Source organism: Streptomyces sp. EDA2-14, from assembly GCF_054963755.1.
The window spans coordinates 1-57,671 of record NZ_JBUEGE010000003.1 but is presented as its reverse complement, the minus strand read 5'-3'; the positions used below and the strand labels follow the sequence as shown (position 1 = coordinate 57,671).

At 71.3% G+C, this 57,671-nt stretch carries 43 protein-coding genes and 1 pseudogene (1 of these 44 running past the window's edge); 26 read left to right on the top strand and 18 right to left on the bottom strand.

Features of this window, described 5'->3' with window-relative positions; translation table 11 throughout:
• Positions 1 to 1,325, bottom strand: the 5' portion of a protein-coding gene (locus tag ACY34M_RS10095) for a cellulose binding domain-containing protein (protein ID WP_462719263.1). 1,315 nt of this gene lie to the left of the window's left edge; 1,325 of the gene's 2,640 nt are visible here — the first part of the coding sequence; the start codon lies at positions 1,323 to 1,325; the stop codon falls past the left edge of the window.
• 110 nt (positions 1,326 to 1,435) lie between these two features.
• On the bottom strand, positions 1,436 to 4,336 hold the full coding sequence (locus ACY34M_RS10090) for a glycoside hydrolase family 48 protein (RefSeq protein ID WP_462719262.1): 2,901 nt from the start codon (positions 4,334 to 4,336) through the stop codon (positions 1,436 to 1,438).
• A 244-nt stretch (positions 4,337 to 4,580) separates the two neighbouring features.
• Between ACY34M_RS10090 and ACY34M_RS10085 the strand changes: the two genes are divergently transcribed.
• The 3 genes from ACY34M_RS10085 to ACY34M_RS10075 all read left to right on the top strand — a co-directional run bounded on the left by ACY34M_RS10085 (position 4,581) and on the right by ACY34M_RS10075 (position 8,853).
• The gene (locus ACY34M_RS10085) at positions 4,581 to 6,065 is read left to right on the top strand and encodes a cellulase family glycosylhydrolase (protein WP_462719261.1); all 1,485 of its coding nucleotides are present in this window, start codon (positions 4,581 to 4,583) and stop codon (positions 6,063 to 6,065) included.
• A gap of 17 nt (positions 6,066 to 6,082) precedes the next feature.
• Positions 6,083 to 7,819, top strand: a complete 1,737-nt coding sequence (locus ACY34M_RS10080) for a glycoside hydrolase family 6 protein (RefSeq protein ID WP_462719260.1) — start codon at positions 6,083 to 6,085, stop codon at positions 7,817 to 7,819.
• A gap of 119 nt (positions 7,820 to 7,938) precedes the next feature.
• Positions 7,939 to 8,853 carry a class I SAM-dependent methyltransferase gene (locus ACY34M_RS10075; protein WP_462719259.1) on the top strand — a complete coding sequence of 305 codons (915 nt, stop codon included), beginning with the start codon at positions 7,939 to 7,941 and terminating at the stop codon, positions 8,851 to 8,853.
• Positions 8,854 to 8,926: 73 nt separating this feature from the next.
• Here ACY34M_RS10075 and ACY34M_RS10070 read toward each other — a convergent pair whose 3' ends face one another.
• From ACY34M_RS10070 to ACY34M_RS10040, 7 genes are all read right to left on the bottom strand, one after another.
• Positions 8,927 to 9,760: an aldo/keto reductase gene (locus tag ACY34M_RS10070; protein ID WP_462719258.1), complete on the bottom strand. Its 834-nt coding sequence runs from the start codon at positions 9,758 to 9,760 to the stop codon at positions 8,927 to 8,929.
• 114 nt (positions 9,761 to 9,874) lie between these two features.
• A complete protein-coding gene (locus tag ACY34M_RS10065) occupies positions 9,875 to 10,615 on the bottom strand; it encodes an ABC transporter ATP-binding protein (protein WP_462719257.1) in 741 nt (246 codons plus the stop codon).
• A complete protein-coding gene (locus ACY34M_RS10060) occupies positions 10,612 to 13,284 on the bottom strand; it encodes an ABC transporter permease subunit (protein ID WP_462719256.1) in 2,673 nt (890 codons plus the stop codon). The genes ACY34M_RS10065 and ACY34M_RS10060 overlap by 4 nt, the downstream gene beginning before the upstream one ends.
• A 22-nt stretch (positions 13,285 to 13,306) precedes the next feature.
• Complete coding sequence (locus ACY34M_RS10055) at positions 13,307 to 14,569, bottom strand: ABC transporter substrate-binding protein (protein WP_462719255.1); 1,263 nt, start codon at positions 14,567 to 14,569, stop codon at positions 13,307 to 13,309.
• A gap of 103 nt (positions 14,570 to 14,672) precedes the next feature.
• Complete coding sequence (locus ACY34M_RS10050; RefSeq protein WP_462719254.1) at positions 14,673 to 16,430, bottom strand: DUF2207 domain-containing protein; 1,758 nt, start codon at positions 16,428 to 16,430, stop codon at positions 14,673 to 14,675.
• 90 nt (positions 16,431 to 16,520) lie between these two features.
• Entirely contained in the window at positions 16,521 to 18,350 is a 1,830-nt protein-coding gene (locus ACY34M_RS10045) for an AMP-dependent synthetase/ligase (protein WP_462719253.1), read from the bottom strand.
• 290 nt (positions 18,351 to 18,640) lie between these two features.
• Positions 18,641 to 19,504 carry a LysR substrate-binding domain-containing protein gene (locus ACY34M_RS10040; RefSeq protein WP_462719252.1) on the bottom strand — a complete coding sequence of 288 codons (864 nt, stop codon included), beginning with the start codon at positions 19,502 to 19,504 and terminating at the stop codon, positions 18,641 to 18,643.
• A gap of 125 nt (positions 19,505 to 19,629) precedes the next feature.
• Between ACY34M_RS10040 and ACY34M_RS10035 the strand changes: the two genes are divergently transcribed.
• On the top strand, positions 19,630 to 20,688 hold the full coding sequence (locus tag ACY34M_RS10035; RefSeq protein WP_462719251.1) for a bile acid:sodium symporter family protein: 1,059 nt from the start codon (positions 19,630 to 19,632) through the stop codon (positions 20,686 to 20,688).
• Here the strand turns inward: ACY34M_RS10035 and ACY34M_RS10030 are convergent.
• The 3 genes from ACY34M_RS10030 to ACY34M_RS10020 all read right to left on the bottom strand — a co-directional run bounded on the left by ACY34M_RS10030 (position 20,618) and on the right by ACY34M_RS10020 (position 25,017).
• A complete protein-coding gene (locus ACY34M_RS10030; RefSeq protein WP_462719250.1) occupies positions 20,618 to 21,805 on the bottom strand; it encodes a DUF4185 domain-containing protein in 1,188 nt (395 codons plus the stop codon). The genes ACY34M_RS10035 and ACY34M_RS10030 overlap by 71 nt on opposite strands.
• Before the next feature lie 197 nt (positions 21,806 to 22,002).
• Positions 22,003 to 23,496, bottom strand: a complete 1,494-nt coding sequence (locus ACY34M_RS10025; RefSeq protein WP_462719249.1) for an APC family permease — start codon at positions 23,494 to 23,496, stop codon at positions 22,003 to 22,005.
• A 39-nt stretch (positions 23,497 to 23,535) separates the two neighbouring features.
• Positions 23,536 to 25,017 (bottom strand): aminotransferase class I/II-fold pyridoxal phosphate-dependent enzyme, encoded by a 1,482-nt coding sequence (locus ACY34M_RS10020; protein WP_462719248.1) that lies wholly within the window; start codon positions 25,015 to 25,017, stop codon positions 23,536 to 23,538.
• An 84-nt stretch (positions 25,018 to 25,101) separates the two neighbouring features.
• Between ACY34M_RS10020 and ACY34M_RS10015 the strand changes: the two genes are divergently transcribed.
• Positions 25,102 to 26,022 carry a LysR family transcriptional regulator gene (locus ACY34M_RS10015; RefSeq protein WP_462719247.1) on the top strand — a complete coding sequence of 307 codons (921 nt, stop codon included), beginning with the start codon at positions 25,102 to 25,104 and terminating at the stop codon, positions 26,020 to 26,022.
• A gap of 22 nt (positions 26,023 to 26,044) precedes the next feature.
• Here the strand turns inward: ACY34M_RS10015 and ACY34M_RS10010 are convergent, their stop codons facing one another.
• Positions 26,045 to 26,968 (bottom strand): quinone oxidoreductase family protein, encoded by a 924-nt coding sequence (locus ACY34M_RS10010; RefSeq protein ID WP_462719246.1) that lies wholly within the window; start codon positions 26,966 to 26,968, stop codon positions 26,045 to 26,047.
• Positions 26,969 to 27,076: 108 nt separating this feature from the next.
• Between ACY34M_RS10010 and ACY34M_RS10005 the strand changes: the two genes are divergently transcribed.
• Positions 27,077 to 27,538: a MarR family winged helix-turn-helix transcriptional regulator gene (locus tag ACY34M_RS10005; protein ID WP_462719245.1), complete on the top strand. Its 462-nt coding sequence runs from the start codon at positions 27,077 to 27,079 to the stop codon at positions 27,536 to 27,538.
• A gap of 10 nt (positions 27,539 to 27,548) precedes the next feature.
• On the opposite strand, the gene fdhD is transcribed toward ACY34M_RS10005, so the two are convergent.
• A complete protein-coding gene (fdhD, locus tag ACY34M_RS10000; protein WP_462719244.1) occupies positions 27,549 to 28,400 on the bottom strand; it encodes a formate dehydrogenase accessory sulfurtransferase FdhD in 852 nt (283 codons plus the stop codon).
• 260 nt (positions 28,401 to 28,660) lie between these two features.
• Here fdhD and ACY34M_RS09995 point away from each other — a divergent pair, with 260 nt between their 5' ends.
• The 20 genes and pseudogenes from ACY34M_RS09995 to ACY34M_RS09900 all read left to right on the top strand — a co-directional run bounded on the left by ACY34M_RS09995 (position 28,661) and on the right by ACY34M_RS09900 (position 52,135).
• The gene (locus ACY34M_RS09995; RefSeq protein ID WP_462719243.1) at positions 28,661 to 30,013 is read left to right on the top strand and encodes an OFA family MFS transporter; all 1,353 of its coding nucleotides are present in this window, start codon (positions 28,661 to 28,663) and stop codon (positions 30,011 to 30,013) included.
• Positions 29,970 to 30,116 (top strand): MFS transporter small subunit, encoded by a 147-nt coding sequence (locus ACY34M_RS09990; protein ID WP_462719242.1) that lies wholly within the window; start codon positions 29,970 to 29,972, stop codon positions 30,114 to 30,116. The genes ACY34M_RS09995 and ACY34M_RS09990 overlap by 44 nt, the downstream gene beginning before the upstream one ends.
• A gap of 122 nt (positions 30,117 to 30,238) precedes the next feature.
• Positions 30,239 to 31,186: a beta-ketoacyl-ACP synthase III gene (locus tag ACY34M_RS09985; RefSeq protein WP_462719241.1), complete on the top strand. Its 948-nt coding sequence runs from the start codon at positions 30,239 to 30,241 to the stop codon at positions 31,184 to 31,186.
• 156 nt (positions 31,187 to 31,342) lie between these two features.
• Positions 31,343 to 32,026, top strand: coding sequence for a GntR family transcriptional regulator (locus ACY34M_RS09980; protein ID WP_462719240.1), 684 nt, complete (start codon positions 31,343 to 31,345; stop codon positions 32,024 to 32,026).
• Positions 32,027 to 32,214: 188 nt separating this feature from the next.
• Entirely contained in the window at positions 32,215 to 33,396 is a 1,182-nt protein-coding gene (locus ACY34M_RS09975) for an ROK family transcriptional regulator (protein ID WP_462719239.1), read from the top strand.
• Positions 33,397 to 33,604: 208 nt separating this feature from the next.
• Complete coding sequence (locus ACY34M_RS09970) at positions 33,605 to 35,116, top strand: sugar ABC transporter ATP-binding protein (protein ID WP_462719461.1); 1,512 nt, start codon at positions 33,605 to 33,607, stop codon at positions 35,114 to 35,116.
• 142 nt (positions 35,117 to 35,258) lie between these two features.
• Complete coding sequence (locus ACY34M_RS09965) at positions 35,259 to 36,191, top strand: ABC transporter permease (RefSeq protein WP_462719460.1); 933 nt, start codon at positions 35,259 to 35,261, stop codon at positions 36,189 to 36,191.
• Between the two features lie 21 nt (positions 36,192 to 36,212).
• On the top strand, positions 36,213 to 37,262 hold the full coding sequence (locus ACY34M_RS09960) for a substrate-binding domain-containing protein (RefSeq protein ID WP_462719238.1): 1,050 nt from the start codon (positions 36,213 to 36,215) through the stop codon (positions 37,260 to 37,262).
• 55 nt (positions 37,263 to 37,317) lie between these two features.
• Complete coding sequence (locus ACY34M_RS09955) at positions 37,318 to 38,520, top strand: Gfo/Idh/MocA family protein (RefSeq protein ID WP_462719237.1); 1,203 nt, start codon at positions 37,318 to 37,320, stop codon at positions 38,518 to 38,520.
• An 18-nt stretch (positions 38,521 to 38,538) separates the two neighbouring features.
• Positions 38,539 to 39,537, top strand: coding sequence for a sugar phosphate isomerase/epimerase family protein (locus tag ACY34M_RS09950; protein WP_462719236.1), 999 nt, complete (start codon positions 38,539 to 38,541; stop codon positions 39,535 to 39,537).
• 255 nt (positions 39,538 to 39,792) lie between these two features.
• A complete protein-coding gene (locus tag ACY34M_RS09945) occupies positions 39,793 to 42,240 on the top strand; it encodes a PQQ-dependent sugar dehydrogenase (protein WP_462719235.1) in 2,448 nt (815 codons plus the stop codon).
• Between the two features lie 15 nt (positions 42,241 to 42,255).
• Complete coding sequence (locus ACY34M_RS09940) at positions 42,256 to 43,626, top strand: ThuA domain-containing protein (protein ID WP_462719234.1); 1,371 nt, start codon at positions 42,256 to 42,258, stop codon at positions 43,624 to 43,626.
• Positions 43,627 to 43,771: 145 nt separating this feature from the next.
• Positions 43,772 to 44,914 (top strand): inositol-3-phosphate synthase, encoded by a 1,143-nt coding sequence (locus tag ACY34M_RS09935; protein WP_462719233.1) that lies wholly within the window; start codon positions 43,772 to 43,774, stop codon positions 44,912 to 44,914.
• On the top strand, positions 44,911 to 45,849 hold the full coding sequence (locus tag ACY34M_RS09930; RefSeq protein WP_462719232.1) for an SCO3242 family prenyltransferase: 939 nt from the start codon (positions 44,911 to 44,913) through the stop codon (positions 45,847 to 45,849). Before ACY34M_RS09935 ends, ACY34M_RS09930 begins: the two co-directional genes overlap by 4 nt.
• Complete coding sequence (locus tag ACY34M_RS09925; RefSeq protein WP_462719231.1) at positions 45,846 to 46,757, top strand: sugar phosphate isomerase/epimerase family protein; 912 nt, start codon at positions 45,846 to 45,848, stop codon at positions 46,755 to 46,757. Before ACY34M_RS09930 ends, ACY34M_RS09925 begins: the two co-directional genes overlap by 4 nt.
• A complete protein-coding gene (locus tag ACY34M_RS09920) occupies positions 46,754 to 47,380 on the top strand; it encodes an EboA domain-containing protein (RefSeq protein ID WP_462719230.1) in 627 nt (208 codons plus the stop codon). The genes ACY34M_RS09925 and ACY34M_RS09920 overlap by 4 nt, the downstream gene beginning before the upstream one ends.
• Positions 47,380 to 48,231, top strand: coding sequence for a TatD family hydrolase (locus tag ACY34M_RS09915; protein WP_462719229.1), 852 nt, complete (start codon positions 47,380 to 47,382; stop codon positions 48,229 to 48,231). Before ACY34M_RS09920 ends, ACY34M_RS09915 begins: the two co-directional genes overlap by 1 nt.
• Before the next feature lie 3 nt (positions 48,232 to 48,234).
• Positions 48,235 to 49,413 (top strand): metabolite traffic protein EboE, encoded by a 1,179-nt coding sequence (eboE, locus tag ACY34M_RS09910; RefSeq protein ID WP_462719228.1) that lies wholly within the window; start codon positions 48,235 to 48,237, stop codon positions 49,411 to 49,413.
• Positions 49,410 to 50,894, top strand: a pseudogene (locus tag ACY34M_RS09905) (alkaline phosphatase family protein); the annotation flags it as partial. The gene eboE and the pseudogene ACY34M_RS09905, both read left to right, overlap by 4 nt.
• A 68-nt stretch (positions 50,895 to 50,962) precedes the next feature.
• Complete coding sequence (locus tag ACY34M_RS09900) at positions 50,963 to 52,135, top strand: sugar phosphate isomerase/epimerase family protein (RefSeq protein WP_462719227.1); 1,173 nt, start codon at positions 50,963 to 50,965, stop codon at positions 52,133 to 52,135.
• Between the two features lie 72 nt (positions 52,136 to 52,207).
• On the opposite strand, the gene ACY34M_RS09895 is transcribed toward ACY34M_RS09900, so the two are convergent.
• From ACY34M_RS09895 to ACY34M_RS09880, 4 genes are all read right to left on the bottom strand, one after another.
• Positions 52,208 to 53,587: an OFA family MFS transporter gene (locus tag ACY34M_RS09895; protein ID WP_462719226.1), complete on the bottom strand. Its 1,380-nt coding sequence runs from the start codon at positions 53,585 to 53,587 to the stop codon at positions 52,208 to 52,210.
• Between the two features lies 1 nt (position 53,588).
• Positions 53,589 to 54,974, bottom strand: a complete 1,386-nt coding sequence (locus ACY34M_RS09890) for an OFA family MFS transporter (protein ID WP_462719225.1) — start codon at positions 54,972 to 54,974, stop codon at positions 53,589 to 53,591.
• Between the two features lie 123 nt (positions 54,975 to 55,097).
• Positions 55,098 to 57,251: an acetate--CoA ligase family protein gene (locus tag ACY34M_RS09885; RefSeq protein WP_462719224.1), complete on the bottom strand. Its 2,154-nt coding sequence runs from the start codon at positions 57,249 to 57,251 to the stop codon at positions 55,098 to 55,100.
• Between the two features lie 3 nt (positions 57,252 to 57,254).
• On the bottom strand, positions 57,255 to 57,671 hold a 417-nt coding region (locus tag ACY34M_RS09880; protein WP_462719223.1), incomplete at its 5' end, for a CoA transferase.

Sequence of the window (57,671 nt, the reverse complement as noted above, 5' to 3'; positions counted from 1 at the left end):
GTGGTCAGGTTCTCCGTTCCGTAGATCGTCGCGCCCGTCCCGTACATCATCCGGTCCGAGTCGAACGGGTCGATCTCCAGCGCCTCCGTCATCCAGCCCAGCTTCGGCGACTGCTCGGGCGGCGCCGGGTTCGCGCCCCAGCTCAGCCACGGCACGGACGACACGTCCAGCGTGTAGCGGTTCTCGCGGTTCGGGTACGAGGAGTAGTCCCACGCCTTGGTCCATGTGCCGCCGCTGTCCTTCGAGCGGAAGATCAGCGTGTCCGGCCACCAGGAGCTGTAACCGGTCACCATGACCGTGCCGGGGTGCTGCCGGTCGAGGGTGAGGCCGCTGTAGCCGAAGGAGGTGTCCGCGTCGGCCGCCGGGCTGACGTTCTTCCACTCACCGGTCTTCGTCGCATACCGCCACACCTGGCCCTTGCCGCCGTCGTACGGGCCGCCGGTGTCGCTGTACGCGACGTAGAGGTAGCCGTTCTCGGCGTCGAGGACGCTCTTGTGGGGGACGTAACCGGTGGGCTGGCCGCCCACCCGCTCCCAGCTCGCGCCCGCGTCCGTCGACCGGTAGACGGAGTTCTCCTTGTCGGCCACCCCGACGTAGAGCGTCTTCGTGCGGGCGGTCCCCGAGCCCGTCGACTCGTCGAACGTCACCCACACCACGCCCGCCTTGTCGGACGAGTAGCCCGAGGTGTCCGACGGGTCGGGCACGTAGGTGCCGGCGTTCGGGAAGGCCGTGACCTGCGACCACGTCACACCCGCGTCCGTCGAGCGCCACAGGCCCTTGCCGCTGGGCGCGCCCAGGTAGAGGACCTTGTTGTCGTGCGGGTCGATCGCCAGGCGCTCGCCCATCCCGCGGCCGGGCATGTTGCCGCCGAGCTTGAAGGGGAGGTCCGCCTTCTTCCAGGTCGCGCCCCGGTCGGCGGAGCGCAGCACCGCGCCGTTGCCCGGGTCCCAGTCGTTCGTGTACGTGCCCACGGCCGCGTACACCCTGTCGGGGTCGGCGGAGTCGGTGGCGAGCGAGGCCACGCCCGTGTGCCCCCAGTCGTCCCAGCCGACCGAGTCGAGCAGCGGCGTCCAGGACTTGGTGACGTGCTCCCAGCGGTAGGCGCCGCCGATGTCGGTGCGGGCATAGGCGAGGTTCTTCTCGGAGCGGTTGAAGACGATGCCGGGCACGAAGCCGCCGCCGTCGATCCGGGCGTTCTTCCAGGTGTACGTGTCGGCTGCCACGGCCGCCTTCGGCCCGGCCGCCTGCGCCACCGGTGGGATCAACAGGCCTGCGGCCAGGGTGAGTACGGCCCCGGCGAGCAGCCGGGTGCGTGGTCTTCGCATGTGAAGTCCAGAGAGTCGAGGGAGGGGGGGAACAGGGGTGCGGGCCGGGCGGCCCTCGGAGAGGAGAGGACCACCCGGCCCGGCCAAACGGAGCCGCTCTCAGCAGGGCGTTATTCGAGCAGCTCCGCGTACGAACCCATGGCGAGCGCGATGTCCGCCTGGGCCCAGAACCGGTGGTACGTGAAGGTGGGCGCGGCGCCGCCCGCCAGGTAGGACTGGATCTTGGGCCAGCTGGGGTCGTTCTTGTAGAAGGAGCGCAGCGAGGAGAACGTCGACGACGAGTCGATCTTGTCGCCGTTCGGCATCGTGCCCGTCCAGCCGCTCGGCACGTACACCGAGTCGTTGAAGCGGCTGTAGTCCGCGCGTGTCTCGGGCACCGCGATGCCCAGCGCGTCCTGGTTGTTCTTCCACATGCCGTCGAGCAGCGCCTTCGCCGTCGACTTCGCCTCCGTGTCACCGGACTTGTCGGCGTAGTACGTCAGTGTCTTGGCGTACGCAGCCGCGACGCCCACGTCGTTCGTGTAGTCGGCGACCGTGACGTGAAGTCCCGTGTTGGCGCCGGGACTTGACGCGTTCCACGTGTCCGGCTTGCCCGACCACTGGAGCGTGGAGGGGATCCGGAACGAGCCGTCGGGGTTGACCGTCGTCTTGGACAGGGCCCAGTCGACCCACTTGTCCAGGACCACCTTGGCGTCGGCGTCACCCGTCTGCTGGTAGTACTCGGCGACGCGCTCCATCGACCACGCCTGGAAGCCGAACCACTGGTTGGACGGCGGGTCGTGGTAGACCGGCGCCTCGTCGTAGGCCATGCCGTAGAAGGTGGGTGTGCCGGACGGCGGGGTGCCGTAGCTGCCGCCCCAGCTGTTCGTCGCGCCGCCCGCGATGGCGCCCTCGTCGGACTGCAGCCAGCGATAGAACTCCAGCTGCCGGTCGAGCGACTTCGCCCAGTCCGCCTGCCCCGTCGCCGACTTGGGCTTCAGGTCCGCGTACGAGGAGAGCGCGTACGCGGCGAGCGGGTTCTGGTAGCCGCCGTGCGTGTGGCTCGAACCGATCCGCCAGGCCCAGCCCGCCGAGGTGTCGGTGGCGCCGCCCCACGCGTAGTACCAGGACATCAGGTAGTGCGAGGCGTCCTTGCCGGTGCCGGCCGGGCAGCTCGTCGAGGTGCAGTTGCCGACTTTCTTGAAGTACTTGTCGTACATCGAGTACCGCAGATAGTCGCCCATCTTCGCGGCCTTGCCGACCGTGGCCGACACCTGCGAGCCCTTGCCCTGCTCCTTGGCCCAGACGTCCGCCCAGTACGCGGCCTGCACGGCGCGCGCGTCGGCGTCCGGGGCGTTGGTGAACTTCCACTGCTTCGCGTACGAGGAGTCACCGGTGAACAGGTCCAAGTACCCGTTCTTCCCGCCGTACTTGAACGCGTCGCAGGTCGGCTGCGGCACCGTCTCCCACACCGACTCCTGCGCGCCGCGCTGGAACGTGTTGATGTAGGAGGGCCCCGTGGCGGTCGGGCCCGCCTCGCACTTTCCGGGCTCGTTGCCGTACCCGTAGACGTTGTCGACGTCCTGCAGCCAGTGCATGCCGTACACGTCGTCCGTGCCGTACGCGCTCTTCAGCTCGCCCGCGATCGGGTCGGGGCCCACTGAGACCGAGGAGTCCAGCTTGGCCGGGTACTGCGAGGGCAGATCGTGCTCGGGTGCGTACGTCGCGGGCTTCGACGCGTTGTACGAGGAGTTCGTCGGCTGGTCCGCGTGCGTCGGGATCATGTACTTCTCCATGATGTCCCACGCGCCGTTGAACTTGGACCAGTCGCCGCTGACCTTGCCGTACATGGCCTGGAGCCACAGCAGGTAGCTGTACGCCTCCGACGTCGTCTCGTGGCCGTGGTCGGGCGCCTCGACGATCAGGGTCTCGACCGAGTGGTACGGGATGCCCTCCGGCGAGAAGTAGCCGTTCGCCGGGTTGGTGATCTTGCCGTACAGGTCGAGGAAGCGGGCGTCGTACTCCTTGGACGCGGCCAGCTGCGTGACGGTGACCTCGGCCTTGGTGTGTCCTGCCGCGGTGGCCGTGAACGTGGCGGCGCCGGTACCGGAGGAGTCGGCGGCCACCGTCACCTTCTGCGCCGTGTTCCAGTTCGACGGGGTGAAGGTGAGGCTCGCGCCGGACGACACCGACAGGCCCGTGTTGCCGCTCGTGCGGGCCACGGAGACGGCGACGTTCGCGGTGGGCTGCGTCGACAGCTTCACGTCGAACGTGCCGGACCTGCCCTGCTGGACGCCGAGTTGGGCGGGGCTCGCGACCACGGCGGCGCCCGCCGCGACCGTGATGCCGACCGGGGTCGACTCACCGGTGGCGCCCTTGCTGTCGGTCGCCACCGCGTACAGCGAGTGCGCACCGGCCTTGAGGTCGTCCGTTTCCAGCGCGTACGGGGCGGTGGTGTCGGTGCCGATGAGCGTCGTGTCGTCGTAGAACTCGACCTTCTCGACGCTCGCGCCGTCGGCCGCGGCGGCGGTCGCCGCGAGCGGGACCGCGTCACCGGCCGTGTAGACCGCGCCGGCCTTGGGGCTGGTGAGCACCGTGATCGGCGGCTGATGGGCGCCGACGCACGCTGTTCCGTTGATCGCGAAATTCGTGGGCGCTGAATTCGAGCCACTGTAGGAGAATTGCGCGCCGGTCGAAATCGCGGCGCCCGCCGCGATCTTTCCGTTGTATCCGGCGTCTTTCACCGTGATGTTCCTGCCGGACTGCGACCAGGTCCCGTTCCAGCCGTTCGACAGTTTCTGGTCACCGGTGTACGCGTAGGTGAGGGTCCAGCCGTCGATCGCCGCGGAGCCGCGGTTGGTGACCGTCAGATCGGCCGTGAAGCCGGCTCCCCAGTCGTTGGTCCGGTAGTCGACACTGCACTCAACTGCCGCTGCCTGAGCGGTCGTTGGGAGTGCGGCAAGGGTGGCGAGCGGTAGTGCCAGGGCGGCCGCAACAGCGGTCCACAACCGCCGGGCCGGTCTCTTGGGCATGGGGGGTTCCTCCTTGCGGCTCTGAACAACCTGTGAACCAGTGGGAGCGCTCCCAAGATGATGCTGGGGGGAGAGGGGGTCAAGAGGCTTGGAGCGTCGAATTAATTCGACAGCGGAAATTCAGAACTGCTCTGTTGCTCGGCGGAACTTATTTGTCTACAGTCCAGCGGCAACCAGTGGGAGCGATTCCATCAGTCGACGCGCCGGTCCCGTACCGGTCTGTCCGAGCTGCAAGGAGTCGCTCATGCGACATCCCCCGCCCCTTTTGTCGCTGTGGGCGTGCGCCGCGCTCGCCGCGGCCGCGCTCGTCCCCCTGACCGGCTCCGCTTCGGCGGCCGCACCCGCCTGCACGGTCGAGTACTCCGTGACCGGGCAGTGGAGCGGCGGCTTCCAGGGAGCCGTGAAGGTCACGAACAACGGCGCGGCGAAGGACAGTTGGAGCCTGTCCTTCGACTTCGCCGACGGCCAGAAGGTCACTCAGGGCTGGAGCGCCGCATGGTCCCAGTCCGGAAAGACCGTGACCGCGAGCAATGAGGCATGGAACGGCGCGCTCGCCCAAGGTGCCTCCGTCTCCGCCGGCTTCATCGGCTCGTGGTCGGGCGCCAACACCGTCCCCACGTCGTTCAAGCTGAACGGCGTCACCTGCAACGAGGAGACGAACCCGACCGATCCGACCGATCCCACCGACCCCACGGACCCGCCCGGGCCCGACAGCGGCGCCCCCGCCCTGAAGGCTGAAGGCAACAAGCTCGTCGACGCATCCGGAGCCACCCGGCGCATCCTCGGCGTGAACCGCTCCGGCGCCGAGTTCATGTGCGTACAGGGCTACGGAATCTTCGACGGCCCCGTCGACGACGCGGCGATCAAGGCGATCGCCGACTGGAAGTCGAACGCCGTCCGCATCCCGCTCAACGAGGAGTGCTGGCTCGGCCTCGACAACATCAAGCCCGAGTACTCGGGCGCCAACTACCAGAGCGCCATCAAACAGTTGGTCGACCGTGTCAAGGCGAACGGCATGACGCCGATCCTGGAGATGCACTGGTCGTACGGCCAGTACACCGGGAACTCGGCGGGCTGCTCCGACGTCCACGCCAGCTGCCAGAAACCGATGCCGGACGCCAAGTACGCGCCCAGCTTCTGGTCCTCGGTCGCGAGCACCTTCAAGGCGCAGCCGGAGGTCGTCCTCGACCTGTTCAACGAGCCGTACCCGGACCGTGCCACGTCCACCCTTTCCGAGGCCTGGGCCTGCTGGAAGGACGGCGGGACCTGTCCCGGCATCGGCTACGAGGTGGCCGGCATGCAGGACCTGGTGGACGCCGTGCGCGCGGCGGGCGCCCGGAACCTGATCCTGGCGGGCGGCCTCGCGTACTCCAACGACCTGCGGCAGTGGCTCGCCCACAAGCCGTCGGACCCGGCCGGCAATCTCGCCGCGGCCTGGCACGTCTACAACTTCAACACCTGCTCCAGCGAAGCCTGCTGGGACGAGCAGCTGGCGCCCGTCGCGGCGCAGGTCCCGCTGGTGGCGGGGGAGATCGGCGAGAACACCTGCTCCCACGCCTTCATCGACCGGGTCATGAAGTGGTTCGACGACCGGAAGCAGTCGTACCTCGGCTGGACCTGGAACACCTGGGACTGCTCCTCCGGTCCCTCGCTGATCAGCAATTACGACGGCACGCCGACCGCGTTCGGAGTCGGCCTGCGCGACCACCTGAAAGCCATCAACCCCTGAAAGGGGCACCCCACACCATGAGCCGTACCCGACCCAGATCCCGCTCCCGGGCCACCGCCGCGGCGCTCGCCGCCCTCGCCCTCACCGGCGCCGGCTGTGTGACCACCGCCGTCGCGCTGCCCGCGGCCGCCGCGGCCCCCGCCTGCAGCGTCGACTACAAGGTGCAGAACGACTGGGGCAGTGGCTTCACCACCGCCGTCACCGTCACCAACAACGGCGCCGCGGTGAACAGTTGGAACCTCACCTGGTCGTACGCGGGCAACCAGAAGGTCAGCTCCGGCTGGAACGCCGACCTCTCCCAGTCCGGGTCCGCCGTCACCGCCAAGAACGTCTCGTACAACGGCAGCCTCGCCACCGGCGGCTCCACCTCCTTCGGCTTCAACGCCACCTACAGCGGCAGCAACGCGCTGCCGACCACGTTCAAGCTGAACGGTGTCACCTGCAACGAGGACACCTCGGGACCGACCGACCCCACGGACCCGACCGACCCGACCGAGCCCGGCGCCCGCGTCGACAACCCGTACGCCGGTGCCAAGGTGTACGTGAACCCTGAGTGGTCCGCGAAGGCCAAGGCGGAGACCGGCGGCAGCCGCATCGCCAACCAGCCCACCGGCGTCTGGCTCGACCGGATCGCCGCCATCGAGGGCGTCGGCGACGGCATGGGCCTGCGCGACCACCTCGACGCCGCGCTCGCCCAGAAGGGCAGCGGCGAGGAGGTCGTCCAGCTGGTCGTCTACGACCTGCCGGGCCGCGACTGCGCCGCGCTCGCCTCCAACGGCGAGCTCGGCCCGAACGACATCGACAAGTACAAGTCGGACTTCATCGACCCGATCGTGAAGATCCTCGGCGACCCCAAGTACGCGGGCCTGCGCATCGTCACCACGGTCGAGCTCGACTCGCTGCCCAACCTCGTCACCAACGTCTCGGGCCGCCCGACCGCCACGCCCAACTGCGACACCATGAAGGCCAACGGCAACTATCAGAAGGGCGTCGGCTACGCCCTCGACAAGCTCGGTGACATCGCCAACGTCTACAACTACATCGACGCCGGCCACCACGGCTGGCTCGGCTGGGACGACAACTTCGCCCCCTCCGCCGAACTGTTCAAGACCACCGCGACCAGCAACGGCGCCAAGCTCTCCGACGTCCACGGCTTCATCGTGAACACCGCCAACTACAGCGCCCTGAAGGAGGACAACTTCGCCATCGGCGACAGCGTCAACGGCAAGTCGGTGCGCGAGTCGAAGTGGGTCGACTGGAACCGCTACACCGACGAGCTGTCCTACGCGCAGGCCATGCGCGACAAGCTGGTCTCGCTCGGCTTCGACCAGAACCTCGGCATGCTGATCGACACGTCCCGCAACGGCTGGGGCGGCACGGCGCGGCCCACCGGTCCCGGCGCCAAGACCGACGTCGACACGTACGTGGACGGCGGGCGCTATGACCGCCGCATCAACCCCGGCAACTGGTGCAACCAGTCCGGAGCCGGACTCGGTGAACGCCCGCAGGCCAATCCGGCCACCGGGATCGACGCCTACGTCTGGATGAAGCCGCCGGGCGAGTCCGACGGGTCGAGCACCGCCATCGACAACGACGAGGGCAAGGGCTTCGACCGCATGTGCGACCCGACGTACACCGGCAACCCGCGCAACAACAACCACATGAGCGGGGCGCTGCCGAACGCTCCGGTGTCCGGGCACTGGTTCTCCGCCCAGTTCCAGGAGCTCATGAAGAACGCCTACCCGGCGCTGTAGGCCAGGTGCCGTAGCCGGGAAATTGCCGACCCGGCAACGTGGCTTGCCCGCCCGTATGTCGTCCGCGCACCCTGAGGTCGACGGACGACATACGGGCACGAAGGGCGGCGACCCCACGCATGGCACACAGCCACCACGAAGAAGGCCAGCACGGGCACGGTCAGCACGGCGGTCACGGAGGGCACGACCACACCGACATCGACTGGGCCGACATGATCCCGATGCTGGAGCGCAACGCCTCCGTGTACGAGCCGCTCTACACGCAGGCCCTCGACTGGCTGCGCGCGTCCCGCCCGGCCGGCACCGGCCTGATCGTCGACGCGGGCGCCGGGCCCGGCGCCGTGTCGCTGCACCTCGCCGAGGCCTTCCCCGAGGCCCGCGTCATCGCGGCCGACCCGGAGGAGGCGCTGCTCGCCCGCGCCACCGAGCGGTTCGCGGAGGCCGGCATCGCCGGGCGGACGAGCACGCTGCGCGTCGAGCTCCCGGACAACATCGGCGAGCTGCCGTCCGCCGACCTGATCTGGGCGGCCCGCTCCCTGCACCACGTCGGGGACCAGCGGGCCGCGGTGGCCGCGCTCGCGGAGCGGCTCGCGCCCGGCGGCACCCTCGCGCTCGTCGAGGGCGGACTGCCGCAGCGCTGCCTGCCGCGCGACTTCGGCCTCGGTCGGCCCGGACTGCAGGCGCGGGCCGACGCCATCGAGGAGGAGTGGTTCGGCGACATGCGCGCGAAGCTGCCGGGCGCCAAGCAGGACACGGAGAACTGGGCGGAGCTGCTGACCGACGCGGGCCTGACCGGGGCGGTCAGCCGCACCTTCCTGCTCGACCTGCCCGCGCCGCTGACGGGCGAGGCCCGCGAGACGGTCGTCGATCTGTGGAAGCGTCGCCTGGAGGTCTTCGCCGAGGCACTGTCGCCCGAGGACATGGCCACGATCGGCCGGCTCATGGACAAGGACGATCCGCAGAGCCTCCACCGCCGCGACGACCTCTTCCTGCTGACCGCACACACCGTGCACACGGCGGTCAAGGAGGCCTGAGGACCTGTTCCCGGGCTCCGACCCCGGACATGCGAAAGGGGGGCCCCGCCGGGGCCCCCCTTTCACGTGTGCGTCACGCGACGTCGAACGTCGCCGGGTCCGGGCCCAGGCGGCGGTCCTCGTTGAGGGCGGAGATGGCGCCGAGGTCCTCGGTGTCGAGCTCGAAGCTGAAGACGTCGATGTTCTCCTTGATCCGCGACGGCGTCACGGACTTCGGGATCACCACGTTGCCCAGCTCGATGTGCCAGCGCAGGACGACCTGCGCGGGCGTGCGGCCGTGCTTCTGTGCGATCGCGATGATGGCCGGGACCTCCAGGAGGCCCTTGCCCTGGCCGAGCGGCGACCAGGCCTCGGTCGCGATGCCCAGCTCCGCGTGCTTCTCGCGGGAGACGCGCTGCTGGAGGTGCGGGTGCAGCTCGATCTGGTTGACGGCCGGGATCACGGAGGTCTCGGCGGTCAGCTGGTCCAGGTGCTCCGGCAGGAAGTTGGAGACGCCGATGGACTTGGCGCGCCCGTCCGCGTGGATCTTCTCGAAGGCCTTGTACGTCTCCACGGCGAGGCCCTTGGACGGCAGCGGCCAGTGGATCAGGTACAGGTCGACGTAGTCGAGGCCCAGCTTGTCGAGCGAGGCGTCGAAGGCGCGCAGCGTGGAGTCGTAACCCTGGTCGGCGTTCCACAGCTTCGTCGTGACGAACAGCTCGTCGCGGGGAACGCCGGACGCGGCGATGGCCTTGCCGGTGCCCGTCTCGTTCTCGTAGGCCGCCGCGGTGTCGATGCTGCGGTACCCGGCCTGAAGGGCCGTGGCGACGGCGGTCTGCGCCTCGTCGTCCGGCACCTGCCACACGCCGAAGCCGAGCTGGGGCATCTCGACGCCGTTGTTCAGGATGATCGGGGGAACCTTGCTCACGAGGTGTCGATCCTTAATTCGTCCGGTGATGGGTGGCTCTTGTTAATCCGGTACTTCCCATGGTCAACGATCACGGGCGTACGCGCATTCCTGTGGGTGACACCAGCATGACAGTCACGTATGTGAACTTTGCGCCGGGGTCTGTGTCCCGAGATATGCCTCGCGTACCCGTGTGTCCGCCCGGATCACCTCAGGGGAACCCTCCGCGAGCACCGATCCCAGATCGAGTACCACGACCCGGGCGCACAGCTCCATCACGAAGGCCACGTTGTGCTCGACGAGCAGCACCGCGCAGCCGTCCCCGGCGAGCCGCCGCACCGTCGCCGCGAGCAGTTCCCGCTCCTGCGCGGTCATGCCGGACGCGGGCTCGTCGAGCAGCAGCACGCGCGGCCGGTCGGCCGCGGCCCGCGCGAGCTCCAGCATCCGGGCCCGGCCGACCGGCAGCGTTCCCGCGTACGTGTCGGCGAGGTCTTCGAGGCCGCAGTCGCGGAGCAGCTTCCCGGAGAGTTCCGGATCCGCGCCGCCGCGCCGCCACTCCTGCGCCACCAGCAGATTGTCCGCGACCGTGAGCTGCCCGAACGGCTGCTGGCGCTGGAACGTGCGGCGCATCCCGTGCCGCGCCCGCCAGACCGGGGAGCGCCGGGTGACGTCCGCGCCGTCGAGCAGCACCCGGCCCGCGTCCGGCCTGCGGATCCCGGAGACGACGTCGAAGAGCGTCGTCTTGCCCGCGCCGTTCGGCCCGATCAGCCCGCACACCTCGCCGGCCGCGAGCCGCAGCCCCACCCCGTCGAGGGCCCGCACACCGCCGAACCGCACGCCGACGCCCTCGGCCTCCAGTACGTACGCCTCGCTCATGACCGGGCCTCCTGCGTGCTGGTCGCCGCGATGCCGAGGTACGCCTCCGTGAGCCGCTCGGCCTCCACCTTCTCGCGCGGCCCGCACCAGGTGACGCGGCCCTGCGCGAGATACGCCACGGTGTCCGCGACACCGAGGATCTCCGACGCCTTCTCCTCCACGAGCAGCAACCCCGTTCCCGCGTCACGGAGTTCGGCGAGCAGCCGGTACACCTCGTCGGCGACGCGCGGCGCGAGACCCAGCGAAGGCTCGTCGGCGACGAGGACGCGGGGCGGCCGGTGCAGCAGCGGGGCGAGCGCGAGGAGCTGCTGCTCGCCGCCGGAGAGCGAGCCCGCGGTGACGTCGCGGCGCGCGGCGAGCCCCGCGAACCGCTCGTAGACCGCCGACCGGTCGGCCTGCTCCGGGAGTTGCAGGGCGAGGTTCTCGTCGACGGTGAGGGACGGGAAGATGCCGCGCCCCTCCGGCGCGAGCACCACCCCGGAGCGCGCCCGGCGGACCGCGCCCGCGCGGCCGACCGGCTCCCCGGCGACGTACACCTCGCCCTGCTGCGGTGCCAGGAGGCCCGCCGCGACCTTGCACGTGGTGGACTTCCCGGCGCCGTTGGGTCCGAGGAGTGCCACGATCTCGCCGGGGTGCACGGTCAGGTCGACGCCCTGGAGGACGCGGGCGCCGTCGTATCCCGCCTGGACTGCCGCGAGTTGGAGCGCGGCGTCGGGGTCCGGTCCCGCCGTCGGCGGGTGCTCGTCGACGGCCTCGGCCGTGGCGGTCCTGCGGCGGTGGCGGCGGGCCGGGACCGCCGCGCAGTAGCCGTCCGGGTCATTGGCGAGCGCGAGCCCCGCGAGACCGAAGAGGATCACCGGCAGCTGCACCGACTTGGTCAGGTAGTCGCTGATGAGATGCGGTACGACGGCGAAGGTGAGGCCCGCGACCACCGCGAACTGCGGCCGCCGAACCCCCGCCGCGACCACCACGGCGAGCCAGATCAGACCGGTCATCGCCGTGAAGTCGGTCGCCGTGATGCGGGTGTTGTACGACGCGTACATCACGCCGCCGAACCCGGCGAGCCCCGCCGAGACCGTGAAGAGCAGCAGTTTCGTGCGGAGCACCGAGACCCCGGAGGCCATCGCCGCGGCCGGAGCGGAGCGCACGGCGAGCATCGCCCGCCCGGCCCGCGAGTTCCGCAGCGCGCTGAGCCCCGCGACGGCCGCCGTGCACAGCACGACCATCGCCACGCCCATCGCCCGGTCGTCGCCGAGGTCGATCGGACCTGCCACCGCGCGCGGTATCTCCCACCCGGTGTCGCCGTTCCGCAACCAGCCGAGCTGGAACAGGACTTGGTCCGCGAGGAAGGCGAGCGCGAGCGTGGCGAGGGCGAGGGAGCGCCCGCCCAGCCGCAGCGCGGGCAGCGCCACGAGCGCCCCGAGCAGGGCCGCCGCGCACGTCCCGGCGAGCGTGGCCCAGATGAACGGCACCCCGTGGCTCATCAGCAGCCCCGCGACGAGCGCCGCGCCCGTCACGAACGCGGCCTGCGCCAGCGACACCATCGCGCCGAGCCCGGTGACGACGGTGAACGACAGGAACACCAGTGAGATCGCGAGCCCTTGGGCGAGGATCCCGCTCCAGAACGGCGTCGTCACCGTGTAGAACGCGAGGGCCATGAGCACGGCTGCCGACGCCCACGGCCCCCAGCGCCGCAGCCACGACCGCCCCGCCAGATAGTCGACCGGCGGCGCGTCGACCGCCGCCGTGCCCGCCGTCCGCTGCCGCCGCGTGAGCAGCAGCAGACCGGCGAACAGGATCAGGAACGGCACCGCCGTACGAAAACCCGTGATCTTCTCCGCGAACGTGGCGTACCCCGCTACCAGGTTCTGCAGCACCCCGAGCCCGAGGCCGCCCGCGAAGGCCAGCGGGATCGACATGAACCGGCCGAGCACGGCGGCCGTCGCCGACACGAACAGGAACAGCGTGAAGTCGTGCGAGGAGAGCCCGAGCAGGGGAGTGGCCAGCACACCCGCGAGCCCGGCGAGCCCCGACGACAGCATCCACGCCACCGAAGACAGCCGGTCGGCGCTGATCCCGCGCAGCTCGACGAGCGAGCGGTTGTCGACGGCCGCCCGCAGTCTGAGCCCCAGTGCCGTGTGGCGCAGCAGAATCCACAGACCGAGCGCGACGACGGCCGTCGTCACCCATGTGATCAGCTGGTCCGAGTCGATGCCGACGCCGTCCATCAGCTGCCAGTTCTTCGCCGGGCTCGGCCCGACGCCGGGCAGCCCGAACTGGTTCTCCGCCGGTTTGACCGGCGCGCCCGCGTCCTCCAGCAGCTCGACGATCCACAGTCCGAGCGCGGGCAGCGCGACGAGCAGCCCGATCGTCGCCACGATCTGCGCGGTCTCGCCGACCCGCGCCAGTTTCCGGAACATCAGCCGGTCGAGCCCCCAGCCCAGCAGGGGAGCCACGACGAGGACGAGCAGCAGCGCCGTCGGCACGGCGGGCCAGCCGAAGCCGGAGTGCAGCTCGTAGAAGGCGAGCGCGCACAGATAGGCGGTCGCGCCGTGCGCGAAGTTGAAGAGGCCGGAGGCCGAGTAGGAGAGCACGAGCCCCGTGGCGAGCAGCGCGTACAGCGCCCCCGACACGAGCCCGCTCAAGCCGAAGGCAAGAAGATCCGACACGTGAACACCCCTTCCCTTCGGCCTACTTGAAGGGGATCGGCGGATAGCACTTGAACGACGACGACACCCGGTAGGCGCCGTCCTTGAGCTGGGCGAGCGCCCCGCAGCCGAACGACTCGGTGCGCCCGCGCGGCAGCGTCCGGTCCCCGACGAGCGTCCCGGTGTCGGAGAACCCGTCCGCCGCCTTCTGGAACGAGTCGACGGTCAGCTCCTTGCCGGCCTTCTTCGCGATGGCGAGGAACAGGTCGGCGCTCATGTAGCCCGTCATCATGTGCATGTTGAGCGGGGTGTCCTTGCCGTCCGCCGCCTTCTTGATGTCGGCCTTGAACCGCGTCATCTCGGGTGTGCGCGCCTCGAACGGCTCGAAGGACAGCAGCACGTGCACCCCGTCGAGCGCCTGCTTCGTCGCCTTCTTGGCGAGCAGCCCGGGGTCGTAGTCCGTCGGATCCGTGAGCACGCCCCGGTAGCCGGTGCGCTTGACGGCGGTGAACAGGCCGATGTTGTACGGCGTCTGCATCACGGAGACCACCACGTCCGGCGCCTTGCCGCCGTCGCTGCGCAGCAGTTCCTTGGTGTACGCCGACCAGTCGCTCGGCACCGCGGTCGCGGGCACGGTCGCCTTGGCGTACGACACCTTGTAGCCGGCCGACTTGAAGGACTGTTTGTACGTGCGGATGGCGAAGGTGCCCGCGTCGTTGTCGTTGGCGAGGATCGCGACGGACTTGCCCTTGGCGCCGCCTGTGACCTTCTTCAGCCCTTCCGGCCAGGTCTGCGAGATGGTGCCGCCCGGCATCGGCACCATGCAGCCACCGAAGCCGTAGATGTACGTGGGGCCGCAGAACGAGGGGAGCGTGCCCCAGCCGAACGTCGGCACCTGCTGCTTCTGCAGGAAGTCCGCGCCGGAGAACGTCACCGAGCTCATCGGCGAGATCGCGAACACCTTGTCCTGCTGGACGAGTTTGCGGGCCGCCGCGAGGTTCTTCGCCGGGTCCTGGCCGTCGTCCTCCGCGCCCAAGTAGTCGATCGTCCGGCCGTTGATCCCGCCCTCGGCGTTGGCCCGGTCGAAGCGGGCCTTCGCGCCGAGGTCGGTGTCCTTCTTGCTGTAGCCGCTCGACGTCGTCATGGAGACGATGCCGCCCACCTTGATGCTGTCGTCGGTCACACCGCGGACCGAACCCCCTTGACCGCCCGCGGTGTTGGTGCCGCTGTTGGCGGTGGAGTTGCAGGCGGTGGCGAGCAGGAGTGCCGCCACGGTGGCGGTGATGGCGCGGATCGGTCGCGACACGGTCGGTCCCCCTCCGTCGGAGTGAGGGTGATTCTGTGCGCGACCTGATGAACCGTCAATAACTGACGCATCGACAAATGATGGTTCGTCAGTTACCGGCGGTTTACCAGGAGCCTCCGCCTCCGCCGCCGTCGCCGCCACCGACACCGCCGCCCGACGAGCCGCTGTTGGAGGAGCCGCCACCGCCGCCGCTGCCGGAGGACGAGGGCGTGGCCGCGGTGGTGCTCGCCACCGACGTCAGCGCCAGCGAGTACATGAGCAGCCGGTCCGTGTGCGGGGACGACTGGATCGGGACGCTCGCCGTCACGCCCGCGGCCGACGTCCACGACTCGGTCTCACCGAGCGCCACCGCCCAGCCCGCCAGGGCCTCCGCGTCGGCCGGCCGGTCCGCCGGGGGCTCGGCGAGATGGCACCGGAACGCCTCCGTCCGGCACCACAGCAGCGTGCCGAGCGGCGTGCGGCGGCGCAGCTCCCACGCCCGCAGGATCAGCGTCGCCCCGGCGCCCGCGAGCGCGGCGCCCGCCACCAGGGGAGCAGCCCAGGGCTCGCCGGGGTCGGTCTGCTGCCAGGCGGCGGGGCAGAGCAGCCGCAGCCCCACGGCCGTCACGAGTCCGCCGACGATCACCGAGGCCAGCCACCGGCCGTGCGCCGCGGGCTCCCACAGCCCCTCGCCGCCCGAGCGGTGCCACAGCCGCAGATTGCGGCCCAGCAGGTTCCAGCCGGTGGCGAAGTCCTTGCGGTACGTGCCGAGCCTGATGCTGCGGTTACGGGCGAAGATCTTGTCCAGGGCCTCGGCGGTCATCGGGTCGGTGGGCTCCTCCGGCTCCTCGCTCGGCCGGGACAGCTGCGGGGTCTTCGGCTGACCGCGCAGGACGAGGTGCCCGGTCGTCGCCGCGTGCAGCAGGGCGGCCGTGCGGTGGTGCTTACGGACCCGCCCCGCGAGCAGCACGCCTGCCTGCGCCGGGGTGAGCCCCTCGGGCGGCGTCGGCGAAGGCGGCAACTCGTCGGCGAGGCGCTGCCGGTCGCGGCGGCGCATCCCCTGCGGCGTACGGACCCGCTCGCGGCCGAGCCGGCGGATCACCAGGGTGGCGAGCAGCGCCGCCCCGAGCGCGGCGGCGGTGGCCGTGCCCCAGATGACGAGCGGCGAGGTCCCCTCCGGCGCCGCCATGAACTCCTCCGGCGGCTGCGGCAGGTCGGCCGGAGCGCCCGTGAGGGCCGCGCCCCGGTCCGCGTACACGGTCATGCCCTGCCCGGCCGAGAGGCCGTCAGCGGAGGCGTCGATGCGGCCCGGCGACGGCGAACCGGACTGCGCGCACGCGTCGTCGGAGGCATAGTCGCCGGCCACGCAGCGCAGGTTCGGCAGGGTGTGGGGCGCGGTGATGTGCGCCTCGGCGTGCGCGATGGGGACGTCCCAGCCGGTGCCGACGGCGTTCCAGTCGATCCCGGAGCCGTCCACGACGCCCGGCAGCGTGTACGCGACCTGGTAGCGGTGGCGGCCGGTGACCGTCCTGTCCGGGTCGCCGATCGTGTAGCTGACGAAGCTGGAGTACTTCTGGATGTCGACCGGTACGGGCCGGCCGTCCATCGTGACCTTCAGGCCGGTGGCGATGCCCGTCCTGGTGCCGGGGATCTGCCGGTAGATGCCGTGCTTGTCCCCGCCCGCGAAGTCGTAGTCGATCGTCTCGGTCACGCGCAGCCCGCCGTCGGCGCGCACCACGGCGTTGGCCCACAGGGAGTCGACGCGCTCGCCGGGCTTGCCGATCGCGGCCGTCGCGAGGGCCACGAGTCCGGTCAGGACGACGGCGCCGAGCACCAGCAAGGTGTCGAGCCGCCTGCGCCGCCGTGTGCTGCCGCGTCTCACCGGGGTGCCTCTTTCCCACGTCGTCGGTCGCCAGGCCGATGCCTTGCGACGCGACACCCTAGCCGCAGGTCAAAAGCGCTCGACAGGCGGTCACAGCGTTCCGTACAGGGCATCGACCTCGGCCGAGTAGGCCTGTTCGATCGCCTTGCGCTTCAGCTTCAGGGACGGCGTGAGCAGTCCGTGCTCCTCGGTGAACTGGTGGGCGAGGATGCGGAACGTACGGATCGACTCGGCCTGCGAGACGAGGGTGTTGGCGGCGACCACCGCGCGCCGCACCTCGGTCTCCAGGTCGGAGTCGCGCACCAGTTGCGCAGGGGACATCGTCTGCTTGCCGCGCATGCCGAGCCAGTGCTCGACGGCCTCGTTGTCGAGCGTGACGAGCGCCGCGATGTACGGGCGGTCGTTGCCGACGACCAGGCACTGCGCGATCAGCGGGTGGTCGCGCACCCGCTCCTCCAACTGCTGCGGCGAGACGCTCTTGCCGCCGGAGGTCACGAGGATCTCCTTCTTGCGGCCCGTGATGGTGAGGTAGCCGTCCTCGTCGAGGGAGCCCAGGTCGCCGGTGGCGAGCCAGCCGTCGTAGAGGGAGGAGTCGGTGGCCTTCGGGTCGTTGAGGTAGCCCTGGAAGATGTTGCCGCCGTACACCCACACCTCGCCGTCGTCGGCGATGTGCACGCTGGAGCCGGGGATCGCCTGGCCGACCGTGCCGTAGCGGGTCTGCTCCGGCGGGTTCGCGGTCGCGGCGGCCGTCGACTCGGTGAGGCCGTAGCCCTCGAAGATGGAGACGCCCGCGCCCTCGAAGAACAGGCCGAGCCGCCGGTCCATGCCGGAGCCGCCGGAGAACGCGTGCCGCACCCGGCCGCCCATCGCCGCGCGGACCTTGGAGTAGACGAGCTTGTCGAAGACGGAGTGCTGCATGCGCAGCGAGGCGGAGGGCCCGGGGCCCGTGCCGAAGGCCTTGGCCTCCTGCGCGTCCGCGTACTTCACGGCGCATTCGATGGCCTTCTCGAACGGCCCCGACTTGCCCTCGCTCTCGGCCTTCCTGCGCGCCGCGTTGAACACCTTCTCGAAGATGTACGGCACGGCGAGGATGAACGTCGGCTTGAAGGACTGCAGGTCCGGCATGAGCACGGACGCCCGCAGCTCCGGCTGGTGGGCCAGCTTCACGCCGCCGCGGATCGCCGCGACCTCCACCATCCGTCCGAAGACGTGGGCGAGCGGCAGGAACAGCAGCGTGGCGGGCGTGCGGTCGCGCTTGGAGGAGAACACCGGCTCCCAGTACGCGACAACGGTGTCGGCCTCGTACATGAAGTTGCCGTGCGAGATGACACAGCCCTTGGGGCGGCCCGTGGTGCCCGAGGTGTAGATGATCGTGGCCGTCGACTCGGGGGTGATCGCCCGGCGGTGCCGGTGCACCGTCTCGTCGTCGATGTGGGCGCCGGACGCGGTGATCTCGTCGACGGCGCCGCCGTCGAGCTGCCACAGCCGGTGCAGATGGGGCAGCCGGCCGATGACCGTGGCGACCGTCATCGCGTGGTCCTCGTGCTCCACGACCGCCGCCGACACCTCGGCGTCGTACAGCATCCAGAAGACCTGCTCGGCCGAGGACGTCGGGTAGACGGGGACGACCTGGGCGCCGATGGTCCACAGCGCGAAGTCGAACAGCGTCCACTCGTAGCGGGTGCGCGACATGATGGCGACCCGGTCGCCGAACCGGATGCCCTGCGCGAGCAGGCCCTTGGCCAGCCGCAGCACCTCGTCGCAGAACTGGGCGGACGTGACGTCCTGCCACTTGCCCTGCCGGTCCTTGCGGGCAAGGGCTATGTGCCCCGGTGTGTCCAGGGCGTGATCGAACACGGCGTCGGCCAGGCCGCCGACGAGCGGCGCCGACGCCACAGGGGGGTTGGTGAACTCACGCAAAGTTGCTCCTTGTGGCGCTCCGCACAGCGTCGGTGACGGTACCCGACAGCAAGCGCCTGCGGGAGTGCCTTCTTTGAGCGGAAGGTGCGCGGAATTTGCACAGGTCAGACGTTTATAACGGGCCACATCGGGTGGAGCGGGGCAGAATACTTACGCGAGAGTAAGTTCCGGGACCGTAATCTCCCGGCCCTCTTCACGAGCCTCCATTGGATCTGTGCAAAGAGGTCACCGCCGGGCCGTGTCCCCGTTTTTAGACGGAGTAGTCGGTTCCGGGGACGGTACCACTGCGGCTATCGCGCACCGCGATGGAGCCGGTCGCCGCCCGCCAGGATCGCCTGCGCGAGTGCCCGCGCGGGCTCGCTCTCGTCCCGTGCCGCGCTGCGCACCACGAAGTCGACCTCGCCCAGCTCCGGAAGACCCACCCGCTCCGGTACCCGCACGAGCCCCGGCGGAATCAGCCCGTGCGAATGGGCCATCACGCCGAGCCCGGCCCGCGCCGCCGCGACGAGACCGTTCAGCGATCCGCTCGTGCAGGCGATCCGCCACGCCCGCCCGTGCCGCTCAAGGGCCTCCAGGGCCAGGGCGCGCGAGATGCCCGGCGGCGGATAGACGATCAGCGGGACGGGGCGGTCCTGGTCGATGCGGAGCCGCTCGGAGCCGATCCACACCAGCCGGTCGTGCCACACCGACTCGCCGCGCGGATCCTCCGGACGCCGCTTCGCGAGCACCAGGTCCAGCTTCCCCGCGTCCAGCTGCGTGTGCAGCGTCCCCGACAGCTCGACCGTCAACTCCAGGTCCACCTCGGGGTGCTCGGCCCGGAACGACTCCAGGATCTCGGGCAGCCGGGTCACCACGAAGTCCTCCGAGGCCCCGAACCTGAGCCGGCCGCGCAGCCGCGTCCCCGTGAAGTACGCCCCCGCCTGCTCGTGCACCTCCAGGATCCGCCGGGCGAAACCGAGCATCGCCTCGCCGTCCTCCGTCAGCTCCACGGAGTGGGTGTCCCGCGTGAACAGCGTCCGCCCCGTCGCGTCCTCCAGGCGCCGCACGTGCTGGCTCACGGTCGACTGCCGCAGGCCGAGGCGGCGCGCGGCCTGCGTGAAGCTCAGCGTCTGCGCGACGGCGAGCAGGGTCCTGAGCTGTCCGGGGTCGTACATGCCACGAACCGTACCCCTGCTCATCACGCGACGCGATGACAGTCAGAGCGGTATGCAGGATTCCCGATCACGGTCCTGAGGTGGACGATGGAGAGGGCACGACCTGAACCGAGAGCAAGGAACAAATGAAACGCCTGACCTGGCCGAGCTGGATGCCGATCGACCCGTACATCCTGGCGTTGATCGCGACAGTGGGCCTCGCCGCACTGCTCCCGGCCCGCGGGGCCGCCGCCGATGTCGCGTCCGGCGCCTCGACCGCCGCCGTCGCCTTCCTCTTCTTCCTCTACGGGGCGCGCCTGTCGACCCGTGAGGCGATGGACGGACTGCGCCACTGGCGGCTCCATGTCACGGTCCTCGCCTGTACGTTCGTCGTGTTCCCGCTGCTCGGCCTCGCGGCCCGCGGCCTCGTCCCCGTGCTGCTGCCGCAGAACCTCTTCGAGGGGCTCCTCTTCCTCACCCTCGTCCCGTCGACGATCCAGTCGTCGATCGCGTTCACCTCGATCGCGCGCGGCAACGTCCCGGCGGCGATCTGCGCGGGCTCCTTCTCCTCGCTCGCCGGCATCGTCCTGACTCCGCTGCTCGCGGCGGCGCTGCTCGGCAACAGCGGCGGCGGCTTCTCCGCCGACTCGCTCGTCAAGATCGTGCTGCAACTGCTCGTGCCGTTCGTCGCGGGCCAGTTGCTGCGCCGCTGGGTCGGCGGCTTCCTCACCCGGCACAAGAAGATCCTCGGCTACGTCGACCGCGGCTCGATCCTGCTCGTCGTCTACACCGCGTTCAGCGAGGGCATGGTGCAGGGCATCTGGCACCAGGTCAGCGCGGTCCGCCTGGCCGGGCTCCTCGTCGTGGAGGCGGTGCTGCTCGCGGTCATGCTGGCGGTCACCTGGTACGGCGCGAAGGCCCTCGGCTTCAACCGCGCCGACCGCGTCGCCATCCAGTTCGCGGGCTCGAAGAAGTCCCTCGCCTCCGGCCTGCCCATGGCGAGCGTGCTCTTCGGCGCACACGCCTCGCTCGCTGTGCTGCCGCTGATGCTCTTCCACCAGATGCAGCTCATGGTGTGCGCGGTCATCGCCAAGCGCCGCGCGAAGGACCCCGACGACACGGTGGAGCCGGAGCTCAGCGCCCCGGAAGAGCCCCGAGACGAATCGACACGAACCTCGGTCGGTACAGCGACACGTTCCGGCTGAGCTGCGCCTGCGCGCCGGTGGGCGACTCGTCCAGCCAGTTGACGTCATAGCTGAGGACGAGCCGCCCGCCGCCGCTCAGCGCGGGGTGCGCCTGCGGGTTGTACGCGGTCGTGCGCGAGGGCGTCGTGCCGTCGCGGGGGAGCGGCGGCGTGAAGGCCTTCGCGGGCCCGTGCCAGGGCCCGGTCGGCGAACAGGCCCAGTACGACGTGACCTTCGTCAGCCCCTCCGCGCCCGCCGCCGTCGTGAACAGGACGTACGTGCCCGCGTCCCGCACCACCGTGAAGGCGGTGCCCACGCCCCGGTGCCTGTCGTCGCCCAGCACCGGTGCGGCATGTGAGCCCCACCGCGCGCCGTCCCAGTACCGCCACGCCCGCACATCGCCGAGCCGGCCCGCCGGCACCCTGGCCACGTACGCGCGACGGGTCGCCCGCTGCCCGTCGTCGGCACCGAACACATACGTCCAGCCGCCCTCGTCGACGGCCGTCGTCCCGTACAGCACGCGCCGCGCCGGATCCCGCACCTGGCGCTGGTCGAGGACCTGCGTGATGCCTTCGAGGCGCAGGTCCGGCAGCGACAGGGTGGCCACCTCCGTCGCGTTCGGCACCCCGAAGACGTACGGGCCCGTGCCCTTCTCCCGCGTCCACAGCAGCACCCGGACGACCTGCTTGCCGCCGCTGCTCTCGACCCGCGCGGCGACCGGCCAGCGCCACTCGCCCACGGCCGTGTCCGGGAACACCGGCGCCGCGACCGTCCGCTCCGGCCTGCCCGAACGGTCCGTCACCACCGCGGAGTTGCGCACGAAGGGCGCGCTCGCGTCCCGCCAGGGGTGCGGCTGACCTGCCTGGTTGGGCGGCTGGTTCACGGCGCCCAGATACGTGTCGGAGAACAGCCACAGCAGCCGCCCGTCCGGCAGCCGCACCGAGTGCGTCCCGTCGCCGCCGGTCCAGTCGTCGAGCCGGGAGGCGTCGTCCCCGTACCGGGCGAACGCACCGGTGAGCCGATCGTCCGCCGACCACGAGGCGACACCGCGGGGCCCGCAACGCGCGCCGCCCTCCCGGTCGGGGAGGGCGACGAGAGTGATCAGTACGAGGACGAGCGCGGCGAACAACGCGAGCAACGGCCCCCGTCGGCCGCGCCGCGCCGTCCTTCGTTCTCGCTGACTCCGCACGTGGGGCGACGTTAATGCGCCGGGCGTTGTCGGTCCACCCGGGGTGAGAGTGCTCCCCAGCGGCGGGTGGGCACATCAAGCCCCGCCGGCGATTGAGGCGCGGGGTCCGGGGCAGAGCCCCGTGGCGTGAACCCCGTGGGGCCGGGTCACAAGCCCGAGCGCGACGCCAGGTCAACCGCTTCCGAGGCAGCGGCACGCGGCACGCCGAGCCGCGAATGATGCCGCCCGTACCGGAGGTACAGCACGGCGGCCCCGGCCAGCCACACCGCGAACAACAGGTACGTCGACATGTGCAGCCCGTACAGCAAGTACGCGCACGCGGCCAGGCTCAACAGCGGCGTCACCGGATACCCCGGCACCCGGAACCCCCGCGGCAGCGACGGCTGGGTGCGCCGCAGCACCATCACGCCCACCGACACGACGGCGAACGCCACCAGCGTGCCCATGCTGGTCAGATCGGCCAGCACGTCGAGCGGGACGAACGCGGAGAGCGCGGTGATGCCCGCGCACACCACGACCGTGTTGCGCACGGGCGTCCTGGTGCGCGGCGACACCCGCGCGAACAGCGGCGGGAGCAGCCCGTCGCGGCCCATCGCGTAGAGGATGCGGGTCTGCCCGTAGATCGACACGAGCGTGACGCTGAAGATGGACACCACGGCGCCGCCCGCGAACACGAGCGCGGGCCAGTGCGCGCCGGTCACGTGCTCCAGGATCTGCGCGAGCCCGGCCTCCTGGCCGCTGAACGAGCGCCACGGCTGGGCGCCGAGGGCGGTCAGCGCGACCGCCAGATACAGCAGGGTGACCACGCCGAGCGAGAGCAGCAGGGCCAGCGGCACCGTGCGCCGCGGATTGCGCACCTCCTCGCCCGCCGTGGAGATCGCGTCGAGCCCGATGAACGAGAAGAAGATCCCCGACGCCGCCGTGCCGACCCCGGCGATCCCCAGCGGCAGGAACGGATGCAGCCGGTCCGCCTCGAACCCGGTCAGCGCCACCCCCACGAACAGCAGCAGGACGAGCACCTTCACGGCCACCATCACCGCGTTGACGGCCGCCGACTCGCGCGCCCCGCGCACCAGGAGCAGACAGCACAGGCCGACCAGGACCACGGCCGGCAGATTGATCAGGCCGCCGCTGCCGGGCGCCGCCGACAGGGCGTGCGGAAGGCGCACCCCGAACAGCAGGTCCGTGAAGAGGTTCAGGTACTCGCCCCAGCTGACGGCCGTCGCCGAGGCCGCGACCCCGTACTCCAGGAGCAGACACGCGCCGACCGCGAAGGCGACCCCCTCGCCGAGCGTCGCGTACGCGTAGGAGTACGAGGACCCGGAGACCGGGATCGCGGACGCCAACTCGCAGTAGCACAGGGCGGTGAGGCCCGCCGCGATCGCGACGACCACGAACGACAGCAGCACGGCCGGTCCGGCCTTCGGCACCGAGGTGGTGAGCACGAAGAAGATGCCGGTGCCGACGGTGCAGCTGATACCGATCGCGGCCAACTGCCACAGGCCGATGGAGCGTTGGAGTTGAGCACCGTCCTCGGTGTCGGTGCTGCTCCCGGTGCTTTCGCCGCTCTCGGCGAGCAGATCCGCGACCGGCTTCTTGCGCAGGGCCACGGAGAGCAGGGCTGGTCGGTCTGGGGCCACGGGCACATCCTTGGGCTCGGTGGAACGGGGGTGGGTGGGTCAGTCGGTGACGCGGAGGGAGGAGACGGCCGGGTCGGGCGCCCCGCGCACATGGCCGCCGGGGGCCCGTGCGGTCTCCTGGAAGAAGGCGACGTGCTCGGCGGTGATCACCTCGCCGGGCAGCACGTTCGGAATGCCCGGCGGGTACGCGGCCAGGGTGTCGGCCGAGACCCGGCCGACCGCCCCGGCGGCGGGCACGAGGCGGCTCGGCCCGAGGAACGCCTCGCGCACGGTGGTACGGACGGGGCCGGGGTCCGGCAGTCGTAGCGCGGTGAATTCGCCCTCTGGACCGTCGAGTCGAGGGAGCTGGTGCAGTGCGGTCACGAAGCGCTCCACGTCCGGTGTGCTGCCCGCGCCGACGACCGCGACGATCGCGGACGCCGTGGCGACCTCGACGTGGACGTGGTGTTCGCGCAGCAGTCGACGGCGCGCCTCGTGGCCCGCGATGCCCCCGGCGCGGGTGCCGATGGCGACGCGCAGCGGGTCCACGCCGACGACATCGGGGAAGGCCCCGGTGAACTCGTCGCCGACGACGGGAAAGCGGCCCTCCGCGCGGATCCGGTCACGGATCTTGTCGGCGCACTCCACGGACTCCAGGACCCGCCCCGGATCGGCCGCGAGGGACTGCCGGGCCAGGTCGAGCGAGGCGAGCAGCAGGGCGGAGGCGCTGGTGGACTGCGTCAGGTGGAACACCCGCTGCACCAGCGGCTCCAGCGTCGCCCGGAACGGCCCGTCGCCGAGGTGCAGCATCGCCGCCTGCGTGAGGCTGCCCGCCAGCTTGTGCGTGCTGGACACCACCAGATCGGCGCCGAGCGACAGCGCGTTCGCCGGTACGGCCGGGTGGAAGCCGAAGTGGCTGCCCCACGCCTCGTCGACGACCAGCGGCACCCCGGCGGCGTGCGCCACGTCGACGAGCGCCCGCACGTCGGCGACGGCGCCGAAGTAGCTGGGCGTCACCACGTACGCGGCGGCCGCGTCCGGCGCCTCGGCGAGCGCCCGTTCCAGGTCGGCCGCGGTCACCCCGTGCGCGATGCCCAGGCCGTGGTCGACCGACGGCTGCACGAAATGCGCCCGCATCCCCGACAGGACGAGGGAGTCGACGACGCTGGAGTGGACGCTGCGCTGCACCACCAGCGTCCCGCCGAGGGAGCGCGCCACGAGGCCCGCGATCCGGTTGCCCTGCGAGGCGCCGTTGGTGAGGAACCACGTCCGAGCGGCGCCCCAGGCATCGGCGGCCAGGGCCAGCGCCTCGTCCATGGGCGTCGGCGCCGCGCCCAGGTCCAGCCCTTCGAGCAGCGGCGGGAAGTCCATCCGCAGCACGTCCGCGCCGAAGGTGTCCGCGAGGTGCGGGAAGCGGTCGGGCCGGGCGGCGTGGCCCGGCACGTTCAGGCGCAGCCAGTCGTCCGCCGCGCTCTCGCGGACGGCGGTGGCGTAGGGCGCCCGGCCGTGGTCGTCGGGGTCGTAAGCCAGTTCTCGTGTCACGCCGCCGACCCTGGCAGCCGGAAACGATCAAGAGAACAGAAGAATTTCTTGTAAGGGGGCAGATTTCATCAATAACCTGTGGCGGTGTTGGATCTTCGTCACTTGTACGTCCTGCGGGCGATCGCCTCAGAAGGATCGCTCGCCGGGGCCGCGCGCTCGCTGTACTGCAGCCAGCCCACCGTCACCCACCATCTGGCCACGCTGGAGGGGCACTTCGGAGCCCGGCTCGTCGAGCGCGGTCCGCGCGGCGCCACCCTCACCGAGGTCGGCCGCACCCTGCTGCCGCACGCGGACGCGGTGGTACGGCGGCTCGGCCGGGCCGAGGACGAGGTGCGGGCGCTGCTCGGCGGCGCGGAGACGGTGCTGCGGGTCGGCGCGTTCCCGACGGCGAGCGCGCTGCTGCTGCCGCGCGCGGTGCGCCAGGTCGCCGAGCAGGGCGTGACGTTCGATCTGACGGAGGGCGAACTCCCGGCGCTGCTCGACCTGTTGCGCCGCGACGAACTCCACGTCGCGCTCGTCTTCACCCAGCCCGACGACCCGCTCACCCTCGACGACGGCATCACGCTGCAGCCCGTCCTCGACGACCCGCTCGATCTCGTGCTGCCGCCGGAACACCCCTGCGCGCGCCTGGACCGGGTGCCGCTCAAGGCGCTGCGCGAGGAGCCGTGGATCGTCGGCACCACCGCGTGGGACCCCTGCGACCGACAGCTCGACCGGGCCTGCGGGGAGGCGGGATACCGGCCGCTGACCGCGCTGCGCTCCGACGACTACGGCGTCATCCAGGGGCACGTCGCCGCGGGCGCGGGCGTCGCACTCGTGCCCCGGCTCGCCCTGAACTCGCCGCGCCCCGACATCGTCGTCCGCCCCGTCGACGGCGCCCGCCTGGCCCGCCGCATCTCCGCCGCGACCGTCGGCCCGCCCCGCAGACGCGGCGCCCACGACCTGGTGGCGGCGGTGCGCACCCAGGCCGACCGGATCGCGGCGGACTGGCGGGAGGCGGCCTGAGCGGGGGTGCGGGGCGGCCGGGTCAGGGGACGAGGACGACCTTGCCTGTGTTGGCCCGCGCCTCGATCACGGCATGCGCCCCCGCCGCGTCCTCCAGCGCGAACTTCCCGTGCACGCAAGGTTTCAGAGTACCCGTCAGGAACAGCTCCCACAGCTCCGCGCGCCACCGCTCGTACGTCCGCGGCTGCCCGCGCGCGATGAGCCCCATCTGGAAACCGATCACCGACTTCGCGCCCACCAGCAGGTCGTACGCCTCCACGGTGCCGCCGCCCGAGCTGTACGCCACGAGCCGGCCGTGCGGCGCGAGCGCGGCCACGGCCGGCTTCAGCAGCGCGCCGCCGACCGCGTCGAGCACGTAGTCGACGGGCTCGCCCCAGGACCCGGCGTCGTACGTCACCACGTCGTCGGCCCCGAGCGCGCGCACGAACTCGGCCTTGCCGGCGTCGGAGACCGCGGCCACCACACGCTTCGCCCCCTGCAAGGCGGCCAGTTGGAGGGCGAGATGGCCCACGCCGCTCGCCGCCGCGGTCACCAGGGCGGTCTCGCCCGGCTCGGGCCGCGCCGCGCGCAGCGCCCCGTACGCGACGAGCCCGCTGCGCACCAGCGCCACCGCGTCGACCGCGCTCGCGCCGTGCGGCACCGGCGAGGCCATCGCGGTGTGCAGCAGCGCGTAGTCGGCGTAGCCGTGGCCGAAGACCAGGCCGGTGACCCGGTCCCCGGTCGCGTAATCGGACACGCCCGCGCCGAGCGCGACCACCTCGCCCGCGATCTCGCCGCCGAGCGCGATCGGCTCGCGCGCCTCGCGGACCTTGCGGACGACGGGCAGCGTGACCCCGACCGCCTCGGCGCGCACGAGGAGTTCACCGGGCCCCGGTGCGGGCACGGGCACCTCCTCCAGGAACAGGACCTCGGGCCCGCCGCTGTGCTCGTACCGGACACGACGCATGGACGTGACCACCTCCGCGTACCGTCGTATTTCATTGGGACTCCCAACGGAAACGACGGTACGCGGTTTTCATTGGGGAGACCAACGTTTATTCGGTACGGTGGCCGCATGAGCGCACCAGGACCGTCGCCCACCGCCCCCGGCGCCATCCGTGACCTGCCCAGTTGGCTGCTCGGGCGGGCCGCCGCGCGCGGGCGGGCGCTCGTCGCCGACGCGCTGGCCGAGCAGGGGCTGAAGATGTGGCACCACGTGGTGCTCAGCGCGGTGGGCGACTGGGGGCCCGTCGCCCAGGCCGACCTGGTGCGCGGCGTGCGGCTCGACCCCAAGGACATGGTCGGCGTGCTCAACGACCTTCAGGCCGCGGGCCTGATCGAGCGCGCGCCGGACCCCTCGGACCGGCGCAAGAACGCGGTCACGATCACGGACGAGGGGGCCCGCCTCGTCGACACCTGCGCGGCGGCGGCGCGGGCCGCGAACGACGAGCTCCTCGCGCCGCTCTCTGCGGGGGAGCGGGAGCGGTTCATGGACATGCTGCGGCGGGTGTCCGGGCTCCCCGCCGCCGAGGGCTGAAAGCGGCGGGTCAGCCCTGCGCGACCGCCGCGGTGTGCAGGGCGATGCGATCCTCGCCCGCGTAGATGTTCATGGAGCTGCCCCGCAGGAAGCCGACCAGGGTCAGGCCCGTCTCGGCCGCGAGGTCCACCGCGAGGGACGAGGGCGCCGACACCGCCGCGAGCACCGGGATGCCCGCCATCACGGCCTTCTGCGCCAGCTCGAACGAGGCCCGGCCCGAGACCATGAGGATCGAGCGGGACAGCGGCAGCTCGCCGTTCTGCAGGGCCCGGCCGACGAGCTTGTCGACCGCGTTGTGCCGCCCCACGTCCTCCCTTATGTCGACGAGGCGACCCGTCTCGTCGAAGAGCGCCGCCGCGTGCAGCCCGCCGGTCCGCTCGAAGACGCGCTGATCCGCGCGGAGCCGGTCGGGGAGCGAGGCCAGCAGCTCGGGCTCCAGCCGGAGCGGGGGAGTGTCGGCGATCGGGAACCGGGCCGTCGTGCGCACCGCGTCGAGGCTCGCCTTGCCGCACAGTCCGCACGACGAGGTCGTGTAGACGTTGCGCTCCAGGGTGATGTCCGGCAGCTCGACGCCCGGCGCGGTCCGCACGTCGACCACGTTGTACGTATTGCTGCCGTCCTCCGTGGCGCCCGCGCAGTACACGATGTTCTGCAGGTCGGCCGCGGAGCCCAGGACGCCCTCGCTGACCAGGAATCCGGCCGCGAGCGGGAAGTCGTCGCCGGGGGTGCGCATGGTGATGGCGAGCGGCTTGCCGTTGAGCCGGATCTCCAGGGGTTCCTCGGCGACCAGGGTGTCGGGCCGCGTGGAGACGTGCCCGTCCCGTATCCGGATCACCTTGCGTCGTTCCGTGACTCGTCCCATGTCCCGATACGTCCTGTCAGCTGCTGGTTCGGTGGTGGCCGGGGTTGGTGCGTGGGCTCCCATTCTCCTGCACCACGGCCGCCCGGACGTCCGGGGGCTCCGTGCCCCGCTCGGCGCCCCGTCCGGTGTCCCGTTCGACGCCCCGTTCGGTGTCTCCGGGCGGGATATTGCCTACAGTATGGAAGCGCTTGCTCCCGTCGACAAGGGGGCCGGGCGAAGGGGCTTCCCAACTCCCTGTTGACTGCATACGGTTCGGGATCATGAGGCCCCCCGTCGCGCCGGCCGGCTGGAGCCGTTGGCTCGTTCCCCCTGCCGCGCTCTCCGTCCATCTCTCCATCGGCCAGGCTTATGCCTGGAGCGTCTTCAAGCCACCGCTCGAGTCGGCGCTCGGGCTGAGCGGCACGCAGAGCGCGCTGCCGTTCCAGCTCGGCATCGTCATGCTCGGCCTGTCGGCCGCGTTCGGCGGCACGCTCGTCGAGCGCAACGGTCCGCGCTGGGCGATGACCGTCGCGCTCGTCTGCTTCTCCTCCGGCTTCCTGCTCTCCGCGCTGGGCGCCGCCACCGAGCAGTACTGGCTGATCGTGTTCGGCTACGGCTTCGTCGGCGGCATCGGCCTCGGCATCGGCTACATCTCGCCCGTCTCCACGCTGATCAAGTGGTTCCCCGACCGCCCCGGCATGGCCACCGGCATCGCGATCATGGGCTTCGGCGGCGGCGCGCTCATCGCGTCCCCGTGGAGCGCCCAGATGCTGGAGTCCTTCGGCTCGGACAGCAGCGGCATCGCCCTCGCGTTCCTGGTGCACGGACTGGCGTACGCGGTGTTCATGACGCTGGGTGTGCTGCTCATCCGGGTGCCGCGACCGAAGACCGGCCAGGGCGAGCGCGTCGAGACGGCCGCCGCCACCGGACCGCAGGTCTCCGCGAAGCAGGCCATCCGCACGCCCCAGTTCTGGTGCCTGTGGGTCGTCCTGACCATGAACGTGACCGCGGGCATCGGCATCCTGGAGAAGGCCGCGCCGATGATCACGGACTTCTTCGCGGACTCCAGCACCCCGGTCTCCGTCTCCGCCGCCGCGGGCTTCGTGGCGCTGCTCTCCGCCGCGAACATGGCAGGCCGCATCGGCTGGTCCTCCACCTCCGACCTCATCGGCCGCAAGAACGTCTACCGGCTCTACCTCGGCGTGGGCGCCCTGATGTACCTGCTCATCGCCCTGTGGGGCGACGCCTCGAAGCCGCTCTTCGTGCTCTGCGCCCTCGTGATCCTCTCCTTCTACGGAGGCGGCTTCGCGACGATCCCGGCGTACCTGAAGGACCTCTTCGGCACGTACGAGGTCGGCGCCATCCACGGCCGGCTGCTCACCGCCTGGTCCACGGCCGGCGTCCTCGGCCCGCTCATCGTCAACTGGGTCGCCGACAGCGAGGAGAGCGCGGGCAAGGACGGCGCCAACCTGTACGGCCTCTCCTTCATCATCATGATCGGCCTGCTGGTCGTCGGCTTCGTCGCCAATGAACTGGTACGCCCCGTGCACGCCCGCCACCACGTAGTCCCCGCCCCCAGGGAGTCCGCAGATGACGTCGACACCGCCGCCCGAGACCGCAGCGAGCACGCCTGACCGGCGCGGCCTGATCGCCGTGTCCTGGCTGTGGGTCGGGCTGCCGCTCGCGTACGGACTGTACGAACTGGTGCAAAAGGCCACCCAGCTGTTCACCGGGTGACCGGCCGCCGGCTCCGGCAGAAGTCTCCAAGCGAGACGGCACTTTCCTGTCACTGACCGCCACCCCCTACTCGTGAGTCGCTGACCAGACTGGGAGATCCGCAGCTCACGAGGGGGCCCAACATGGCCGGTTCGCGCATTGTCGGCATCGGGCACCACCAGCCCGCCAGGATCCTCACCAATGAGGACCTGGCAGCCATCGTCGACACCAACGACGAGTGGATCCGCAGCCGTGTCGGCATCCGTACCCGGCACATCGCGGGCCCCGACGAGCCGGTCGACGAGCTCGCCGCGCACGCCGCCGCCAAGGCGCTGGCCGCGGCGGGCCTGACCGCGGCCGACATCGACCTGGTCGTCGTCGCCACGTCCACCGCGGTCGACCGGTCCCCGAACACGGCGGCCCGCGTCGCCCAGCGCCTGGGCGTCCCGTCCCCGGCCGCGCTCGACCTGAACGTCGTCTGCGCGGGCTTCACGCACGCCCTCGCCACCGCCGACCACACCCTGCGCGCCGGGGCGGCGACGCGCGCCCTGGTCGTCGGTGCCGACAAGATGTCCGCCGTCACCGACTGGACCGACCGCTCGACGTGCGTCCTGGTCGGCGACGGGGCGGGCGCCGTGGTCGTCGAGCCGTGCGCCGAGGGCGAGGAGCCGGGGATCGGCCCGGTGCTGTGGGGTTCGGTCCCCGAGATGGGCGACGCCGTCCGCATCGAGGGCGAACCGGCCCGCTTCGCACAGGAGGGCCAGTCGGTCTACCGCTGGGCCACCCGCTCGCTGCCGCCGCTGGCCCGCGAGGCCTGCACGAAGGCGGGTCTCGACCCGGCGGACCTCGCCGCGGTCGTCCTCCACCAGGCCAACCTGCGCATCATCGAACCCCTCGCGGAGAAGATCGGCGCCGTGAACGCGGTGGTCGCGAAGGACGTCGTCGACTCCGGCAACACCTCCGCCGCGAGCGTGCCGATCGCCCTGTCGAAGCTGGTCGAGCGCGGCGAACTGCGAAGCGGCGCGCCCGCGTTGCTCTTCGGCTTCGGCGGCAACCTCTCGTACGCGGGCCAGGTCGTGCGCTGCCCGTGACCCGGCGGCGGGCGGACGGCGCGAGGGATACACAATGTGACGAGGTCAACTCGCTATGGCCGTAGCCATTGTGCTCGGTAAACTGTATTCCAAAGCCAATCCGGTGGATTCGCCGGAACGGTCGGCCGGATGCTCGAAGCCCAGGAGGGGACCGCGATGTTGTCCACAGGACTGCCGCAGGGGGCGGTGCCCAAGCTGGAGCGCCCCGGACCGCTGCGCGAGCGGGTCTACGAGGCGCTGCTCGAACTGATCACGACGCGGGCCCTGCAACCCGGCCAGCATTTGGTCGAGAGCGAGCTCGCCGGTCACCTCGGGGTCTCCCGCCAGCCCGTGCGCGAGGCGCTGCAGCGGCTGAACACCGAGGGCTGGGTCGACCTGCGCCCGGCCCAGGGCGCGTTCGTGCACGAGCCGACCGAGGAGGAGGCCGACCAACTCCTCAGCGTCCGTACGCTGTTGGAGGCCGAGGCGGCCCGGCTCGCGGCGGCCAACGCGGGCAAGACCGGCATCGCCGAGCTGGAGGCGCTCTGCGCCAAGGGCGAGCAGGCGGTCGCCGACGGGGACGTGGACCTGGTCGTCGCCACCAACGCCGAGTTCCACGCCAAGGTCATGGAACTCGCGGGCAACGTGGTCCTCGGTGAGCTGGCCGGACAGGTCGACCGCCGGGTGCGCTGGTACTACCAGCCCGTCGCCCGGCAGCGCGGAAAGCAGTCCTGGATCGAGCACCGGCAGCTGATCGCGGCGATCTCCGCGCGCGACGAGGCGGAGGCCACCGCCGTGATGCGCACCCACACCGAGCACACCCGCGAGACGTACCACCACCGCAACGAGGAGTCCTCGTAGGGCGCACCCCCGCGGTGTGACGGCGAACAGGGCTTTGTCCTGTCGCCGGAGAAAGTCCCGAGCAATTCCTGCGCAACTTCTTCCCGCACCGGGTGGCCGCTGCTACGTTCCCCAACGAAAGACGGCACCAGCGCACGGCACCATCACCCGAAGAGGCCCGAAGCGGCGGGGAGGGGCACGTGAGACGCATGACGGCTCGTCCTACGAGTGATCACCAGGCGCGGCTGCTGCGGCTGTTGCGCGACGGGGGGCCCAACTCCCGCGCGCAGCTGGTCGATCAGGTGGAGCTGTCCAGGTCGCGGCTCGCCGTCGAGGTGGACCGGCTCCTGGAGACCGGGCTCGTCGTCGCCGACGGACTCGCCGCCTCGCGCGGCGGCCGCCGCTCCCACAACGTCCGGCTCGCCCCCTCGCTCCGCTTCCTCGGCGTGGACATCGGCGCCACCTCGGTCGACGTCGCGGTCACCAACGCCGAGCTGGAGGTCCTCGGCCACATCGCGCAGCCCATGGACGTACGGGAAGGCCCTGTCGCGATCTTCGAGCAGGTCCTCGCCATGGCCGCCAAGCTGAAGGACTCCGGGCTCGCCGAGGGCTTCGACGGCGCGGGCATCGGCGTGCCGGGGCCCGTGCGCTTCCCCGAGGGCGTCCCGGTCGCCCCGCCGATCATGCCCGGCTGGGACGGGTTCCCGGTCCGCGAGGCGCTCAGTCAGGAACTGGGCTGCCCCGTCATGGTCGACAACGACGTGAACCTGATGGCGATGGGGGAGCAGCACGCCGGCGTCGCCCGTCAGGCCAGTGACTTCCTCTGCGTCAAGATCGGCACCGGCATCGGCTGCGGCATCGTCGTCGGCGGCGAGGTCCACCGCGGCACTACCGGGTCCGCGGGCGACATCGGGCACATCCGCGTCGAGCAGGACGGCCGGCAGTGCGCCTGCGGCAACAAGGGCTGCCTGGAGGCGCACTTCAGCGGCGCCGCGCTCGCGCGGGACGCGGAGGACGCCGCCCGCGAGGGCCGCTCCGCCGAACTCGCCGCACGCCTGGAGAGCGCCGGGCGGCTCAGCGCCGCCGATGTCGCCGCGGCCGCCGCGGCCGGCGACGCCACCTGCCTCGACCTGATCCGCGAGGGCGGCAACCGCACCGGTCAGGTCATCGCGTCCCTCGTCAGCTTCTTCAACCCGGGACTCGTCGTCATCGGCGGCGGCGTCACCGGGCTCGGCCACACCCTGCTGGCCTCCCTGCGCACCCAGGTCTACCGCCAGTCGCTCCCCCTGGCGACCGGCAACCTCCCCATCGTTCTGGGGGAGTTGGGCCCCGCCGCCGGAGTGATCGGCGGCGCCCGGCTGATCAGCGATCACCTGTTCTCACCCGCGTAACGCACGGAGCACCAACCGCACGCGCACCACGCTCAGGCCGCACCACTTTCACCCGCACCACTTTCACCCGCACCGCCTTCACCTCGCACCACGCCCACCTCGCACCAGGCTCGGCCACGCCCTGCCCCGCCCTGCCCGAAACCGGTCCGCACCCGCCCCGAGGGGAAGCGTCATGGGACCCGATATGGCACCAGACATGGCACCAGACATGTCTCCGGAAGCACCACTGCTCACCATGTCCGGCATCACCAAGTCGTTCCCCGGCGTGCGCGCCCTGGACGGCGTCGACCTGGAGGTCCAGGCCGGGGAGGTGCACTGTCTGCTCGGCCAGAACGGTGCCGGGAAGTCCACCCTGATCAAGGTCCTCGCCGGGGTGCACCAGCCCGACGGCGGTGCCATCACCTGGCGCGGCGAACAGGTCGTGCTGCGCTCGCCGATCGCCGCGATGCGCCTCGGCATCGCCACCATCTACCAGGAGCTCGACCTGGTGGAGGGCCTGTCCGTGGCCGAGAACGTGTTCCTCGGCCACGAGCCGACCTCCGGCGGCTTCGTCGTGCGCGGCCGCGCGGCCCGCGCCGCGACCGCCGCCCTGCTGCTGCGGCTCGGCCACCCGGAGATCGACCCAGAGCGCCTCGTGGGCGAGCTGTCCGCCGCCCACCAGCAGATCGTCTCCATGGCCCGCGCGCTCTCCCACGACGTACGGCTCATGGTCATGGACGAGCCGTCCGCGGCGCTCGACCCCGACGAGGTCGAGAACCTCTTCCGTATCGTCGGCGACCTGACCGCCCAGGGCGTCGCCGTCGTCTACATCTCCCACCGCCTTGAGGAGATCCGCCGCATCGGCGACCGCGTCACCGTCCTCAAGGACGGCCGCGCGGTGGCGGTCGGCCTGCCCGCCGAGCGGACCCCGACCGGGGACATCATCTCCCTGATGACCGGGCGCACCGTCGAGTACGTCTTTCCGGAGCGGTCCAACGCCGGGCTGCCCACGCAGCCGGTCCTGACCGTCCAAGGGCTGTCCCGCGAAGGGGAGTTCGCGCCCCTCGACCTCGAACTGCGCCCCGGCGAGATCGTCGGCCTCGCCGGGCTCGTCGGTTCCGGGCGCTCCGAGATCCTGGAGACGATCTACGGCGCCCGCAGGCCGACGGCCGGCCGGATCCTGGTCGAGGGAGAGCCGTTGCGCACCGGCAGCGTCCGCGCGGCCGTCCGCGCCGGTCTCGGGCTCGCCCCCGAGGAGCGCAAGGCGCAGGCCCTGCTGATGCTCGAATCGGTCACCCGCAACGTCTCCGTCTCCTCCATGTCCCGCTTCTCCTACGGGGGTTGGCTGGACCGGGGCCGGGAGCGCGCGGCCGCCCGCAAGGCCACCCGCGAGCTGTCGCTGCGCCCCGAGGATCCCTCCGTACCGGTGCGCACGCTCTCCGGCGGCAACCAGCAGAAGGCCGTCCTCGCCCGCTGGCTGCTGCGCGGCTGCCGGGTGCTGCTGCTCGACGAGCCGACCCGCGGCGTCGACGTCGGCGCCCGCGCCGAGCTGTACGCCGTGATCCGCCGCCTCGCCGACGAGGGCCTCGCCGTCCTCCTGGTCTCCAGCGAGGTCCCCGAGGTGCTCGGCCTCGCCGACCGGGTCCTGGTGATACGGGAGGGCCGGGTGATCCACGAGTCCCCGGCGACGGACCTGGACGAGCACGCCGTCCTCGATCTGGTGCTGGAGGGCGCGCGATGAAGCGGCCCCCGGCGCACGCGCACGGCCGAACCACCCCACCCGCCCCGCGAAGGGACCTGGCGCCATGACGCACCCCGCACCCGCCGCCAGCCCGGCGGCCCCCGAGACCTCCCCGGCCCGGCAGCGGATCCGCCCCGCCCGGATGGACCTGCGCACGCTCTCGCTCCTCGGCGTGCTCGCCGCGCTGGTCGTGATCGGCGGCATCACCCAGCCCGGCTCCTTCCTCGACACCGACAACCTCCAACTCGTCCTCACCCAGGCCTCGGTCATCGGCGTCGTCACCGTCGGCATGACCTTCGTGATCATCTCCGGCGGCATCGACCTCTCGGTCGGCGCGATCGTCGCCCTCGCCAGCGTCTGGGCCACCACCGTGGCCACGCAGGAGTACGGCTTCGCCGGGATCCTGTTCACGGCGGTCGCGGTCGGTGTCGGCTGCGGCCTGGTCAACGGCGTGCTGATCGCGTACGGCGCCATGGTCCCGTTCATCGCCACGCTCGCGATGCTCGCCTCCGGGCGCGGACTCGCCCTGCAGATCACCGACGGCAAGACCCAGATGGTCACCGTCCCCTCGGTACTGAAGCTCGGCGAGCGCGACGGCTACGTCCTCGGGATCCCGCCGCTCGTCCTCGTCTTCGCCGTCGTCACCGTGATCGGCTGGCTGGTACTCAACCGCACCACCTTCGGCCGCCGCTCGGTCGCCGTCGGCGGCAACGCCGAGGCCGCCCGCCTCGCCGGCATCGACGTGCGCCGCCAGCGCCTCTACCTCTACCTGCTCTCCGGTCTGTGCTGCGGCATCGCGGCCTTCCTGCTGATCGTGCTCTCCGGCTCCGGCCAGAACACCAACGGCAACCTCTACGAACTCGACGCCATCGCCGCCGCGATCATCGGCGGCACCCTGCTCACCGGCGGCCGCGGCACCATCGTCGGCTCCGTCCTCGGCGTCCTGATCTTCACCACGATCCAGAACATCTTCGCGCTGAACAACCTGCAGAGCGACGTCCAGCAGATCGCCAAGGGAGCCATCATCGTCGTGGCGGTCCTGGTGCAGCGGCGCACGGCACACACCACCACCTGACGCCCGGGAAAGGGACACGCCATGCCAGAGACAACGAGCCGCAGAGGACTGCTCTTCGGCGCGGCCGCGGCCGTCACCGCGGGCGGCCTGCTCACCGCCTGCACCAGCAACGAGCCCAGCGACAAGAGCGACGGCAAGAAGGCCGCCGACCAGCCGGTCGCCGACGACAAGCCCGGCAAGAAGGTCACCATCGGCTTCGCGGGCCCGCAGGCCGACCACGGCTGGCTCAACGCCATCAACGACAACGCCAAGGAACGCGCCAAGAAGTACTCGGACGTCACCATGGTGTCGACCGAGGGCGCCAATGACACGGCCGCGCAGATCGGCCAGGTCGAGACGCTCATCAACAAGAAGGTCGACGTCCTGGTCGTGCTGCCCGCCGACGGCAAGGCGCTCACCCGGGTCGGCCTGAAGGCGATGCGCGCGGGCATCCCCGTCGTGAACCTGGACCGCATCTTCGACACCCCGCAGGCCTACCGCTGCTGGATCGGCGGCGACAACTACGGCATGGGCCTCAACGCCGGCAACTACATCGGCGAGAAGCTCAAGGGCAAGAAGAACGCCAAGGTCGTCGAGCTCGCCGGGCTCGACAACCTCGAACTCACCAAACAGCGCACCCAGGGCTTCGACGACGCCCTGAAGAACTACCCGAACATCAAGAAGGTGGCCCGGCAGGCCGCCGAGTTCACGGTCGAGTCCGGCCAGTCGAAGATGTCCCAGCTCCTGCAGGCGCAGAAGGACTTCGACGCCCTGTGGAACCACGACGACGACCAGGGCGTCGGCGCCCTGCGCGCCATCAAGCAGGCGGGCCGCGACGACTTCCTGATGGTGGGCGGCGCGGGCGCGCTCTCCGCCTTCGAGGAGATCAAGCAGGACCGCGGCGTCCTGAAGGCCACCGTCCTGTACCCGCCGACGATGGCCGCCTCCGCGATCGATCTGGCCCGCGCGCTCGGCCAGGGCAAGGGCATCGGCGGCATGGCCGAGTTCGAGATCCCGGCCCACGTGACGCTGTACTCGGCCGTCGTCGACAAGACCAACATCGACCAGTACATGGAGACCGGCTTCAAGTGAGCCCCGCCCGTACGACGGGAGCAGCGAACACCGCGCGGACGAGGAGGACTTCTGCATGGCCAGTACGGAAGACGGGACCGATCGGCCCGCCCTGGGCGTCGGCATGGTCGGATACGCGTTCATGGGCGCCGCCCACTCACAGGGCTGGCGCACGGTGGGCCGCGTCTTCGACCTGCCGCTCGCTCCGGGGCTCGCCGCGATCTGCGGCCGGGACGCCTCGGGCGTGCGCGCCGCGGCCGACCGGCTCGGCTGGGCCGCCGCCGAGACGGACTGGCGGGCGCTGATCGCGCGGGACGACGTGGACCTGGTCGACATCTGCACCCCCGGCGACAGCCACGCCGAGATCGCCGTGGCCGCCCTGGAGGCGGGCAAGCACGTGCTGTGCGAGAAGCCGCTCGCCAACTCCGTGGCGGAGGCGGAGGCGATGGCCGGGGCCGCCGAACGGGCGGCGGCGAACGGCCAGGTGGCGATGGTCGGCTTCAACTACCGCCGCGTCCCCGCCCTCGCCCTCGCCCGCCGCATGGTGGCCGAGGGGCGCATCGGCACCCTGCGCCACGTCCGCGCCCACTACCTCCAGGACTGGCTCGTCGACCCGGCCTTCCCGCTGACCTGGCGGCTGCAGCGGCCGCACGCGGGCTCCGGCGCCCTCGGCGACCTCGGGGCGCACGCCGTGGACCTCGCCCAGTACCTCGCGGGCGAACCCGTCGCTGGAGTCTCCGCGCTCACCGAGACGTTCGTGCGCGAACGCCCGCTCCTGGACGGCGCGTCGTCCGGTCTCTCGGCGGCCGGGGGCGGCGAGGCCGGCACCGGGGCCGTCACCGTCGACGACGCGGCCCTGTTCACCGGGCGGTTCGCCTCCGGCGCCCTGGCCTCCTTCGAAGCGACCCGCTTCGCGACCGGCCGCAAGAACGCCCTCACCGTCGAACTCAACGGCTCCCGGGGCTCGCTCTCCTTCGACCTGGAACGCCTCAACGAGCTGTCCTTCCACGACCACACCGAACCCGCCGAGCACGCCGGCTTCCGCCGGATCCTCGCCACCGAGCCCGGACACCCCTACCTGGAGGCCTGGTGGCCGCCGGGGCACGGCCTCGGCTACGAGCACACCTTCACCCACCAGGCCCGTGACCTCGTCACCGCCATCGCCGAAGGGGCGCAGCCCCGCCCCTCGTTCGCCGACGGGCTCCAGGTGCAGCGCGTCCTCGCGGCGGTCGAGGAGAGCGCCGCCAAGAACTCCGTCTACACGCCCGTCCCGGCCTGACCCGAGAGGAACACACCCATGCCCCGCCCGTTCACCCTCTTCACCGGTCAGTGGGCCGACCTGCCGCTCGAAGAGGTCTGCCGCATCGCCCGCGACGCCGGGTACGACGGCCTCGAACTCGCCTGCTGGGGCGACCACTTCGAGGTCGACAAGGCGCTCGCCGACCCCGACTACGTCAAGGGGCGCCACGCCCTCCTCGACAAGTACGGCCTCAAGTGCTGGGCCATCTCCAACCATCTGGTGGGCCAGGCGGTCTGCGACGCCATCATCGACGAACGCCACGAGGCGATCCTGCCGGCCCGCATCTGGGGGCACGGCGAGGCCGAGGGCGTACGGCAGCGGGCGGCGGCCGAGATCAAGGACACCGCCCGCGCGGCCGCCGCCTTCGGCGTCGACACGGTCATCGGCTTCACCGGATCGGCCATCTGGCACCTGGTCGCGATGTTCCCGCCCGCCCCCGAGTCCATGATCGAGCGCGGCTACGAGGACTTCGCGGAGCGCTGGAACCCGATCCTCGACGTCTTCGACGCCGAAGGGGTCCGCTTCGCCCACGAGGTCCACCCCAGCGAGATCGCGTACGACTACTGGACGACGCACAGGGCGCTGGCGGCGGTCGACCACCGCCCGGCCTTCGGCCTGAACTTCGACCCCTCCCACTTCGTGTGGCAGGACCTCGACCCGGTCGGTTTCCTGTGGGACTTCAAGGACCGCATCCTGCACGTCGACTGCAAGGAGGCCCGCAAGCGCCTGGACGGCCGCAACGGCCGCCTCGGCTCCCACCTCCCGTGGGGCGACCCCCGCCGCGGCTGGGACTTCGTGTCCGCAGGACACGGCGACGTCCCCTGGGAGGACGTGTTCCGCATGCTGCGCTCCATCGACTACTCCGGGCCGATCTCGGTGGAGTGGGAGGACGCGGGCATGGACCGCCTCCAGGGCGCCCCCGAGGCCCTGAACCGCCTCAAGGCGTTCGACTACGAACCGCCCACCGCGTCCTTCGACGCGGCGTTCAACAGCTGAGCCGCACGCTCCAGCCGCGCGACCGGACCGAGTGGTCGCGCGGCCGCTGAACCACGCCCGAAACCGGCTTTGTCCTGGCGTGGGAAGAAGCTCAACTACCTTGCGCACAAGGTCTGTTCGGACGGGACGAACGGAGTTAGCGTCGTCCACCGAACGACCGCACGGCACACACAAGGCACTCACGGCACACATCCTTCCGGGGCGACGGCGCGCCCCGGCGCATCGCACGACCCGCCCCTCTGTCCGGAGGAAACCGTGCACAGGAAACGCCTGAGAACTCGCAATGCGCTCGCCCTCATCACCGGCACTCTGCTCGCCGCCGCCTCGCTCACCTTCTCGGCGGCCGCCGCTCCCGGCTCCGCCTCCGACGCCGCGGCGGCCGAGGACTTCCAGCAGGTCACCCTCGCCAAGGGCGCGGAGGAGGTCGGCGAGCCGATGTCGCTGGCCGTCCTGCCGGACCGCAAGGTCCTGCACACCTCGCGCGACGGCGTGCTGCGCCTGACCGACGAGAACGGCACCACGAAGGTCGCCGGCAAGCTCGACGTGTACACCCACGACGAGGAGGGCCTCCAGGGCGTCGGCGTCGACCCGAACTTCAGCGAGAACCGCGCGATCTACCTCTACTACGCGCCCCCGCTGAACACCCCGGCGGGCGACGCGCCCAACGACGGCAGCGCCGCGGACTTCGCCCCCTTCGACGGCCACAACCAGCTGTCCCGCTTCACGCTGAACGAGGACGGCACACTGAACAAGGAGTCCGAGAAGAAGGTCCTCGAGGTCGCCACCTCGCGCGGCATCTGCTGCCACGTCGGCGGCGACATCGACTTCGACAAGGACGGCAACCTGTACCTGTCGACCGGCGACGACTCCAACCCGTTCGCCTCCGACGGCTACACGCCCATCGACGAGCGCTCCACCCGCAACCCGGCCTACGACGCCCAGCGCTCGTCCGGCAACACCAACGACCTGCGGGGCAAGATCCTGCGCATCAAGGTCGCGGCCGACGGCTCGTACACCGTCCCCGACGGCAACCTGTTCGCGCCGGGCACCGAGAAGACCCGGCCCGAGATCTACGCGATGGGCTTCCGCAACCCGTTCCGGATGAGCGTCGACAAGCCCACCGGCACCGTCTACGTCGGCGACTACGGCCCCGACGCCGGCACCGCCGACCCGAACCGCGGACCCGCGGGCCAGGTCGAGTTCGCCCGCGTGACCAAGGCGGGCAACTTCGGCTGGCCCTACTGCACAGGTGACAACGATGCCTACGTCGACTACGACTTCGGCACGCAGGCCTCCGGCGCGAAGTTCGACTGCGCGGCGCCCAAGAACACCTCGCCGCACAACACGGGCCTCACCGACCTGCCGCCCGCGCAGGCCGCCTGGATTCCCTACGACGGCGGCTCCGTCCCCGAGCTCGGCTCCGGCTCCGAGTCCCCGATGGGCGGCCCCGTCTACCGGTACGACGCCGCGAACACCTCCCCGGTGAAGTTCCCCGAGGCCTACGACGGCGACTTCTTCGCCGGCGAGTTCGGCCGGCAGTGGATCAAGCGGATCGAGCAGGACGCCGACGGCAAGGTCACGTCGATCAACCCGTTCCCCTGGACCGGCACCCAGGTGATGGACATGGCCTTCGGGCCCGACGGCGCGCTGTACGTCCTCGACTACGGCCTCTCCTGGTTCGGCGGCGACGAGAACTCCGCCCTGTACCGCATCGAGAACGCCACCGACGGCCACTCGCCGACCGTCGAGGCCAAGGCCGACAAGACCTCCGGACAGGCGCCCATGAAGGTCCGGTTCTCCGCCACCGGGGCGGACGCCGACGGCGGCACGCTCAGCTACTCCTGGAAGTTCGGCGACGGCTCCACCGGAACCGGCGCCTCGCCCAGCCACAGCTACAAGAAGAACGGCACCTACACCGCGACCGTGACCGTCAAGGACTCCACGGGCCGCACCGGCAGCGCCGACGTGCACCTCACCGTCGGCAACACCGCGCCCACGGTGACCCTGGAACTGCCCGCCGACGGCCAGCTGTTCACCTTCGGTGACAAGGTCCCCTTCAAGGTGAAGGTCACCGACCCCGAGGACGGGGCCATCGACTGCTCCAAGGTCAAGGTCACCCACATCCTCGGCCACGACAGCCACGGTCACCCGATCACCTCGGCCGACGGCTGCTCCGGCACCATCCAGACCAGCGCCGACAGTGAACACGACCCGAACGCCAACGTGTTCGGTGTCTTCGACGCCCAGTACACCGACAAGGGCGCGAACGGCCAGCCCGCCCTGACCACCCACGACCAGCACGTCACCCAGCAGAAGCACCGCCAGGCCGAGCACTACGGCGACTCGAAGGGTGTGTCGGTCGTCAGCCACGACGCCGCCAACGGCGGCAAAGCCGTCGGCACCATCGAGAACGGCGACTGGATCTCCTTCAAGCCGTACGCGATCGGGAACGCCACGTCCCTGAAGGCGCGCGTCGCCTCCGCGGGCAGCGGCGGCACCCTGGAGGTCCGCACCGGCTCGGCGACCGGCAGGCTCGTCGGCAGCGCCAAGGTCGCACCGACCGGGTCCTGGGAGACGTACACCGACGTCACCACCGCCATCAGCAAGGCGCCCACCAAGAGCACCACGCTCTACCTGGTCTTCAAGGGTGGGAGCGGCAACAACCTGTTCGAGATCGACGACTTCACCTTCACCACGGACTGAGAGGAGCAGGACAGCATGCGCACCACCGCAACGGTCGCTCTCGCGACGGCCACCGCCGCCCTGCTCATCGGCGGGCTGACGGCCCCGGCCACCTCGGCGCCCCGCGGCGCCGAGGCCCGTGACCGGGTCCTGGTGTTCTCCAAGACTGCCGCCTTCCGGCACGACTCCATCCCCGAGGGCATCGCGGCCCTGAAGGAGCTGGGCGCCGCGGACCGCCTCGCCGTCGACGCCACCGAGGACGCGAACGCCTTCACCCGGGACAACCTCGCCCGGTACAAGGCCGTCGTCTTCCTCTCCACCACCGGCGACGTGCTCGACGACGCGCAACAGAAGGCGTTCGAGAGCTACGTCGCCGCGGGCGGCGGCTACCTGGGCGTGCACGCCGCCGCCGACACCGAGTACGACTGGGAGTACTACGGCGGCCTGGTCGGCGCCTGGTTCCAGGGGCACCCGGCGATCCAGCCGGCCACGGTCCGCGTCGAGGACCACCGCCACCCGGCGACCAAGGGCCTGCCGGACGCCTGGCAGCGCACGGACGAGTGGTACAACTACCGCTCCAACCCGCGGGACAAGGTGCACGTCCTCGCCTCGCTCGACGAGACCACCTACTCCGGCGGCACCATGAACGGCGACCATCCGATCGCCTGGTGCCAGGACTACGGCGGCGGCCGCGCCTTCTACACCGGCGGCGGGCACACCAAGGAGTCCTACGCCGACCCCGCGTTCCGTCGTCATCTGCTCGGGGGCCTCAAGTACGCCACCAAGCAGGTCGCGGCCAACTGCAAGCCCAACACCGGCTACCGGGACCTCTTCAACGGCGAAACCCTGGACGGCTGGAAACAGGCCGGACCCGGCGGCTTCACCGTGAAGAACGGCACCCTGAACTCCTACGGAGGCATGGGCCTGCTCTGGTACGGGGCCAAGGAGCTGACGTCGTACTCCCTGAAGCTCGACTGGAAGATGAACGGCGCCGACGGTGACGACAACTCGGGTGTCTTCGTGGGCTTCCCGGCCTCCGACGACCCCTGGTCGGCCGTGAACAAGGGCTACGAGATCCAGATCGACGCCACCGACGCACCCGATCGCACCACCGGCGCGGTCTACTCCTTCCAGTCCGCCGACCTCAAGGCCCGCGACCGGGCCCTGAAGCCGCCGGGGGAGTGGAACTCGTACGAGATCAAGGTGCGGGGAGAGCGCCTCCAGGTGTTCCTCAACGGAGTCGAGGTCAACGACTTCACCAACAAGGACCCCGAGCGGAGCCTGACCGACGGCCACATCGGTCTGCAGAACCACGGCGACTCCGACCAGGTGTCCTTCCGCAAGATCCGGCTCAAGGAACTGTCCACCGAGCCCGCCGCGGGCGCGCTGCCCGGCGCGGGCGACTAGTCCGGCGGCGGGCGGGGCACGCCGGACCCCCGCCCGCCGCCTTGCCCCGCCGCACCCGGCGGGGCACCCCAGACACCCCACAGGTTCGCGCGCGACCGCGCGCACGGCTTCACGACCGGCCGCACGCTCGACCAGGAGGCTGCCCATGTCCGCCGGACCGTCCCGCTCCCCCTCCTCGACCGGCCGACGCTTCGGCGTGTGGCTGATCGGGGCCCGCGGCTCCGTCGCCACCACCGCCGTCGCGGGCTGCGCCGCCGTCGCCGCGGGGCTCCAACCGCCCACCGGCATGGTCACCGAGACCGAACCGTTCACCACGGCGGGACTCGCGCCGCTGGCCGACCTCGTCCTCGGCGGCCACGACACCGTCGACTGCCCGCTGCCCAAGCGTGCCGAACACCTCGCCGCCGGCGGAGTGCTGCCCCACGGCCTGCCGGGCGCGGTGCGCGCCGAACTCGCCGCCGCCGACCGGGAGATCAGACCCGGCGGGCCGCTGCCCGGCGACAGCCGCGGCCAGGACGAACTGATCACCGCCTTCACCGCCGACATGCGGTCCTTCGTACGACGCCACGCGCTCGCCGGAGCCGTCGTCGTGAACGTCGCCTCCACCGAGGCGGCGCCGTCCGGCGACCGGCTCCCCGCCAGCTCCCTGTACGCGGCTGCGGCCCTGCGCGCCGGCCTCCCGTACATCAACTTCACCCCCTCCACGGGACTCCACCACCCCTCGCTCCGCCGCGCGGCCGACACCGCGGGCGTCCCCTTCGCGGGCCGCGACGGCAAGACCGGGCAGACCCTGCTGCGCTCCGTGCTCGGCCCGATGTTCCGCAGGCGCGCCCTCGACGTGCGCGCCTGGTCCGGCACCAACCTCCTCGGCGGCGGCGACGGCGCGGCCCTCGCCGACCCGGCCGCCGCCGCGGCCAAGAACGCCGGCAAGGAACGCGTCCTCGCCGACACCCTCGGCGCCGTCCCCGAGGGCGAGGTCCACATCGACGACGTCCCGGCGCTCGGCGACTGGAAGACGGCGTGGGACCACATCGCCTTCGACGGCTTCCTCGGCGCGCGGATGACCCTGCAGACCACGTGGCAGGGGTGCGACTCGGCCCTCGCCGCGCCCCTCGTCCTCGACCTGGCCCGCCTGCTGCTGCGCTGCGCGCAGGCCGGACTCACCGGCCCGCGCCCGGAGCTGGGTTTCTACTTCAAGGACCCCGACCCCGGCGCGAGCGCCGACCTGGACCACCAGTACGCATCCCTGCTCACCCTGGCGGACCGGCTGAGCGGCGGTGCCGCGTGAGCGGGGCGTCGGCGCAAGCGCGCGCGTGGGTGGAACTGCTGCGCCTGCCCGCCCTGTTCACCGTGCCCGGTGACGCCCTGGCCGGGGCGGCCGCCGTCGGCTTCCGGCCGACCCGCGGCACCCTCCTCGCCGTCGGCTCCTCCCTCACCCTGTACGCGGCGGGCATGGCCCTCAACGACTGGGCCGACCAGGACGAGGACGCCCGCGACCGCCCCCACCGGCCGCTGCCCTCCGGCCGCGTCCGCCCCGCCCACGCCCTCGCGGCGGCGGGCGCGCTGACGGCGTCGGGCCTCGCCCTGGCCCGTCGGGCCGGCCGGACGAGCGGCGCGGTGGCCACGGCGCTCGCGGCCACCGTGTGGGCGTACGACCTGCGGCTGAAGGGCACCGCCGCGGGCCCGGTCGCGATGGGCGCGGCGCGCGGCCTCGACCTGCTGATGGGCGCGGCGGCCTCGGCCCCCGCCCGTGACCGCACCGACCTGGCACCCGCCCTGACCGCGGCCACCACCCTCGCCGTCCACACCACCGCCGTCACCACCGTCTCCCGCAACGAGACCCGGGGCGGCTCCAGCACCGCCCCGCTCGCCGCCCTGACCACGGGCGCCGCCATCGCGGCGACACTCCTCACCACGCGGGCACGGCGCCCGCTGCGGGAACGCCCCGGGAGCGCGCGGGCCGGGGCGACCGCCGGACCGGCCCCGATCGCCGTCGCCCTCCCCGCCACCGCGTACGCCGCCACCGCCCTGCGCCCCCTCTTCCACGCCGCACTCAACCCCTCGCCCCCGCTCACCCAACGCGCCGTCGGCTCCGGCATCCGCGCCCTGGTGCCCCTCCAGTCCGCGCTCGCCGCCCGCTCCGGCGCCCCCGCGACCGCGCTGGCCACCCTGGCCCTCGTCCCGCTCGCCCGCCGCTTCGCGAGGAGGGTGAGCATCACATGACCGCACCCGCGCCCGAGCCCGGCGCCGACCACCCCGCCCTGCGCTGGGGGTACGGCACCAACGGCCTCACCGACCTGCGCCTCGACGACGCCCTCGCCCTCCTCGCCGACCTCGGCTACGACGGCGTCGGCCTGACGCTCGACCACATGCACCTCGACCCCCTCGCCCCCGACCTGGCGGCCCGGACCCGCGCCGTGGGCAGGGCCCTGGAGCGGCACCGGCTCACCGTCACCGTCGAGACCGGCGGCCGGTACGTGCTCGATCCACGCCGCAAGCACGGCCCCTCCCTCCTCGACCCGGACCCCGACGCCCGGGCCGCCCGCATCGGACTGCTCGTGCGAGCCGTGCGGATCGCCGCCGAGCTCGGCGCCCACGCGGTGCACTGCTTCAGCGGCAGCGCCCCCGCAGGCACCGACCAGGACACCGCCTGGCGGCGACTCGCCGACGCGCTCACCCCCGTCATCGACGCGGCCGACGTCGCCGGCCTCCCGCTCGCCGTCGAGCCCGAGCCCGGTCATCTCCTCGCCACGCTCTCCGACTTCCACCGGCTGCGCCGCACCCTCGGCGGCCCCGAGCCCCTCGGCCTGACCCTCGACATCGGCCACTGCCAGTGCCTGGAACCCCTGCCGCCCGCCGACTGCGTGCGCGAGGCGGCGCCCTGGCTGCGGCACGTCCAGATCGAGGACATGCGCCGCGGCGTCCACGAGCACCTTCCTTTCGGCGAAGGAGAGATCGACTTCCCTCCGGTGCTCGACGCCCTCGCCGCCACCGGCTACCGCGGCCCGGTCGTCGTCGAACTGCCCCGCCACTCGCACGCGGGTCCCGAACTCGCCGCCCGCTCACTCGACTTCCTGCGCGCCGCGGCCCGCGGACCGCGGCGGACGACGCGACCGGGAGGCACCCCGTGACGTACGGCACGCTCCCGGCCGCCGACATCCTGCGCGAGCGTCTCGACGCCGCGCTGGACGCCGCCGCCCGCACCTGGCTCGACGCGGCCCTCGCCGACGCGACCGCCCACCCCGCCTCCGCCCCGGACGAACGCGGCCTGCCCGCATGGGAGGTGCGGTTCGCCGAAGCCGGACGGCGGACCGGCGACGCGTACGCCGACGCCGTCCGCGTCCTGCTGCTGCGCACCGCCCGCGCCGACACCGCGACCCTCACCGCGCTGTACACCGGGGGCACCGCCGCCGAACGCCGCGCCGTGCTGCTCGCCCTGCCCCATCTGGTCGCGGGGCCGGACGCCCGCCCGCTGGTCGAGGACGCCCTGCGCGCCAACGACACCCGCCTGGTGGCCGCAGCCGTCGGCCCGTACGCGGCCGTGCACCTGCCCGCACCCGCCTGGCGCCAGGCCGTCCTCAAATGCCTGTTCACCGGCGTCCCCGTGGACGCCGTGGCGGACCTCGCCGCGCGGGCCGCGGGAGACGCCGAACTCGCCCGCATGCTGGCCGACTTCGCCGAGGAGCGCACCGCCGCCGGGCGCCCCGTCCCCGAGGAGCTGCACCGCGTACTGGCCCTGACCGAGGAGTCCTGATGCGCATCTTCGACCCCCACATCCACATGACCTCGCGCACCACCGACGACTACAGGGCGATGCACGCCGCCGGAGTACGGGCCCTGGTGGAGCCCGCCTTCTGGCTCGGCCAGCCCCGCACCTCGCCCGCCTCCTTCCACGACTACTTCGACTCGCTCCTGGGCTGGGAGCCCTTCCGCGCCGCCCAGTACGGCATCGCCCACCACTGCACGATCGCCCTCAACCCCAAGGAGGCGAACGACCCGCGCTGCACCCCGGTCCTGGACACGCTGCCCCGCTACCTCGTGAAGGACAACGTCGTCGCCGTCGGCGAGATCGGCTACGACTCCATGACCCCCGCCGAGGACACCGCGCTCGCCGCCCAGCTCCACCTGGCCGCCGAGCACGAGCTGCCCGCCCTCGTGCACACCCCGCACCGCGACAAGCTCGCCGGGCTCCGCCGCACCCTCGACGTCGTCCGCGAGTCCGCGCTGCCCATCGACCGCGTCCTGCTCGACCACCTCAACGAGACCACCGTCAAAGAGGCCAAGGACTCCGGCGCCTGGCTCGGCTTCTCCGTCTACCCCGACACCAAGATGGACGAGGCACGCATGGTGGAGGTGCTGCGCACGCACGGACTCGACAAGGTCCTCGTCAACTCCGCGGCCGACTGGGGCAACAGCGACCCCCTCAAGACCCGCAAGGTCGCCGACGCCATGCTCGCCGCAGGCTTCACCGACGACGACGTCGACCGGGTGCTGTGGCGCAACCCCGTCGCCTTCTACGCGCTCAGCGGCCGACTGCGCCTCGACGAGCCCCGCCCGGAAGCCGCCACCCACGAGGGCAACTCGATCCTGCGCGGCGGTGAGTGAGCCATGCGCTTCCGGCACCCCGACGGCTCGACCGTCCACCTCGCGTACTGCACCAACGTGCACCCCGCAGAGACCCTCGACGGTGTCCTCGCCCAACTGCGCGACCACTGCGAACCCGTGCGCAGACGCCTGGGCCGGGACCGGCTCGGCATCGGCCTGTGGCTCGCGAGGGACGCCGCCCGCGCCCTGATCGACGACCCCGCGGCCCTGCGCGGACTGCGCGCCGAACTCGACCGGCGCGGCCTCGAGGTCGTCACCCTCAACGGCTTCCCCTACGAGGGCTTCGGCGCCGCCGAGGTCAAGTACCGCGTCTACAAGCCCGACTGGGCCGACGAGGAACGCCTCACCCACACCGTCGACCTGGCCCGGCTGCTCGGCGCCCTGCTGCCCGCCGACGCCGCCGAGGGCACCGTCTCCACCCTGCCGCTGGCCTGGCGCACCGCCAACGAGCCGCGGCGCGCCGAGCGGGCCCGCGCCGCCCTGCGCACGCTCGCCGAACGCCTCGACACGCTCGAAGGGCTGACCGGCCGCTCGATCCGGATCGGCCTGGAACCCGAACCCGGCTGCACCGTCGAGACCACCGGCGACGCCATCGGCCCGCTCACGGACATCGCCCGCACCGACCGCATCGGTCTGTGCCTGGACACCTGCCACCTCGCCACCTCCTTCGAATCGCCCGACGCCGCCCTCGACGCCCTGGCCACCGCCCGCATCCCCGTGGTGAAGGCGCAGCTCTCCGCCGCTCTCCACGCCGAACACCCCCACCTGCCCGAGGTCCGCTCCGCGCTCGCCGCGTTCGACGAGCCCCGCTTCCTGCACCAGACCCGCGCCCGCGCCGACGGCGTCCTGCACGCCGTCGACGACCTGGGCGAGGCCCTGGCGGCGGACGGACAGGCCCTGCCGCAGGGCGTGCCCTGGCGCGCCCACTTCCACGTCCCGCTGCACGCGGCCCCCGCCGCGCCCCTCACCTCCACGCTCGACGTCCTCAAGGCCACGCTGACCCGCCTGGTCGGCGGTGCCCACCCGCTCACCCGCCACCTGGAGGTCGAGACCTACACCTGGCAGGCCCTGCCGCCGGCTCTGCGCCCGCGAGGACGCCAGCAGCTCGCGGACGGAATCGCCGCGGAACTTGCCCTGGCGCGGGACCTGCTGACCGACCTCGGCCTCAAGGAGCTGCCATGACCTCCGGTGGTTCGTCGGACGCCCGGCACGGCGCCGCTCCCACGACACGGGGCTCCGCCCCGGACCCCGCAGCTCAATCGCCGCAGGGGCTTGATGTGCCGGGCCCACCGCACGCCGTCACGCCCCTCCTCGTCCTCGACGTCGTCGGCCTCACCCCCCGCCTGCTCGACTACATGCCGCACCTCCAGCGCCTCGGCCGGTCCGGCTCGCGCGCACCGCTCGGCACCGTGCTGCCCGCGGTCACCTGCGCCGCCCAGTCCACCTTCCTGACGGGCGCGATGCCCGCCGAGCACGGCATCGTCGGCAACGGCTGGTACTTCCGCGAGCTGGGCGACGTCCTGCTGTGGCGCCAGCACAACGGGCTCGTCGCCGGCGACAAACTCTGGGACGCCGCCCGCCGCGCCCACCCCGGCTACACGGTCGCCAACATCTGCTGGTGGTACGCCATGGGCGCCGACACCGACCTCACCGTCACCCCCCGTCCCGTCTACTACGCCGACGGCCGCAAGGAACCCGACTGCTACACCCGGCCCCCTGAGCTGCACGACGAACTCACCGACAAGCTCGGCACGTTCCCCCTGTTCCACTTCTGGGGTCCCGGCGCCGATCTGGTCTCCAGCCGGTGGATCATCGACGCCACCCGCCACGTCCTGGCCACCCGTCACCCCGATCTGATCCTGAGCTACCTCCCGCACCTCGATTACGACCTGCAGCGCTACGGCCCCGACGACCCGCGCTCCCACCGGGCGGCCGCCGAACTCGACGCCGCCCTCGCCCCGCTCCTGGACGCCGCCCGCGCCGAAGGCCGCACGGTCGTCGCCCTGTCCGAGTACGGCATCACCCGCGCGGACCGCCCGGTGCACATCAACCGTGCGCTGCGCAGGGCGGGCCTGCTCGAGGTGCACACCCAGGACGGCATGGAGTACCTCGACCCGATGGCCTCCCGCGCCTTCGCCGTCGCGGACCACCAGATCGCCCACATCTACGTCCGCAGGCCCGAGGACCTGGACGCCACCCGCGCCGCGCTCGCCGAACTGCCCGGCATCGAGCAGCTCCTCGACGACGAGGGCAAGAAGGCGCACCAGCTCGACCACCCGCGCTCCGGCGAACTCGTCGCCGTCGCCGAGGCCGACGCCTGGTTCACGTACTACTACTGGCTCGACGACGCCCACGCGCCCGACTTCGCGCGGCTCGTCGAGATCCACCGCAAACCCGGCTACGACCCGGTCGAACTCTTCATGGACCCCCTCGACCCCTATGTGAAGGTCAAGGCGGCCACCGCCCTCGCCCGCAAGAAGCTCGGCATGCGCTACCGCATGGCGGTCGTCCCGCTGGACGCCTCGCCTATTCGGGGCAGCCACGGCCGGCCCCCGGCGAACGAGGAAGAAGGTCCGCTCATCCTGTGCTCCACCCCCCACGCGCTGTCCGGCCGCGTCGCGGCCACCGAAGTGAAATCCCTGCTTCTCGACCTGGCAGGCCTGCACCGAGAAGCAGTTACAGAGAGTGAAGCACACGCCACTGACAACACCCGGACCGAAGGTAGGCACCCGTGACCCGACTCCACCGCACCCCGGGCCCCGACGAGGCCGCAGGCCCCGACGAAGCCCTCAGATCCCGCCTCGGCATCAACCGCCGCCGCTTCCTGAGCACCTGCACCGCAGCTGCCGGCGCCGCAATCGCCGCGCCCGTGTTCGGCGCGGCACCCGCCCTCGCCCGGCCGGCGCCCGCGTCGAACGGCGGCGGCCCCGGCACCAGGCTGATCCCCGCCGACAAGCGCGGCATCATCCTCTACACCGTGCGCGACGCGACCGGCCGCGACCCGCTCAGCACCAACCTGCCCTCCGGCTTCCGCGAGGTGTTCAAGGAGCTGGCCCGGTACGGGTACAAGCAGGTCGAGTTCGCCGGCTACGGCCAGCACGCCAACGCGCCCGGCGGCGCGAACCTGGAGTCCGTCGCGGGCGCCAAGCTGCTGCGCTCCTGGCTCGACGAGTACGGACTGCGGGCCCAGGGCAACCACGGCTTCATCCCCTCGTCCTGGCCGCTCACACAGGCCGACACCGAACAGTTCAAGAAGCACCTGGAGATCGCGAACATCCTCGGCATGGACCACATGGGCACCGGCGGCGACCCCACCGGCAGCTCGTACAAGGCGGACTGGGACGTCGCCGCCGACAAGTGGAACGCGCTGGGGCGGATCGCGCACCGCGCGGGGCTCAAGCTCTACACCCACAACCACGACGCGGCGTACGGCTTCCTGCTCGACGGCGGGCCGCTCGACGAGCAGGGGTGGCCCACCCGCAGCTCCGGCATCCGCAAGCTCGAGTACTTCCTGCGCGTCAGCGACCCGAAGACGGTGTGGCTGGAGATGGACATCTTCTGGGCGCACGTGGCCCAGTACAAGTTCCACACCTACACCGCGCACGACGGCTCCACGCGCGAGAAGGTCTTCGACCCGGCCGCCCTGGTCGTCACCCACAACGCGCGCTACCCGCTCTTCCACGCCAAGGACGGCACCCGCAACGACACCAGCGGACAGGGCTACGACATGGTCCCCTTCGGCGAAGGTGTCATCGACTACCGGACGTTCTTCAAACGCGTCGGCGCCCGGAACTACCACAACCCGATGGTGGAGCAGGACAACGCGCCCAGCTCCACCGACCCCGCCCAGTCCCTGACCCACGCCCGCATCGGCTACGACAACCTCGCGGCCCTGCGGAAATAGCGCACACCGCATGAGTGGGGCCCGGCCATCAGACCGGGCCCCACTCATGTGTTGCCGATGCGCTTTACGTGATCATGTCAATGACACCGCCTTGTCGTTGCGTCCCGGCTGCCGCAGCAGCAGCGCCACGAGCGCCGCCAGCATCGAGATGCCACCGGCCAGGGCGTACGCGCCGTTGTAGCCCCAGGCGCCGACCACCATCGAGCCGAGGCCGCCGCCGAACAGGCCGCTGATCAGCTTGCCGCTGTAGACCAGGCCGTAGTTGGTGGCGTTGTAGTTCTCCCCGAAGTAGTCCGGGGTCAGCGCCGCGAACATCGGGTAGAACGCGCCGCCGCCGAATCCGGACAGGAACGCGAAGACCAGGAACAGCCACTCGCTGCGCACGTCGCCCGCCCAGATGATGCCGAACTGGGCGAGACCCAGGACGACGATCACGAGGATCAGGCTCGCCTTGCGGCCCCACAGGTCCGACATCCAGCCGACCACCGCACGGCCGACACCGTTGATGACCGCCATGACACCCATCGACGACGCGGCGACCAGCGGACCGAAACCGACCTCCTTGGCGAAGTCGACCTGGAAGGAGATGCCGAAGATCGACACACCCGCCGTCAGGACGAGACTGAGCCACATCAGCGGCAGCTGGCCCGTCTTGATGGCCTCCATGGGGGTGAACTGACGTACCGCGGGCGGATTCTTGACGAGGGCCGCCTCGCTCTTGCCGGTGCCCGACTTCGCGAGCGGATCGACGTCCGAGGGCCACCAGTTCTTCGGTGGGTCCCGGAAGAAGAACGCGCACACGAGCACGACCACCAGCACATACGCGCCGATCATGTCGAGTACCCGGTGGTAGTTCGACGTGTCGAAGGCGTAGTTGAAGATGAAGATGAACGGAAGCGAGCCGTAGGCGAAGCCTCCGTTGACGAAACCTGTCCTGCCGCCTTTGCGTTCGGGGTACCACTTGCCGACCATGTTGATGCAGGTCGCGTACACGAAGCCCGAGCCGAGCCCGCCGATCACACCGAATCCGATGATGGCCAGCCACACGTTGTGCAGGTGCGACAGGGCCAGGAATCCGATCAGACACATGAAGGCGCCCACGTACATGGCCCTGCGGGCCGGCATGATGCCCTTCTCCCGCAGCCAGCCGGCCGGGAACGCCACACCCGCCTGGAAGAACACCCAGACACTCAGGATCCAGAAGGTGTTGGACTGCGTCCAGCCATGTGCGGAGGACAGTGTGTCCTCGGCGGACCCGTAGGCGTACTCGAAGACACTGATGGCCATCATCGCGACCCATGGCAGGTACACCATGAACTTGCGGGAGTGGCCGAGGATGTCGCGGTCGGTCTCGCCCACGCGATAGATCCGGCCGTGCTCGTCGGTGATTTCCCGGTACCGGCTCCCCGTGGCCGGTGCCGTGTTGCCAGCGGAGACAGGTTCCGCCGTCATATCAAGCCATCTCCTCACCAAGGGGGTGTGGGTTGGGGTGGATCCCACGCTTCTTGGGCCTACCGGGCGGGGACAGGAAGAGCGCCACGAAACCGGCGAAGAACGAGATGCAGCCGGCCAGGATGAACGCACCGGAGTGCCCCCAGGCACCGACGACGACGGACCCCATGCCCGCGCCGAGCCCTGAGACGAGCTTGGAGCTGTAGACCATGCCGTAGTTGGTGGCGTTGTTGTTCTCGCCGAAGTAGTCCGCGGTCAGGGCCGCGAACATCGGGAAGATCGCGCCACCACCGAATCCGGAGATCGCGGAGAAGATCAGGAACAGCGCGAGGATCTTCTCCGACGCCGACCAGATGATGCCGAACTGGGCGAGGCCCAGGATGACGCAGACCGCCAGCAGACACTGCTTGCGGCCGTACCGGTCGGAGAGCCAGCCGATGACACCGCGCCCGGTGCCGTTGACGACCGCCTTGAGCGACATCGCGGTGGCCACGATCCCGCCCGCGAAGCCCGCCTCGTTGCCGATGTCGACCTGGAAGGCGATGCCGAAGATGTTCACACCCGACGTACAGGCCAGGCAGAACCACATCAGCGCGACGCGGCCCGTCTTCCATGCCTCCATGGGGGTGTACTGCTTGACGGCCGGCGGGTTCTTCTCCAGCGACCGGCGGGCCCGCGGGTCCTCCGGAGGGTTGAGCGGGTCGATGTTCGCCGGCCACCAGTTCTTCGGCGGGTCCTTGAAGAAGGAGCCCGCCACGGCGACCATCGCCGCGAGGAAGACACCCACCGAGACCAGCACCCAGCGGAAGTTGGTCAGGTCCATGAACCCGGTGAACAGGAACACGAACGGCACGGACCCGTAGGCGAAACCGCCGTTGACGAATCCGGTCTTGCCGCCCCTGCGCTCCGGATACCACTTGCCGACCATGTTGACGCAGGTCGCGTACACCATGCCGGCGCCCATACCGCTGAAGACACTGAAGCCGATGTAGGCGACGATGACGTGCGGTGCGAAGGCCAGCGACAGATAGCCGAGGAAGGTGCCCACGGCGCCGAGCATCATGGCCCAGCGGGCCGGCAGTTTGCCGCTCTCCCGCAGCCTGCCCGCGGGCATGGCCACGGCCGCCTGGAAGAACACCCAGACGGTCATCATCCAGAAGATGTGTCCGCTGTTCCAATGGTGCGCGGTGTGCAGGGTGTCCTCGGCGGACGCGAACGCGTACTCCGCGGACGAGATGCCCATCATGCCCACCCAGGGCAGGATGACCATCCACTTGCGGCCGCGACCCATGATGTCGATGTCGCTCTCGCCAACCCGGTACATCCGGCCGTTGGCGTCCGTCACCTCCCTGTAGGGGACGGAACTCGGCAGATCGGTTGTTGTCATGTCGATCGTTTCCCTTGCGTCGAAAGATCTGGGCAGCGCCCCCTGTCCAAATTTCTTTCGTGTGCGCACGGGTCCTGGGTCCGGTCGGCGCACACCGCCGACCGGACCCGCCGGTCGTCTACCTCATCGACCGCCCCCCAACTTCCCCGCCGCGCGGGCCCACTTGTACTTGGCCCCGAGCACCGCGACGGGCTTCTCGGTCGTGTACGGGTACGCGACCACACCCCGGTCGAAAAGGTACTGGCACGCCTCCTCGACTTCGACGTCGCCGGCGAGCGAGGCCACCACGGGCTTCTCGATGCCGCGCTCCCGGAACTCCTGGACGACGCGCGCCGTCACCTCCGCGAACACCATGGGCGGGGTGACGATGGTGTGCCAGTAGCCGAGCACCAGCGAGTGGATCCGCGGATCCTCCAGGCCGAGCCGGATCGTCGCCTCGTACGTCGACGGGGGCTCGCCGCCGGTGATGTCGACGGGGTTGCCCGCGGCGCCGAACGGCGGGATGAACTTCCGGAAGGCCTCGTCCAGGTCGGCCGGGATCTCCATCAGTTCGAGCCCGTTGTCCATCACCGCGTCGGAGAGCAGCACACCCGAGCCGCCGGCCCCCGTGATGATCACGACGTTGTCGCCCTTGGGGGTGGGAAGCACCGGCAGTGCCCGCGCGTACTCCAGCATGTCGTTCAGGCCCGGCGCCCGGATGACACCGGCCTGCTTGAGGATGTCGTCGTACACGGCGTCGTCGCCCGCGAGCGCGCCCGTGTGCGACCCGGCCGCCTTCGCGCCCGCCGCCGTGCGCCCCGCCTTCAGGACGACGACCGGCTTCTTCGGCACGGTCGCGCGCGCGGCCTCCACGAAGGCGCGCCCGTCCTTGAGGTCTTCCAAGTGCATCGCGATGCAGTCGGTGTTGGGGTCCTCGCCGAACCAGGTGAGCAGGTCGTCCTCGTCGAGGTCCGACTTGTTGCCGAGCCCGACGATCGCCGAGACACCTGTCTTCGTGGTGCGGGCGAAGCCCAGGATGGCCATGCCGATGCCACCGGACTGCGAGGTCAGCGCGACGCCGCCCTTCACGTCGTACGGGGTGCAGAACGTGGCGCACAGGTCCTGCCACGTCGAGTAGTAGCCGTAGATGTTCGGACCGAGCAGCCGGGTGCCGTAGCGCTCGGCGATCCGCACGATCTCCTCCTGGAGCTCGTGCTCGCCGGTCTCGGCGAACCCGGAGGGGATGAGCACCGCGTTCGGGATGCCCTTGCGGCCGACCTCTTCGAGGGCCGATGCCACGAACTTGGCGGGGATCGCGAAGACCGCCACGTCCACGTCGCCGGGGACGTCCGTGACGCTCTTGTACGCCTTGCGGCCCAGGATGTCGTCGGCCTTCGGGTTCACCGGGTGGATCTCGCCGGAGAAGCCGCCGTCGATGAGGTTGCGCATCACCGAGTTGCCGATCTTGCCCTGCTCGTTGGAGGCGCCGATCACGGTGATGGACTGCGGCTGCATCAGCCGCCGCATGGAGGTCAGGATCTCCTCGCGCGTGTAGGTGCGCCGCTGCTTGGGCGCGCCCTCGGCGAGGATGATGCGGATGTCGGCGGCGAGGGCCCCGCGCGGGGTCGCGATCACCGGGTTGAGGTCGACCTCGGCTATCTCAGGGAACTCCGTGACCAGTTGGGACACGCGGCGGATCTGCTCGGCCAGCGCCTCCCGGTCGACACCCTTGGCGCCGCGCACGCCGCGCAGCACCTCCGCCGCCTTGATGGAGTCGAGCATGTCGAGGGACTCGTCCTCCGACACCGGCGCGAGCCGGAAGGTGACGTCCTTGAGCACCTCGACGAGCACACCACCGAGCCCGAAGGCGACGACCTTGCCGAACGTCGGGTCGGTGACGGACCCGACGATGACCTCCTGGGCATCGGGCCCGGAGGGGAGGAGTTCCTGCACCTGGATGCCGGTGATGCTCGCATCCGGCGCGTACGCGCGCGCGTTGTCGACGATCCGCTGGTACGCCTCGCGGATGGCGCTCTCGCCCTCGACGCCCACCACGACACCGCCGGCGTCGGTCTTGTGCAGGATGTCGGGCGACACGATCTTGAGCACCACGGGTCCGCCGAAGCGGGCCGCGGCGGCCACCGCCTGGTCGGCATCGGTCGCGAGCTCCTCGCCGGGGACGGCGATGCCGTACGCGTCGGCGATCACCTTGCCCTCTGGCGCGGTGAGCGCTGTACGTCCCTCGGCCCGTACGGTGTCGAGCAGCGCTCGTACCTTGAGCTCACGTTCCTCGGCCATCAATCAGATCACTCCGTTCGACTTGAGCAGGCTCAATTCCTCGTCCCCGAGGCCGAGTTCACCGATGAAAACCTCTTCGTTGTGCTCGCCGAGCAGCGGAGAGGCGGTGACGTCGACGGGGGAGTCGGAGAGCTTGAGAGGGGAACCGACGGTCTTGAAGGAGCCGCGTCCCGAGTGCGGCACTTCGACGACCATCTCGTTGGCCGCGAGCGACTCGTCCTCGATGATCTCCTTGGTGGAGAGGATCGGGCCGCACGGGATGTTGTGGGCGTTGAGCCGGTCCAGGACCTCCCACTTGGGCAGGGTCGAGGACCACTCCTCGATGAGCTGGAACATCTTGCCCAGCTTCGGCAGCCGTGCCTCGGGCGTGGCCCAGTCGACGTCCTCGGCCAGTTCGGGCCGCCCGATCAGCTCGGTGAG

Excerpts from the sequence above, each read along its gene's own strand:
- ACY34M_RS09935 (WP_462719233.1), top strand. The coding sequence starts at position 43,772 with ATGTCCGCCGGACCGTCCCGCTCCCCCTCCTCGACCGGCCGACGCTTC.
- ACY34M_RS09970 (WP_462719461.1), top strand. The coding sequence starts at position 33,605 with ATGTCTCCGGAAGCACCACTGCTCACCATGTCCGGCATCACCAAGTCG.
- ACY34M_RS09885 (WP_462719224.1), bottom strand. The coding sequence starts at position 57,251 with ATGGCCGAGGAACGTGAGCTCAAGGTACGAGCGCTGCTCGACACCGTA.
- ACY34M_RS10010 (WP_462719246.1), bottom strand. The coding sequence starts at position 26,968 with ATGCGTCGTGTCCGGTACGAGCACAGCGGCGGGCCCGAGGTCCTGTTC.
- eboE (WP_462719228.1), top strand. The coding sequence starts at position 48,235 with ATGCGCTTCCGGCACCCCGACGGCTCGACCGTCCACCTCGCGTACTGC.
- ACY34M_RS10035 (WP_462719251.1), top strand. The coding sequence starts at position 19,630 with ATGAAACGCCTGACCTGGCCGAGCTGGATGCCGATCGACCCGTACATC.
- ACY34M_RS09965 (WP_462719460.1), top strand. The coding sequence starts at position 35,259 with ATGGACCTGCGCACGCTCTCGCTCCTCGGCGTGCTCGCCGCGCTGGTC.
- ACY34M_RS09955 (WP_462719237.1), top strand. The coding sequence starts at position 37,318 with ATGGCCAGTACGGAAGACGGGACCGATCGGCCCGCCCTGGGCGTCGGC.
- ACY34M_RS09975 (WP_462719239.1), top strand. The coding sequence starts at position 32,215 with ATGACGGCTCGTCCTACGAGTGATCACCAGGCGCGGCTGCTGCGGCTG.
- ACY34M_RS09890 (WP_462719225.1), bottom strand. The coding sequence starts at position 54,974 with ATGACAACAACCGATCTGCCGAGTTCCGTCCCCTACAGGGAGGTGACG.
- ACY34M_RS09995 (WP_462719243.1), top strand. The coding sequence starts at position 28,661 with ATGAGGCCCCCCGTCGCGCCGGCCGGCTGGAGCCGTTGGCTCGTTCCC.
- ACY34M_RS10065 (WP_462719257.1), bottom strand. The coding sequence starts at position 10,615 with ATGAGCGAGGCGTACGTACTGGAGGCCGAGGGCGTCGGCGTGCGGTTC.
- ACY34M_RS10005 (WP_462719245.1), top strand. The coding sequence starts at position 27,077 with ATGAGCGCACCAGGACCGTCGCCCACCGCCCCCGGCGCCATCCGTGAC.
- ACY34M_RS10080 (WP_462719260.1), top strand. The coding sequence starts at position 6,083 with ATGAGCCGTACCCGACCCAGATCCCGCTCCCGGGCCACCGCCGCGGCG.
- fdhD (WP_462719244.1), bottom strand. The coding sequence starts at position 28,400 with ATGGGACGAGTCACGGAACGACGCAAGGTGATCCGGATACGGGACGGG.
- ACY34M_RS10085 (WP_462719261.1), top strand. The coding sequence starts at position 4,581 with ATGCGACATCCCCCGCCCCTTTTGTCGCTGTGGGCGTGCGCCGCGCTC.
- ACY34M_RS09940 (WP_462719234.1), top strand. The coding sequence starts at position 42,256 with ATGCGCACCACCGCAACGGTCGCTCTCGCGACGGCCACCGCCGCCCTG.
- ACY34M_RS09950 (WP_462719236.1), top strand. The coding sequence starts at position 38,539 with ATGCCCCGCCCGTTCACCCTCTTCACCGGTCAGTGGGCCGACCTGCCG.
- ACY34M_RS09980 (WP_462719240.1), top strand. The coding sequence starts at position 31,343 with ATGTTGTCCACAGGACTGCCGCAGGGGGCGGTGCCCAAGCTGGAGCGC.
- ACY34M_RS09985 (WP_462719241.1), top strand. The coding sequence starts at position 30,239 with ATGGCCGGTTCGCGCATTGTCGGCATCGGGCACCACCAGCCCGCCAGG.
- ACY34M_RS10090 (WP_462719262.1), bottom strand. The coding sequence starts at position 4,336 with ATGCCCAAGAGACCGGCCCGGCGGTTGTGGACCGCTGTTGCGGCCGCC.
- ACY34M_RS09915 (WP_462719229.1), top strand. The coding sequence starts at position 47,380 with ATGCGCATCTTCGACCCCCACATCCACATGACCTCGCGCACCACCGAC.
- ACY34M_RS09925 (WP_462719231.1), top strand. The coding sequence starts at position 45,846 with ATGACCGCACCCGCGCCCGAGCCCGGCGCCGACCACCCCGCCCTGCGC.
- ACY34M_RS09960 (WP_462719238.1), top strand. The coding sequence starts at position 36,213 with ATGCCAGAGACAACGAGCCGCAGAGGACTGCTCTTCGGCGCGGCCGCG.
- ACY34M_RS09990 (WP_462719242.1), top strand. The coding sequence starts at position 29,970 with ATGACGTCGACACCGCCGCCCGAGACCGCAGCGAGCACGCCTGACCGG.
- ACY34M_RS09895 (WP_462719226.1), bottom strand. The coding sequence starts at position 53,587 with ATGACGGCGGAACCTGTCTCCGCTGGCAACACGGCACCGGCCACGGGG.
- ACY34M_RS10075 (WP_462719259.1), top strand. The coding sequence starts at position 7,939 with ATGGCACACAGCCACCACGAAGAAGGCCAGCACGGGCACGGTCAGCAC.
- ACY34M_RS10040 (WP_462719252.1), bottom strand. The coding sequence starts at position 19,504 with ATGTACGACCCCGGACAGCTCAGGACCCTGCTCGCCGTCGCGCAGACG.